Source organism: Mesorhizobium sp. DxT (assembly GCF_058448885.1).
On record NZ_JBZFLJ010000010.1, the window covers coordinates 167,159 to 211,022 of the forward strand.

Consider the following 43,864-nt stretch of genomic DNA (forward strand, 5'->3'; position numbering starts at 1 on the left):
GCCAATGTCCGCACCAATCTGGTTCTCAAGGACATCAAGCAGGAAACGGCGCTGCCGTTGTAGCCCGCCAGCGCGGGATAAGACATTTTTCACCACGCGGCGAGCTTTCGCACGACCTATACACTTCGGCAGTCACCCGCATGGTAGAAACGCGGAAATCCGCAGGGTGTGCGAAGTTGATCGATAGGGATTCGCTCTTCATTGCGGCAGGCCTGTGCGCTGCGGCGCTGGCTCTGCCGATGCTTAGTGCCTGGATTCACAATCGCTCCGACCGCTTCCTGATAGGCTGGGCGGCCGGCATGCTCCTGCTCGCGACCGGTGTGATCCTCTATTCCGTGCTGCCGCCTGACAACATGGCGATTGCTGCCACGGCGTTCACGATGGAAATCGTCGGCTTCGTGATCGTGTTCGTTGCCGCCCGGCAGTTCGCCGGCAGGGAAACCTCCCTCTTGCAGGTGATGCTGCTGTTGCTGACGGCAGTCTCTGTCGGAGTCCCGATCGCGCTCGGCTTCGACGGGTTCGGCATCATGATCTACAACTTTCTCGCAGGCGGGTTTCTCGCCGCGAGCGCAGGCCAGTATTGGACGTCCCGCTCCGAAGCGCCTTCATCGATGGCGCTCCTTTGCCTGCTCTACGTTCTGGCGGCCCTCTCTTTCTTTGCCTGTGGCGCCGTGCTTCTGCATGAGGCCGAATGGATCATGGGGCGCAGGCCGGACAACTGGGCCGAACAGCTCAACGCCATCATGTGCATAATCGGCATAACCGGGGGCGGCGCCCTTTCCCTCGGCCTCAACCATGCACGCGCGGCGCGACGGCACAGGCAGGAGGCCCGCACCGACATTCTCACCGGCCTGCTCAACCGCCGTGCCCTTTTTGACAGCATGGCGGCACGGGACCTTGAACCCGGACATGCCGTGGTGGCTTTCGATCTCGATGGCTTCAAGGCGATCAACGACCGCCACGGTCATGCGATTGGCGACGAAGTCCTGCGACGTTTCGCCGACGCCATGCGCATGAACCTGCGAGATGGCGACCTGGCCGCCCGGATCGGCGGCGAGGAGTTCGTTCTCGTCTTGAGGGATTCGTCTTTTCTGCTTGCCACCAGCACGGCGGAGCGCGTTCGCGCGATCTTCGCGCAAAGCAGGGTCGAAACAGCGAACGGATTGATCTCCGGCACCGCCAGCGCCGGTGTCGCTCTTGTCCAGATAGAAAGCGAAAGCTTCGACGACGTGCTTCAGCGCGCGGACACGTCGCTGTATAGCGCCAAGGGCAGTGGCCGCGACAAGGTGGTAGCCGAGCTTCAGGCGGTCGCCTGAGACCCGGAAGGGGTTAGCCGACGAAGGCGCGTTCCACCACGAATTCCGCAGGCTTGTTGTTGGCCCCCTCGGTGAGCCCGAACGTTTCCACGAGCGCCTTGACGTCGCGGATCATGTCCATCGAACCGCAGATCATCACGCGATCGACAGCCGGATCGAAAGGCTGCACTTCGAGATCGGTGAAGAGCTGTCCGCTTTCGATCAATGTCGTGATACGACCCATCTTGGGGTGGTTCTCACGCGTCGTCGTGGCGTAGTGCGTGAAGCGGCCGGCCGCCAGTTCCCCGATCAGCGGATCTTCGATGAGCCCGCGTGCGAGGTCGTTGCCGTAGACGAGTTCGGCCACGTCGCGGCAGGTATGGGTCAGGATGACCTGGTCGAACTTCTCGTAGGTCTCGGGATCACGCATCAGGCTGGCGAACGGCGCAATGCCGGTGCCCGTCGAGATCATCCACAGCCGCTTGGCGGGCGTCAGCGCGTCGAGCACAAGCGTGCCCGTCGACTTCTGTCGCATCAGCACCGTGTCGCCAGGCTGGATCTTCTGCAGGTGCTGGGTGAGCGGGCCGTCCGGAACCTTGATCGAGAAGAACTCGATTTCCTCGTCCCAGGCCGGGCTGGCGATGGAATAGGCCCGGAACACCGGCTTTTCGGCGTTGGGCAGGCCGATCATGACGAATTCGCCGGAGCGGAAACGGAAGGCCTGCGGCCGCGTGATGCGGAACGAGAACAGCCTGTCGGTATAATGGCGAACCGAAACCACGCGCTCGGCATAGACACCGGCGGGGATGGGAAACTCGATCGGGCGTGCTGAACCGACTTCCTGGCGCGCGGCTGTGTTCATTCCTTTGATCCTGCTGCTTGATATGGGGCCGGAGAAAAGCGATCACGGCGGTTGCAAGGTCTGTGCTTGCCAGTCAAGTTTATTAGTATACAAATGATTATTACGTCAAGGCAGCACAGTAGGGCAGCTTTCCAAATTGCGCGTCTTAAGCAGATTCTCTATCCCGGAATTGCGCCATGATTGAGAAAGATGCCGCAAAAGGTACGGTCGCCGGGATCGATGTCGGCGGAACCTTCACCGATCTTCTCCTGATCGACGGTGCCGAAGATGGCCGTGTGCGCATCGCCAAGGTGCCCACCACCGTCGACAACCAGGCGTTCGGCGTGGTCGCGGCGCTCGAGGCCACCGGCAAGGCCGTTTCCGACATCGACCTCATCGTCCATGGGACGACCACGACGACCAATGCGGTGCTGGAGCGACGCCTTGCCAGGACCGGCATGATCACCACGGCCGGCTTCCGCGACGTGATCGAGCTCGGCAGGCGTACCCGCCCGCAGCCCTACGGCATGACGGGTGTGTTCGTGCCTGTCATCCCGCGCGACTTGCGGCTGGAGGCTCCGGAGCGCATGGAGGCGTCCGGCAACGTGCTCATTCCGCTGGATGAGCAGGCCGTGCGCAAAGCAGTCCAACACCTGCTGGACGCTGGCTGCGAGTCGCTGGTGATCCATTTCCTCCACGCCTACGCCAATCCGGCGCATGAGCTGCGCGCAGCCGAGATCGCCCGCTCGGTGTGGCCCAACGAGCATGTCACGACGGGTCATTCGCTGTTGTCGGAGGCCCGCGAGTTCGAGCGCGGAGTAACCGCCGCCGTCAACGCCTCGGTCCAGCCGATCCTGAAACGCTACATCGGCAGGCTTGCCGATGAACTGAACGCGCGGGGCTACGCGCGCGACTTCCTCGTCATGAACGGCAATGGCGGCATGATCTCGGCGCGTTTCGTCACCGAAGAGGCGGCCAAGACCGTCATGTCGGGGCCGGCCTCCGGCGTCATGGCCGCCGCCTATACGGCGCGCCGCGCCGGTTTCCCGCACGTTGTCACCTACGACATGGGCGGCACCTCGACGGATGTCGCGCTGATCCGCAACGCCCGCCCGGCTGTCTCCAATGAGATCGAGATCGAATATGCGATGCCGATCCATGTCCCGATGGTTGACGTGCATACGGTCGGCGCAGGCGGCGGTTCGATCGCACGCATCGATGACGCAGGCCTGATCCGCGTCGGGCCGGAGAGCGCAGGCGCCACCCCCGGTCCGATCTGCTATGGCCGTGGCGGCACGGAACCGACCGTGTCGGACGCCAATCTGGTGCTTGGGCGGCTGAACCCGAACCGGCTGCTGGCGGTCGGCAATCCGGTTTCGGTCGAAGCGGTCACCGACATCTTCGCCGAAAGGATCGGTCGCAAGGCGGGCCTCGACGGCGTCGGCGCCGCGGGCGCGGTGCTCAAGCTCGGCAACCTCAAGATGGCAGGCGCGATCCGCATGGTCTCGGTCGCCAAGGGGCACGACCCGCGCGACTTCGCGCTCTTTGCTTTCGGTGGAGCCGGACCGCTGCACGCCGCAGCCCTCGCACGCGAACTCTCGATCCCGAAGGTGATCGTACCGGCGCGCCCGGGTATCACCAATGCGCTCGGCTGTGTGGTGGCGGACATGCGGCACGATTTCGTGCGCACGGTGAACGTTCCCGTCGCCGAGATCGACGAAGCCGAGCTCGCCGCCATTCTCGCCGCACAGGCCGACGAAGGCCGCGCACTGATCGCCAAGGAGGCGGTGAAGCCGGAGACGCTGCGCTTCGTGCACTCCGCAGACATGCAGTTCGTCGGGCAGACACATCTCATCAACGTCGCGCTCCCGGGCGCGGCAGTGTCGGCCGCCGAGTTGCAATCGCTGTTCGAGGCCGCCTATTTCGCCCGTTTCAAGGTGTCGTTGCCGGAAATCCGCGCCAACCTCGTCAACCTCAACACCTCGGTCATCGGCGAACGCCGCCAGATCGACCTGTCGCTGCTGATCGATCCGGCCGGTCGAATGGAAACGCTGGCCGAGGCACAGACGGGAACGCGCCCCGTCTGGTTTGACGGGAGCTGGATCGAAACGGCGGTCTATGCCCGAGAAAAGCTGCCGCTCGATGCCACGATCACAGGACCTGCGATCCTCGAGCAGCTCGATGCCACGACGGTCGTGGAACCCGGCGACCGTGTCACCCAGGACGCCGACGGCAACCTGATCATCGAGGTGGGGATATGACCCTCGACGCGATCACGCTTTCGGTCATCGAAGCCGCCTTGCAGCAGGCGTGCGACGAGATGGACCTCGCCTTTTCCCGCTCCGCCTTCTCGCCGATCATCGCCGAGGCGAACGACCGGTCCGACGGCATCTATGCGGCAGATGATGGATCGCTGATCGCACAAGGTGTCGGCGGCCTGCCGGTGTTCGTCGGTGTCATGCAGTATTCCACCCGGACCCTAATCGAGATGATCCGCGACGGCCGCTGCCTGCCGCCCGAGGAAGGCGACATCTACATCGTCAACGACCCATATCTCGGCGGCACCCACCTGATGGACGTGCGTTTCGCCATGCCGGTATGGCGAAACGGCGCGATCTTCTGCTGGCTGTCCAACACGGGCCACTGGCCCGACATCGGCGGTGCGGTGCCGGGCGGGTTTTCGGCTTCCGCAACGGCGGTCGAGCAGGAGGGCCTGCGCCTGCCCCCGGTCAAGCTATTCAAGAAAGGCGCGCTCGACCCCGAAATCTACGCGATCATTACGTCCAACATCCGGATTGCCGAACAGCGCATCGGCGACATCAAGGCCCAGGCCGCCGCTCTCCAGGTCGGCCAGTCGCGGCTGTTCGAAATCCTCGACCGTTACGGTGACGAAACAGTCACCCAGGCCATCGCCGAGCTGCGCCGCCGCGCTGCCGTGCAGATGCGCGCCAAGATCGCGGCCATCGAAGACGGCGTCTATCATGGTGTCGCCTTCGTCGATTCCGACGGCGTGGTGGATGAACCGCTGGAGATCAGGCTGGCGGTCGAGAAGCAGGGCGACACGCTCACCTTCGACTTCGCCGGCTCCAGCCCGCCCTGCATCGGGCCGATGAACTCGGTGCTGGCGACGACGCATTCCTCCGTCTACCTCGCCATGCGCCACATCTTTCCCGATGTTCCGATCAGCGCCGGCGCGTTCGAGCCGCTGGTGATCCGCCGGCCCGAAGGTACATTCCTCGATGCGCGGTACCCGCGCCCTGTGTCAGGCTGTGCAGCGGAAGTGTCGCAGCGCATAGCGGAAGCGGTGTTTTCCGCGATGGTGAAGGCACTACCGGAAAAGGTGACGGCAGCACCCGCAGGCTCGAGCGGCAATTTTGGACTTGGCGGGTTCGACCCAGTGCGCGGCCGCCCCTTCGTGCTCTACCAGCTCTCGGGCGGCGGTTATGGCGGCAATGCCGACCATGACGGCCTCTCCAACGGCTGCTCGACCATCGGCATCTCAAAGTCGCCGCCAGTCGAGATCATGGAGCAGTCCTATCCCATCCTCTACAACCACTATCGGCTCCGGGAAGGCTCGGGCGGCGCCGGCAGGCATCGCGGCGGCATGGGCCTCGACTACGAGATCGAGCTCTTGCGCGGCGAGGCACGGGCGTCCTTCGTCATGGATCACGGCCGCTATGGCCCTCAGGGTGCACTGGGCGGTCAGGACGGCGCGGTCAACACCGTCACCGTCTATCGCGACGGACAGGCCCACGTTCCGAAGCACCTGTCCAAGGAGCAGGACATTCCGATGAAGGCGGGCGATCGCGTCCGCGTCGGCACGCCTGGCGGCGGCGGCTACGGCCTTCCGTCGGAGCGCGATCCCGAGACGGTGCGCCGCGACGTGCGGCTGGGCTACTATACCGCCGAACAGGCCGAGCAACTCTTCGGCGTTGCGGCGGGCGACAATGAGGTCGGCAAGTAGCGGTCCTGTCGCCAGCGCGACTACTTTTCAGCGCTATCCGGCCCTGCCAGCGCCAGAATGTCACCGAACACCTCCTCCCACGCCTCTTCGTCGAGGTCGATGAGGTTGAAGGATTTCATGAAAAACACCCCTTCGCTGGCCAGAAAGGCAAGCCGCGCCCTACGGGCATGCTCGCTCGACGGGTCGAGCCCTTGCAGCCTGCTATTGTACCATTCGCGGCTCTCGGCGACCTGATCCGGCTGCTGCAGCAGCGCTGTCATCATCACCGCCGAGCGTGAAGCTTCGTCCTTGTCGGTGCGCCGCGACGCTTCGATATGCCCGAGGATCACCGTTTCCGGCGCCGGGTTCTCGCCGGCAAAGGCCATCACTTCCTCCTCAAAGGTGTCACCCCACCGCCGGATCATCGCGCGGATGAGGTTCTCCTTGGAGCCGAAGGCGTATTGCACCCCGCCCTTGGTGATGCCGGCCTCTTTGGCGACGGCATCGATGGTCAGCCCGGAAGCGCCGTCGCGCGTCACCACGGCCTCCGCCGCATCGAGCACCTTGTCGCGATCGATCGTTCTCGGTCGGCCTGCCATCCTTACCTCTTTAATTTCAATACGAGTGTATTTATATTGGCGGCTCGACATGACCAGACTGCCCCTTGTGGCAGCGAGACCGAGGCCACACCGATGACTTCCCGCAACCGCTGGTTCGTTCTGGCGATCGTTTCAAGCGCTCTTTTTCTCATCGTTATCGACATGACGGTGCTTTACACCGCGCTTCCCCGGCTGACCCACGACCTTGGCGCCACCGCGTCCGAAAAGCTCTGGATTGTCAACGCCTATCCGCTCGTCGTGGCAGGGCTGCTGCCCGGTCTCGGTGCCTTGGGCGACCGTCTCGGACACCGGCGCCTCTTCATGGCAGGTCTGGTCGTCTTCGGCGCCGCATCTCTGATGGCAGCGTTTTCGCCTACGTCCGCCTTTCTCATCGCTGCCCGTGCGCTGCTTGCGGTCGGCGCCGCCATGATGATGCCCGCCACGCTCTCCATCATCCGGTTGACCTTCACCGACGAGAAGGAACGCGCCTTCGCGATCGGCATCTGGGCGGCGGTCGCTTCGGGCGGTGCGGCGCTCGGCCCGGTGATCGGCGGCGTGCTGCTCGAATATTTCTGGTGGGGCTCAGTCTTTCTCATCAACGTGCCGATCGTCGTCGCGGCCTTCTTTTTCGCGGCCCTGCTGCTGCCCTCGCGGCCCGGCGACGCCAGCAGGCCGTGGGACCTGATCGGCTCGCTGCAGATCATGGTCGGCCTCATCGGCCTTGCCTATGCGATCAAGGAAGTGAGCAAGCGTGAAGCATCCATCGAGGCCACGCTGTTCGCCGCAGCAATCGGCATTGTCGCGACAGTTCTGTTCGTGCGACGTCAGCGCACAAGCGCCGCACCGCTCATCGATTTCTCGCTGTTCCGCAACAGGCGCTTTTCCTCGGGCGTTGCGACTGCTTTGGTCGCTTCGGCCGCGCTCATGGGTGTCGAACTGGTCTTCAGCCAGCGGCTGCAGCTCGTTTCGGGCTTCTCGCCGCTGGAAGCCGGCCTGCTCATCCTTCCGATCCCACTCGCATCGTTCGTCGCCGGCCCTCTCACCGGTCTCGCCCTGCCCCGGTTGGGCAGCGAGCGCATCCTTTCGGGCTCGCTGGCGATCTCAGGTGTCGGCTTGGCGGCATTCCTTCTTTGCTACGACGCCGATCCCGTGATCTGGCTTTCCGCAATGGGTGTCATGGGCTTCGGCATCGGCGCGGCCATGACGGCAGCGTCGAGTGCGATCATGCTGAGCGCGCCGGAAAACCGCGCCGGCATGGCGGCTTCGGTGGAGGAGGTCTCCTACGAACTCGGCGGCGCGATGGGCATTGCCGTTCTTGGCAGCGTGATGTCGGCACTCTATTCGGCCACCCTTGTGATGCCGACCGACGCCAGCGTGAGCCAGACTGCGCGTGACAGCCTCGACGAGGCGCTGCTGGCTGCCGAAAGCCTCGATCCAGCACTCGCGAAGCAGCTCGTCTTCCTGGCGCGCGCAGCCTTCGACAATGCTTTCGTCGGGGTCGTCGGACTGGCGGTGATCATGCTGCTTGCGACGGCCGGAACGGTCTGGTGGGTAACGCGCCGGCCCACTGCGACCGGTTCTGCGCGCATGCCGGTCAGGTAAGCTTCGACAGAAGCCGCATCAGCGTGGCCAGTTCGCGGTCTTTGAGCGGGGAGGCCGTCTCGTGCGTAATGTGCTTTGCCAGGGGCAACAGCCGCTCCACGGTCGCCTGCCCCTCGGAGGTCAGGCTGACCACCAGCCGCCGCCTGTCTCCGTCATGCCGGGTTAGCGCCACAAGGCCCCGCGCCTTCAGGCGGTCGATCACGCCCTTGATGGTCGCCGCATCCATCGCCACTAGCGTGCCGAGCTGGTTCTGCGACGTGTCGCCAACCTCGGCAAGCTTGGCGAGCGCTGCGAACTGCGGCGGCGTCAGCTCGCCGATATGGCGAGCAAAGATCGCGATATGCCGCTGGCTGGCCTTGCGTAGGACGAAGCCGATCTGGTCTTCCAGGTGATAGGGCGGCTGGCCGCTCACCTGAGCCCATCCTCGCCCTTGACTTGCCACGCTTCCAGCCCGCCCATGCGGGAATGGATGCGTCCGCCGCAGGCCATGGCCAGGCAGAACAGGATCTCGTTCGGACGCGGCCCGTCCGGCATGCCCACCACCATCGCGTCGAAGTGGCTGCGCACATAGGCGGCGTTGGTGTGGCCGAGTGGCACGTCGAGGCTGGAACCGAACGCCCCGACCTTCATCGCCGACGGCACGATCGCCTTGGAAGCCCCCAGCCGCTCGCGCATCGCGTAGCCGCCCGGCACGTGCCACAGCGCGCCGTGCTCGATCTCGCCATCGGTGCCGACGATCGCGCCCTTGCCGTAGCTGTCGATGACCGACACGTCGCCACCGAGCGCGGCAACCAGCCGGTCCGTCAACTCCAGCCCCAACGCCTTCAGATCGTCCATCGCGGGCTGAATGGTCTCGACGAAAGTCCCGGCGAACGGGTTCTTCACCAACGCGAGCGCCGCAGCCCTGCGTCGAGGCTCTCCCGGCACCGGCCCGCCGTCATGATGGATCTCTTCGGTCAGCACCGCGATCTTGCGGATGGTGAAATCAGCCATATGCCGGCTCCTCAATGCTGGTGTTTTGTTCTAGAGCAAGCGCGCCGACGACTCGGCTCCGGCCGTTCAGAAAAAGCGCCGCGGAAACGATCAGGCCAGCGGCAACGAACTCGTCGGCGACCCGCACGCCCCCGCGCAGTGCCTCATCCGTATCCGCCGAAGACAATCGCCCCACGGCGACGGTTACCGGTCTATCTCCGAGATCGCTGTCGGGCGCCAGTTGGGTGGCCGGTTGCCGCTCGATTGCCGGGTGGCCGGGCAGGTCGACGGCGTTGGCGATCAGGGTTGCGGCGACATCCGCCGCCGCCGCGGTCCTCGCCAGAACGGTGACGGCATCGGCGATGCCGCGCGAGTGGCTGCGGCCCCGCCAGCCACTGGTTGCGATGCCGCGCACCGGATCGGATGCAGCGATGGTCACACGGTCGACGACACCATGGCCCGTACCGGCGATGGCCGCCTTCATCGCCGTTCCGGGTGCAAGGTGCATGGCGATGTCGCCACCATCGTTGACATAGGCACGGGTAAGTCGTCGCCCTTTCACCAACGCAGCCAGCATCTCGTCGGCAACTGCCCCCGCCACAGCGGCCATGGGCGTCACAAACCTGCCTGAGAACGGTAAAGCTGCCGTCTCCATGCGCCGTGCCGTCGCGCCGCAAAACGCGCGTGGCGCGACAGTGGTCGGCTGTCGCAGTTCCGCCACTTCGGAAACCAATTCTTCCAGAACGGTATCGAAACGATCCTTCGCCTGCGCGTATGCCGCCGAGACCTCGTCAGGCTCGCCGAAGGCTTCGGCGATCAGGTCTATCGGACCATGGTTGAGGTGTAGCCGCCGCCCATCCGGCAGCATTGCCGCCTGTGCGCCGCTCATGTCGACCGCTCGCGCCGAAGCTGCTGAAGCAGGGGCCACGGATTGTCTGGCATCGCGCCATGAACGGCGCGTTCGTTGAAATACTCGCCGCCTGCACGCTGCACGTCGTCGACCGAGCGCACATGACCGGCGTAGCCGCCCAGCGCCTCATAGTGCTCGCGCCGTAATGTGAACTCGATCGGCGCGACGAGCGCCGGCGTCGGCACATAGCCGAATGCGTTTTCCGGAAGCCGCGTCACGTCGACCATGAGCGTGATGCCGCCGCCGGGCCAGACATAGGCCGGCGCGCCGCCGCATGTCACATAAGTCTGCAGGCGCTGCACCGAACGCGTCAGGTTCACCGGGTTCTCGGTCACGCCCGCGCGCAGGCTGCCGCCGGCACCGCCCATGAAAAGCACCGTGCACAGCGCCGGCTCGCAATTCTCTTCGATCAGTTCGACGGACCGCCGCAGCCTGTCCGGAAACGGCTTTTCCACCGGCGTCAGCGTCTCGTCGAGCTCGTAATAGGCAAACTGCTCGCCCGTGGTGGAGACCATCAGCAACGACAGGCCGGGGCGCGCGCCTTTCTTTTCGTTCCAGGGTCCGAGGATTTCAAGCGGATCGGAGATGGTCGTGCCACCCCATCCAAGCCCCGGCTCGGAAACCTTGAAATAGCGCCCAGGTGTCGAACGGCGGCCGAGGATCTTGATGCCGGTGTCGGGCCAGTCAATCACCTTGCCCGCCTGATGCTCGGAAACGACGCCGGTGATGTGATCGTCGACGACAACGACCTCGTCGACCAGACCCTTCCACTGCGTGGCGAACATGCCGATCGTCGCCGAGCCGCAGCCGACCCGCATCCGGTGCTCGGCTGCGCCGTCGATCACCGGCGGCTTGCCCGCCTGCACAACAATCGTCGAGCCTTCATCGATCGTCAGTTCGACCGGCTGGCGGTTGCACAGCGCCAGCAGCGTATCGCAGGTGATGCGCCCTTCCGGTTTCGAACCGCCCGTCAGGTGTCGCACGCCGCCCAGCGACAGCATCTGCGACCCGTATTCGGCGGTGGTGACATGGCCGACCGGCTCTCCTCCAGCCCGCACGGTCGCGGTCTCGGGGCCGAGATGGCGGTCGGTGTCGATCTTCACCTTGACGCCGCAATAAGAGAAGATGCCTTCCGTGACGACCGTCACCAGATCGACGCCTTCAACCTCCTGGCTGACGATGAAAGGCGCGGGCTTGTAGTCCGGATAGGTCGTGCCCGCCCCGATGCCGGTCACGAAGCGTCGGGCCCGGTGGACGGGATTACCGTCCCATTCTTCGCCGGCAAAGGAGACGACGTCGCCGCCGCTTTCGGCCCGGTGTTCGAGGATCGTCACCGGATCGCACCGCACGATCCGGCCGCCGAAATTGCCGTAGCGATCGCACGCCCCGGTGCGCCCCTCGGCGATGTAGCACATTACCGGGCAGGCATCGCAGCGCAGCTTCTCGCCAACCTTCGGCTCACCTGGATCGTGCGTGTCGAAACGTTCGGACAGCTCGCTCATGACAGATCGCCTCGGCAGCAGCCGAAGATACCCCCACCCCTTACCCCTCCCCACAAGGGGGAGGGGGTCGACAGCGCCTCAGAATTCCCCTCCCCCTTGTGGGGAGGGGTAAGGGGTGGGGGTAAGAGCCACGGCGGCCTGCCGGAAACGACCGTCACTACTTCGCCCTCGCCTCGTCAATCGCCGCCAGAACCCGATCGGGCGTAGCCGGCACTTTCGTGACCTTCGCCCCCGAAGCATCGCGGATCGCGTTGAGGATTGCCGGTGCGGTGGGTATCAGCACATGCTCGCCAAGCCCCTTCGCCCCGTAGGGACCTTGGGTATCGGGCACCTCCACCAGGATCGTCTCGATCGGCGGCACATCACCTATGGTCGGGATCAGGTAATCGTGCAGGTTCTCGGTGCGGCCCGGAACATATTCTTCCATCAAAGCGAGGCCGATGCCCTGCGCGATGCCGCCCTCAACCTGTCCTTCGGCGAGCAGCGGGTTGATCGCCCGACCGACATCGTGCGCGGCAGTAATCTTGATGAGCTTCACCGTGCCGAGGCGCATGTCGACTTCCAGTTCCGCCATCTGCGCACCCCAGCCATAGACGGCGTAAGGCTTGCCCTGACCCTTGGCGTCGAGCGGCACCGTCGGCGGGTCGTAGCTCTCGCAGGCGGCAAAGACGAAGCCGTCGGCATCCGTGGGCAGATCGCCAAGCGCGATGGTGCGGCTCGCCTCGCCTTCGCGAACCGTCAGCATGCCATCCTTCAACGACAGCTTGGCGGCATCGGACACATTGGCATAGCGCAAGACCTTCTCGCGTAGCGCCTTGCCCGAAAGTTCGGCGGCGCGGCCGGAAATATAGGTCTGCCGCGAACCCGAGGTCTTGCCCGCATCGGGCGTCAGCGCGGTGTCGCCATAGATGAAGTCGAACGCGTCGAGCGGCAGGCCAAGCGCCTCGGCCGCGATCTGCGGGATGACGGTGTTGGAGCCCTGGCCGATATCCACCGCGCCCTGATGCATGACCACGCGGCCATCGGCGGCAATCCCCATCTTGATCGTAGACGGGTTGGCGATGCCGGTATTGCCGCAGCCGTACCAGCATGACGCCACGCCAACGCCGCGCTGGCGATGTTCGTTGCCGGTGTTGAAGGCCGCGGCGTCGTCCACTGCCCGCGCCCAATGCGGTTTCAGCGCGTCCAGACAGGCGGCGATACCGATGCCGCTTTCCATCACGTGGCCGCAGACCGTCGGCTGGCCGTCGCGCAGCGCATTCCGCGACCGGAACTCGAGCCGGTCGATGCCGAGCTGCGAGGCAAGTTCGTCGTAGAGCGTTTCCTGCATCAAGGCGGCCTGCGGCACGCCGAAGCCTCGGAACGCACCGGAGATCGGACCGTTCGTGTGGATTGCGCGTCCGAGCGCGCGGTAGCTTGGCGTATAATAAGGCCCCGAGGCGTGCACCGGCACGCGGGTGGCAACGGTCGGCCCCCAGCTTGCGTAGGCGCCGGTGTTGAAGTCGCCCTCGAACACCATGCCGACCACGCGGCCGTCTGCGTCCGCACCGATGGTTGCCGACATCACGGCCGGGTGCCGCTTGGTCGTCGATGCCATCGACTCCTGCCGCGTATAGGTCAGCGCCGCCGGGCGACCGGACTTCAGCGCCACGAGGCCGATCAGTGGCTGCACCGAAAGGTCGAGCTTCGAGCCGAAGCCGCCGCCGGTCGCGGTCGGAATGATACGCACCTTTTCGGCTGACAGGCCGAGGATCGCGGCGGTGTCGTCGCGATCCATGATCGGCGACTGCGTGCATGCCTTGATGACCAGCACATCGCCATCCATGAATGCATAGCCGGCTTCCGGCTCTATATAGGCGTGTTCGACATAGGAGGTCTCGAGTGAACCGGCGGCGATGACTGCGGCGGATGCGAGCGCCGCATCCGCGTTGCCGCGTTCCACAGTGCCTTCGAGCAGCACATTGCCCTTGCGGTCCTCATGCAGCGCCCCGAACCCGTTCCGGGCCTCGGCAACCGTCAGCGCATGCGGCAGTTCCTGCCAGGCAATCGGAAACGCAGACAAGTCCAGGGACGCGATGGCGTCCCGTTCCCCGGCAATCGCGGCAACCGCCTCGCCACGGAACAGGGCGGTGCCGTCTGCGAGCGCCGGCTGGTCGGCAAAGGGCGGGATGACGCCGAAGCGGTTACGGCCGGGAATGTCGGCTGCGGTGAAGACACCAACAATGCCGGGATGCGCTTTCACGAATGCGTCGAGGTCGCCGAAGGTGAAGCGCGCATGCCAGTGAGGCGAGCGCACCACCGCGACCGAGAGAGCGCCTTCGGGCCGCTCATCGGCCCCGAAAAGATCGTCGCCGCGCACCTTGGGCTCGCCGTCGAGCCGGGGGATCGCTGCCCCAACGCCGGCGAGCGCGACCGGTGGCGGTGCCCCGGCAGTGCCCACATCCATCACCGCCTTGACGATCTTGCGATAGCCTGTGCAGCGGCACAGCACCCCGCCCAGCGCGTCCTGCACTTCAGCTTCGCTGGGCCTCGGGTTCGCTTCAAGCAGCGCCGTGGCGGTGACCAGCAGACCCGGCGTGCAGATCCCGCATTGCGCCGCACCATGGCGCAGGAACGAATCCTGCAAGGCGGAAAGCCGTCCGTTAGCGAGCCCCTCCACCGTGCGCACGCTAGCGCCTTCCATACCTGCCGCAGGCACCAGGCAGGCGCAGACCGGTGCACCATCCACCAGCACGGTGCAGGCGCCGCAATCGCCGGCGTCGCACCCCACCTTGGTGCCGGTCAGATGAAGTTCTTCGCGCAGCACCGACGACAGCCGCGCAAGCGGCGGCACCTCAACCTGCCGCGCTTCGTCATTGACCGTGAAGCTGACGGAAAGACGGTCCATGCTCATGCCGCGACATCCTCGGTCCTGCCGCTGGCGGCGAGCGCACCGCCTAGCGCGCGCAGGACGATCTCGCGCGCTGCTTGTCGGCGATATTCGGCACTGCCGCGCACATCGTCTATCGGCGTCAGCTCCGCAAAATCGTGAGCCTCGACCACGCGGGCGACATCGCCCGGAGCACCAGCTTGGCGCAGCCGTTCTTCGAGCGCCTGAAGTCGCGTTGCCACGGCGGAACAGGCGCCGACCGACAGCGCGACATCCGACAGCTTGCCCGCTTCGTCGACGACGACCCGCGCCGCCGCCATGGCGATCGAGATGACGAGATAGCGCCGCGCGCCAAGCTTGACGAAATACGAATTGCCAATGGCGGCCTCTTTGGACACCCGCACGGCCGTCAGCAATTCGCCCGGTGCACGCGCCGTCCGCCGGTTGCCGAGGATGAAGTCGGACAGCCCGACCACGCGCTCGCCACCAGCCGAGCGCAACACCACCTCGGACGATAGCGCCAGAAGCGGCGGCACACCGTCCGCGGCCGGCGAGGCATTGCAGAGATTGCCGGCAATCGTGCCACTGTTCTGGATCTGGATGGAGCCGACTTCCCGCGCCGCGAGCTTCAGCGCGTCGAAGGCGGGCGGCAGGTCGGCACGGATGATGTCCGTCCAGGTCGCGCGCGCGCCAAAGATGTAATGGCTGTCGGTCTGCGAGATATGCCGCAGTTGCTGCAGCCCGTTGAGATCGAGCACGTCGTCGCGGACGGGGCGATTGCCCTGCGCCGGATAAAAGTCCGTACCCCCGGCCAGAAGCGTCCAGCTTCCATCGGCCAGTAGCGCGAGTGCCTCGTCAATCGACTTCGGTTTCGCGTATCGCATCGTTCCTGCTCCCGGTGGTAGAATGCGCCGAAATTAGTTCGTATGCAAACGATATCGAGAGGCCACCCTTGCCATTCCGTGATTTCGCCGCCAGCTTGTGCCGGCAGGCAAACGGAGAGAGGCCATGAGTGAGAAGGCGCTAATCGTCATCGACGTCCAGAACGATTTTTGTCCCGGCGGTGCGCTGGCGGTGGCGGGCGGCGACGAGATCGTGCCGATGGTCAACCAGCTGATCGGCGAGTTCGATCACGTGGTGCTCACCCAGGACTGGCATCCCGCCGGCCACTCGAGTTTCGCATCCTTCCATCCCGGCAAAAGCCCGTTCGAAACGACAGAAATGCCTTACGGCACGCAGACATTGTGGCCGGACCACTGCGTGCAGGGCACGGATGGGGCGGCATTCCACGCGGACCTCGAGTGGACCAAGGCCGAGCTGGTCATTCGCAAGGGGTTTCGCCCTGCGATCGATTCCTATTCGGCCTTCTTCGAGAACGACCGGAGGACGCCGACGGGCCTCGCTGGTTACCTGCGCGAGCGCGGCATTTCCGACCTGACCCTCGTCGGCCTCGCCACCGATTTCTGCGTCGCCTATTCCGCCCTCGACGCCGTCCGCTCGGGTTTCAAGGCAACCGTGCTGCTCGAAGCCTGCCGGGCGATCGATCTCGGCGGTTCACTGGCGGCGATGAAGGACGAGATGGCCAAGGCCGGCGTGACGCTCGCCTGAGCGATCAACTGACGCCCACATAGCGATGCACATAGGCGGGATCGGCGCGCACTTTTTCCACGTCGACGGTCTCTCGGTTCTGACCGTTCTCGATGAAGGCCACGCGGTCGGCGAGCGACAGCACCGCGTCGACACGCTGCTCGACAAGGATGGTGGATACCCCCCGTTGGCGCAGCCCGGCCACCGTCTCACGGATGCGCGCGATCATCGACGGCATGAGTCCTTCCGTCGGCTCGTCGAGCAAAAGCACGTCGGGCTCGATGCACAGCGCCCGCGCCATCGCCAGCATCTGCTGTTCGCCACCCGAAAGCGTCCCCGAGCGCTGCGACAGGCGTTCGCGCAGAACCGGAAACAGCTCAAGCACGGCTTCGCGCGTCACGTGGCCCTTGCCCCGGGCCATCAGGCCGATCTCCAGATTTTCGGCAACCGTCAGCTCGGAGAAGAGCCGCCTGCCCTGCGGTACATAGGCGACACCTGCCTTGGGCACCTCGTGGGGGGCGAGCTTCGACAGGTCGGTCCCGTCCTTCATGATCGTCCCGCCGCGCACCGCGACCAGCCCCATGATCGCCTTGAGTGCGGTGGTCTTGCCGGCGCCGTTGCGCCCGAGCAGGCACAAAACCTCGCCCTTGGTCAGCGCCAGGTCGAAGCCGCGCAACACCTGCACCTCGCCGTAATAGGCATCGACCGCGGAAAGCGTGAGCACGTCAGCCATCGCTGCCGGTCCCCAGATAGGCGTCCTGGACGGCCTTGTTGGCGCGAATCTCGTCCGGCGATCCTTCAGCAAGCACCTGGCCGAAATTCATCACCGTTATCCTGCGCGCAAGATCCATAACCACCTGCATGTTGTGCTCGATCAGCAGCACGGTGGCGTCGCTGGCGATCTCGCGAACCAGCGCAATGAAGCCCTCGACCTCGCCGTCCGATAGTCCCTGCGTCGGCTCGTCCAGGATCAGCAGCTTCGGTTCCAGCGCCAGCCCCATCGCGATTTCGACGAGCCGCTGGTGGCCGTAGGCGAGGTTGCCGGCAAGCGTACCGGCCCGCTCGGTGAGGCCAACGCGCTCCAGCGCTTCGCCGACGCCCGCCTTCAGCTCAGATGGCTTCGGTCGCCCAGTCGAAAGCAGCCGACGCTGCACCGACAGCGCGACATTGTCGAAGACCGTCAGCCGCGGAAAGATGCTGGTGATCTGGAACGTATAGGCGATACCGGCGCGCACGCGCCTGTGCGCCGGCAGCGCGGTGATGTCGCGTCCCTCGAACACGATCGCGCCGGAGCTTGGCGCGATACGCCCGCAGATCAGGCTCACGAAGGTGGTCTTGCCGGCGCCGTTCGGCCCGATGATCGCCCGGATCTCGCCCTTGTCCAGCCTGAAGTCGACGCCCTCGACGGCCTTGAGCCCCCCGAAATGGCGCGTCAGAGCGCGTGTTTCGACAAGCGCCGTCACGGCAGCCACCTAAGCCAGCGCTCGCGGACCGAGCCGAGTAGGCCCTTGGGGAAGAACAGGATCAGCAGGATCAGCGTCACGCCGACGACGAGCAGATAGGCGGAAGTGACCCCCGAGCTGTAGTCGATGATATAGAACATGAAGAGCGTGCCGAGCAGCGGCCCCAGCGTAGTCGCCGCCCCCCCAAGCAGCACCCATAGCAACGGCAAGATCGAATACTGGATCGAGGCGAAGCCGGAACCGACATAGCCGAACAGCAGACCGTAAGCCGCGCCTGCTGCCGCGCAGAAAAGCCCGGACACAACCACCGCCGTCAGCTTGGCGCGGAACACGTCGTAACCAAGCATGCGCATGCGTTCCTCGTTCTCGCGGATCGCCACCAGCGTGCGCCCGAACGGCGAGCGCACGAGCCGCATCATGGCAAGCAGCACGACTGCGAAAAGCGCCAGCGCCAGCATGTAGCGTGTCGACGGGTCGGAGAGATTGAGGCTCCACTCGCCGAATTCCACACTGCGCATTGCCTGTGACAGCACCAGCCCCTCCTCGCCCCGTGTCCATGTGGTGAAGTAGAGCGTGCCCAGATAGAACACTTGCGCAAACATCATGGTCACGATCATGAAGGCGACGCCGGTGGTCCGCAGCGCGAGCACGCCGACGACGGCGGCGACGGCAATGCCAGCCAGCAGACCGGTGCCGAAGGAGACGGGCACGCTCCAGCCAAGATGATAAAGCGGCAGCCCCGCCCCATAGAGTCCGGCGGCGAAGAACATCGCATGGCCCAGGCTGAGAAGGCCCGTGTAGCCGAAGAGCAGATTGTAGCCCATCGCGAAAACCGCCAGCACCAGCACGCGCGAAAACACGCCGCGATGATACTCCGGCAGCAGGAAGTTGGCTGCGAGCAGCAGCGCGATCACGCCGAGGTGCAGCGCCCAGTCGCGCGTCGTGATGATCATCGTGCCGGCACTCCGAACAGGCCCTGGGGCCGGAAGACGAGCACCATGGCAACGAGGCCTGTCGCCAGCATCTTGGCGAGCGTCGGCGAGAAGAAGACGGAAATGATGCCGTCCGAAAGCCCGATCAGCAGCGCTGCGATGACGGTGCCGCGCAGCGAGCCGAGCCCGCCGATGATGACGACGATGAAGGAGAGCAATAACGGATCGCGCCCCATCAGGTAGTGCGCCTGCTGGATCGGCACGATCAGCACGGCGGCAACCGCTGCAAGCATCGCACCGAGCGCGAAGACGCCTGCATAGACACGGTCGACCGGGATGCCAAACGCCTGCGCCGTCTCCCGGTCGTATTGGGTGGCGCGCATAACCAGGCCGATCTTCGTTCGCGTCAGCACGAACCAGGCCGCGAGTATCAGCACGATCGCCGCGACGATCACGAAAAGCTTGTAACCAGAATAGCCGAACCACGGGAGCTGGATACGGACGTTGAAGGGTGCCTGCACCGGCCGCGCATCCGCGCCGTAGAAGGTCAGCGCGAGCTGCTGGATGATGTAGAGCATGCCGATCGTCGCGACGATGGTCGCCTCGGGATCGTAACCCAGCCTGCGCAGCACCAGCCGCTCGGACAGGAGCGCCGCGCCACCCACGACCAGTGGCGCCACGAACAGCGCGGCGACGAATCCCACCGAAGGATGGCCGGCAAAGGCGGTCGAAACCGCCCAGGCCAGCACCGCGCCGAGCATGAAGAACTCGCCATGCGCGACGTTGACGACGCGCATAACCCCGAACACCAGCGACAGGCCAAGTGCCGTCAGCGCCAGCACCGCCGCCGTGACGAGACCCTCAAGCGAGGCGAGCAGGAAATAGGGTCCGAAGGCCATTCAGGTCTTTTCGATAGTTCGGCTCCCCTGCCTTGACGAAGGCAGGGGTCGCGCCCGAAGGATCAGGCCGTCAGAGCGGCTGCGTGGTGTAGTCGGCTTCCGGCTCGTAGCGACCGTCCTCGATGGAGGTGCGGTGCACGACGTTCAGCCGCCCGTTCTCCACGACGGAGATGTTCTGGCTGCCGAAAACCTGATGGACCTTGCCGTCGAAGACCTTCGCGCCCTGAGGATGCTCTGCTCCTTCCGGAAACTCCGTCATCGCCTCGGTCGCCTCGACCAGCTTGGCACGGTCCTCGGGACCGCGATAGCCGGCAGCTTCCATCGCTGCCTTGATGATGTAGAGCGTCTCCCAGCAGCCGAACATGTGGGCCGCCGTGGACACGTCCTTGGCATCGTTCACCGACGCGCCGTTCTCGTCGAGGCCGACAGCTTCGCGATAGGCCTTTTCATGCTCCGATGCACCGTCCTGCAGATAGCGCGGCATGCCTTCCCAGAAATGGCTGCCCTCCAGGAATTCAAGGCCCGGGCTGTTGATGTCGACGGCCTCGAGGCTGTCGATGAAGCCGAACAGCTTCGGCCCGCTGCCGCCGTAGAACTCGCCGAGTTCCTTCACGAAGGTCAGCACGGCCGGCCCCACCATCACATGATAGATCACATCGGTGTCCGACGGGATCTGCGGCAGGTAGCGCGTGAACGAGGACTCGGTCGGCGGGATCGGGATCTGCGCGATCACCTCGCCGCCCTGCTCGGCGGCGGCCGGCCCGAAGAAGTCGCGATGGTCGTGGCCGAACGCATAGTCCGGATAGATCATGGTGATCTTCTTGCCGACATTCGACGTGATCCAGGGCGCCACGGAGCGGCATTGCGCGCGCACATCGGTGATGCCGGGCTGGAGCACGTAGCGGTTCATCTTGCCGGAAGCGACGTGGTAGCCCTCGCTGACTACGTAATACGGCATCTTGAGTTCGCCGGCCGCCGGCGCGGAACCCACCACCACATGGCTGAACAGCGTACCGTAGACGATGTCAGTCTTGTGCTGGTTGGCGAATTTCTCCACCACCTCGGCGCCGCGCGCCGCATCCGTGCCGTCATCCTCGGTGATGATCTCCACCGGGCGCCCGTTGATGCCGCCCGCATCGTTGATGCGCTTGATGGCGGCAGCGGTCGTCCGCTCGTACCAGCGCCCGTAAGCCGCGCCGATGCCGGTGCGATGCGCCTGGAAGCCGATCCTGATCGGCTCCGACGATTGCGACTGCGCATAGCGCACGAAGCCCGGCGCCGTGCCGAGCGCGGCGGCAGCACCGAGCCCTTTCAACGCGCCACGCCTGGAAATGCCGGTCGTTAGAAGGCTGGAAGGCTTGGTTCGATCGTTCATCTGGGTTCCCCTTGACGATAAGCCTGCTGGTGCAGCGTTCCGCCATTATCTGCTGCAGTTTCCGATGCTGAAAATTGCATGTGTACAAACTAAATCACCAATCCCCGGGACTGGCAACCGGACAATTCCGTTGCGGAAGGATGCGAGCCTCGAACAAGGCTCACGCCCCCGTGGGGGACGACAACAACCATAGGCCGAAAACAGTGTAGGCCACCATCAATACGGCCAGCGGCGCCTGACTGCGTGCCGCGGCCCTGGTACTTCCGTGAAGGCGAAACGCGATCGTGTGCGCGACAAGCACCGCCAGCACATGGCCGCCGATGATTGCGCCCGCCTGCAGGTTCCAGAGCATCCAGGCCCGCTCCGCCCCCATCAGCACGCCCGCCTGCACATGCAGCCCGGCCGTCCCGAACAGATCCGCGCCATTCATCAGCGGATCGGACAGTGCGGCCAGCGCATATTGCCCGTTCACCACCAGCGCGGCGAGGTAGTGGGAGAAATGGTAGGCCATGGAGATCGGAATGATCGACCAGACCAGCACGCCGGCAGCCCGTAGCAAGGTGCCTGCCGCGCCGGCGAGCCACTCGCCGAGTCCGACCGCTGAGAAGAATCCCAATGCGAGTACGGCAAAGGCCGCGACCAGCCCGAACGTACCGAGTCCTATCACCGCGCTGCGGCCGGGAAACTCGAGCGGATTGATGCCGAACAGCCCGAGCCAGAAGAAGGTGCGCATCAACCCGTCGAACGAGACCGAACCCAGCGCCAACAACAGAAAGAGCGTGCCGCTTGGTGGCAACGGTTCCGCGTTCACCAGCTTCGCTCCCGGCAGGCAAAGCGCAACGCTGCGGCGGGCGTCGGCGGTCGGGCCGGTCTCCACCACACCCAGCTGTGCGATCATGCGCATGAAAACCGACAGGCACTCGCCCCGCCGCGACCATTGCTCGTGGCCGAAAACCAACATCGCGGCGAGGTTCGTCAGAAAATAGCCTATAAGTGCCACCGCCAGCCGTTCCGGGTCGTCCGGCGCCGGATAGATGAGCTCGAACCACGCAAAGGCGAAGAACAGAACGACCGCGGGCCAGTAGCCCAGCCACGCCGGCAGCGCGACCAAACCGTGTTCTCGCCGGGTGACAGCCGCCAGAGCGCGCCAGGGCGCATACCAGGGGTCGATCCACCACCAGAAATTTCCGGTTACGCCCTGCACCAGCGTGAGCCCGACCCAGAAGACGGTCCACACTATCAGCGGCAGCGGGTTGGAAAGTGGGTCGCGGCTGCCGAGGAAGCCTGCGGCCACCAGCGCGCAGACAAGCAGCAGGCAGGCTATGCTCCCCACAAGTCTTGGCCAAGCCGGCACGCTTCCAAGCGGCAGCCTTTGCCGCGCCAGCCGGTCGAGCGCGGGCAGCGGTGCGAACGCCAGCAGGATGAAGGTCAGGATGACGGCCGCGGCCCCGCCGACAAGGTAATGCCCTGTCGGCAACAAAAGCACGTGACCGCGGTCCGCCGCATGCGCCATCGCCTCGCCGGGCGTAAGCCCGAGCACGGCGAGCGTATAACCAGCCGCGGCAGGGCAGCGCCGGGACAACCGCCCAAGCAGCTCAATCGCCATCGTCGTCGCTATCCCCTCATATATGTCCGATGCCAGCGGACACTAAGCGAGCCGGGGCTGGGCTTGCAATCGTGCACCCTGCCGAGCGTAACTCGGAGCGCTTTGGGACCGTGCGCCTGCATTCACGTGAGGCTTAGGAAAACTTCGTCCAGTTTGCTCTTGTCGCACGCCGCGACAATCGCTATGTGTGCGCCCGCGCCGGCAACGGCCCACGCGCCCCGCGGAGAGGTGGCAGAGTGGTTGAATGCACCGCACTCGAAATGCGGCATGGGTGCAAGCCCATCGGGGGTTCGAATCCCTCCCTCTCCGCCATCGATTTGCGCTATGATGTTGAAAATCATTCGTTCTTTGCGATGATCTAGCGTCGATCCCCACTATTTTCCCCATTTCACTGGTTTGATGCCGCTTGAATTTGGTCTATCGATAGCAAACCGGACTCCGGCCACCGGGACGGCTATAGGCGCTGTTGCCGCCGCAGCGCCGGCCATTCCGCATCAGGTCATACGGGCAATCACACCGACCGACATAGGCATCACGAATTGGAGCGCCGCCGCCGCTGCGGGCTGGAGCTGTACGCATAAGCGGCGCGATGGGGGCGCGAACCTGCTGCTTCGGGGGAACTGGTCGCGTCCGCCTCAGATAGTCTCCATGAACCCAGCCGCTTCGGCCAGCAGCATTGACCTTATGCCAGGGGCTTTGTGTTCCAACCGACCTGACGGGCTGCCCGGCTTCTAGAACGACAATGATGGGGGCGCTGGTGGTTGGCTCAGCCCTCAGGCGCACTCGCGTGGTCGTGTAAAGAACCTGCTCGGCTGATTGAGGCAGAGAAGGCGGTGAAGGTCGCGCAATCGCATCCGGCACTTTCTGCTGAGGCGTAACGCGGATCGATGACGGAGCTGGGTTTGGCCGTGGAAGCGAGGGCGCATGTTTCTCAGTTGCGCGCTGAGGCGTCACCGGAGCGCGTGATTCCTCGGTACCTGAGTTCCACCATCCAAAAGCAATGGCTGCCGCTACCAGCCAGCCAAGCCGCGACCCGCCCTTTGCCACTGCTCCCCCTCCCCGGACCATTAGACGGCGTTTTGCCACTGGCGTCGAGATGGTTCGGCTCACCTATCTCCTCTCAGCAGCGCAAACAGCGCCACCGCACCAAGGACGGCAATTTGAGCCAAGCGCTCAGCGACCTGCTTTCGCGATGCCTGCGCATCCGGCCCGACCGACGCAAGCCAGATAGCGGCAGCAGCGAATAGCAAGGTCAGAGCGAGCGCGGCGTAAACTGAAAAGTCGAACGGCACCATGATTCACCTCCAATAGATGTGGAGGGCATGATGCGCCGAAGCTGATGGAGGTGGATAAGCAAGCGGCTATGGGTTGCGATGCAGGACGAGCCGGCGCAGCTCGCGAGCGAGCCAATTGCCTGAGAACGCCGGCCCGCCACAGCCTTGCGGCTGCACAGCGACTGTCGACTTCCATGGCGTTGGAAGCAATCGCCGGCTGATTCTGTCCACGCCTACGCATAGGCAAGGTTAACGCCCGGCGGCTACTGCCTACGCCCGTTCATTCCCGCCTCGATAGCGCTCAACAGCGCCAGGGCCTCCCCTGTCGGGTCTTTGACATCGTGCATGTTGCCGTAGTCAGCAGGTTTAGTCTGGAGCATGCACAGGAACGTTTCGACAAGTTCCTGTGCTGAGGCCGGATCGGGTAGCCGGCTGGCGGCTGCTTCTACTAGGCGGCGCGCGTGGTCTATATCTATGGCCGCATCGGCGAGTAGCAGCGCCCGTAGTTGAATGACTGCTGCTCTCGCGTTTGCCGACAAGCTTCGTCTCCTGCGCAGGTGTCGGGGCCGAAGTGGCCAAGCAACTGCGCAGGAGGCGAAGTGTCAACATGGTTCAAGCGGCGCGCCTGATGCCCCTGCCGGACCAGCAGCGCCATTCTTCTGGCAATTCCTCGGATACAGGGAGCAGGCTTTGCAGCACGGCGTCAACTACCCAGGCCCTTCCCTCCATGACGCCCCCGTTATTCAACGGTCCGAGAAATGCTGCCTTTATCCGAGCCTCAGCCTCAGACACTGGCGCATGAGCCAGTAGAGCATAGAGCGCATCGTCTTCGGCCTCCAAGCATGCGGAGCTTTCAGCTTCAAATTGCGTTAGATCGGCTCGCAGGTTTTCCCATTCTTCAACGGCCTTCCTCCCCTCAAACAGTTTGTCAGCTTCCCATTCATCAATCGAACCGAAGTCGTTCGACATCGGCCTCATCGCATTTTTCATGCGTTGCGCTACATCCGCGATCCGCGTTCGGATTCCGTCGTAAGCTTCGTCACTGTCGCGGCCACTAACCTCGTGGTGAATGCCTCCACCAATCGGGAACAGGATCAGATTTGCCTTCAGCCGCGCCGCAAATGCAGCTTCAGCCGTCTGCTGAGCATCGAAAGCGATATTTGTGGCTTCAACTGCTCGCTCATAAGCTTCGATTAATTTGCGGATGGTGGTCGCGCTATGGGCGACCTCGGCCGACTGAATGGCGCATGGAACTGCGTGGGACATAATGCAACCTCCTAAGGGCAGTGACGATACCTGAGGTATTAAATAGGAAGGTTGCGCATTAGTCAATACCTCGGGTATTGTATGGTTCCTGAGGTCCTAAATGCCAACCGAGATATCTAGCGAACAAATACGAGCTGCCAGAGCGTTACTGCGCTGGGAGCAAAGGGATTTGGCGGCGGCGTCAAGCGTCTCTTTGCCGTCCATCAAACGGCTGGAGGGTCAGCCGGGACGGCTAGCAGCGCAACCAAGAACCATCGCCGCTCTCGTGTCTGCGCTAGAAGCTGCGGGCGTAGAGATAATTGAGGAAAATGGTGGTGGTGCCGGAGTTCGGTTGGCTAAACCAACTCGAAGCGCCTCCTACAAATCCGAGTAAGCTCGGCGCTCCCATTCCAGCTCAGTTAACAACTCGGTTTCGACCGTGGCCATGTGGCTGAATTTATCCGCATGCTCCGCTAGCAGGCGGCGGCCCGCCACAACGGCGTCATCGCGATTTGAGCAGCGTTCATAGTATCGACCAATTGCTTCGCCTGCACCGTCACGCCACATCATTATCTCTACGACTGCATACCATACGCCCTTTCCTGTGCGCCGCCGCTTCTCAACCTCCAATTGCCACTCTGCCATGTCAGCGATAGCACGATAGAGATGGTTGAAGTCTGGATCATCGTCTGCTCGCTGCCGGGCTTCAGCCAGAAAGGATTTCAGGCTTGGCTCCTTCAGCCTTTCAATCTCGAAGGGAACTTTCCAGAAGTCCTCCGAGACCGCATTGAGGGCCCGCCGCGCTTCATATGTCAGCGGCGGTTTTCGCTTTATATTGGAACTCAGTGCTTTTAGGCGGTCCGACCTCTTTTTGGGCCAGATGTCCGCGATAACCCGCTCGATGTCGGACGGGCGGGGTTCCCAACGAAACTCCTTCTCCAACCGTTGCCTTTTCACGCGCGGGCGCAGTTCAACGACCGTTCCATTTTGCTGGGGAGTGGGCATAAGGTCCATGACCAAAGCCAATGCTTCACGCAGCCCTTCGCGAATACCGCCTTCGTGGTCAAATACCCATATGGAGCCATCGGCTCTCAATAAACTCTGCGGTTTGCCATCTTGGAAGGTCAGGAATGCAATCAGTACACGCTGTCGTGTTCCTGCAAACTGCTTAAGGATGTCTCGCCCCAACACAAGGTCATCCGCTAGCCGATTGGACATTCGGACCGGGTCGCCATCATCATCGGGAAAAAGATAGAAGCGCGTCGACAATACAATCTATTCCTTCTGATATGCATGCGCCGCTGACTGGAGTAATGCAGGTCTTGCTGCTCGTTTCAAGCCGCCGCTCCCAACAATTGCCTCTAACTCGCAACCAGCTTTGAGCGCTCGACACGGCCACCCACTCGGTACATGATCTAACCGGGTTGGGAGGGCAGACATGAAGTATCCAAGCTTGGCGGCTCTTGTCGTTCTTGCCGGTTGTGCTGGCACGAATGCAATTCGAACGTCGCAGGACACGGTAATCATTCAGGCGAGCGCAGCCCCGGTGTGCGGAAGCATCGGAGCTGCCAAGGTTGCCCAACGGCAAGCGGCAATCGAAACCATCAAGGCGGGGTATGACCGCTACGTCATCGTAGACGCTGCATCGGCCAACAACGTGAGGGCAAGCCAGATGCCTGGCACCTATCATACTACCGGCCACTACGGCGGCGGATGGATGAGCGCACAGACCACGTACACACCCGGTCCGGTCATCTATTCCGGCAGCCATGACCAGTCGTTTGCGGTGAAAATGTTCCGCGAGGGTGAGCCGTACGCCGCCCAGGCTATTTCAGCTCGCGAGACCTTAGGACCGAAATGGCAGGAAGCGATAAAAGGTGGATCGCTGACCACGTGCACGTAGGTCAGGAGGGGAATATGAAGGTCACACTATCGGCGGCCCTAGCCGTCCTACTGGCGCTGACTTGCGCGGTTGCTGCCCACGGCGGGGGTTGCCGCAAGAGTTCGCCAGCAGGACAATGCTGCCATGCTGATAACAGCAACGGCGGCCGGGTACACTGTCACTGACCCATGCCCATAGCACTCGTAGCCGCAACAATATTGGCCTGCTCCAGCCTCACCGCCGTTGACGGGGATACGATCCGCTGCGGGACTGAGCGCATGCGCGATATGGGACCAGGAGCGCCCAACAAGAGCGGCTATGACGCGCCGGAAATCCGAAACGCCAACTGCACCAGCGAGAGGCTGATAGGAGAGCAGGCTCGAATGCGCCTTCAGGAGCTTCTGGACCAGCCCGGAACGCGGGTAGAGGATAGCGGGCGCAAAGACCGCTACGGCCGCGCACTCATCGTGGTGAGGCTCAAGAGCGGCGTCACTGCCGGCGAGGTGCTGATGCGCGAGGGATACGCGGTAAGATGGCAGCCGGGATATAAATCGTCGTGGTGCGAGGGGGCGAGTGCCAGTCAAGGCGGCGAGCGGGCAGGACCATCTAGCAGCGGACGCTCTGACAGAAGCAGCCGAGGTAGCGGCGGCGGTAGTAGCTATGGTCGCGAGGATTCAGCGTTTCCAAGTTTGACCGTGACCGTACTTGCCGTCGTCTGCGGCGGGTGGGGAATACGGACCCTCATCAGAAATATACCTGCGTGGCGGCGCAATAGGGAAAGCGCAGCGCAGCGGGCGGCAATTGCAGCCCAGCGAGCTGAATTGGAGGCTAGCAGCTCAGCTCGTTACGCGCGCCTGGCTCGTAAATCGGCAGAGTTGGAGGCGAAAGCATTCAAGAAATGGCGAGAAGGTTGACCGCGCTCTCAATGGCTATTGCAGCCGCCTTCCGTCACCGGCTGCCGACACACCGTCATAAATCCGCTTCACATTCGACAGCAGCGTAGCGCGCCCCTCGGGGTCGTTCGCCAGGAATGCGTTCGCTACGCCTATCAGGGCATCAACGTCCTTCTGCTTGAGCGAACCAAGAGCGTTTGCGAGGACCGCCGCTAGATAGGCCGTCTCGAAATCAACCTCAGGCTTTGGCCGGTCGGTGGTCATGGACATTCTTCCGTCTGCCATCAAACTGGATAGGTCTAGCCTACGTTAGAGCGGCTGAAGGCGCAGTCCCTGAATTCCGGTAGGGGCAATCGCTGAGCGCAAGTGCTATTCTTCTCGCCACCGCACCCGCCGAACCCACCACACGCCGTCTAACCGGCGCAGTCGCAGGTTCTGACGCTCCTCGGCGGTGGGAGTTGTCACATCGACAGTAAGCAACGCCTTGCAGCGCCCGCACCGCATCTGCCGCTCAAGATTCCGTGCAGGGATGTTCCCATATAGCGTGAGGAGGTCTTTGGGATGATACCAGCGCACCGGGGAGCATCCACCACAGCGCGCCTTTACTAGCGAGCCGTTTTCAGCGGCTTCGCTCAGCATATAAGGCTGCACTCCCCGTTTCGATCGATGCTGCTCCGGCATTGGAACGAAATAGGAACAAATGCCTTGGCGGGTCAAGACATGTGCCTCGTCTCAGCAACTTGTCACACGCGAGAATTCCCGCTTAGATCGGCTTGCTTCCAAGGGAGGGTCGAGGGATGAGCAAATGGGTCATCCTAGCGGTTGGGGTTCTGCTCACGACGAACGGCTTCTACACTCGAACCTTCAGTTTTGAGAACGAAACGCCTAACCGCCATTGTTTCTACATGGACCTTGTTGGGCTGAACGGCTGCTTCCACAATACCACAGCCCTAATGCTGATAGCGTGGGTACCGCTCCTGATCGGGCTTGCGCTCATCGCTTGGTCATTTATTCGAGGATACGGCAAGACGTCGTAAGAGGGCGAGAGGCGTAGGGCTAAGGGCTTGGAGAAGTGGCTTGAGACGGCTTTAAGCTGGATTGCATATTTTCTGTACCACGCGACCGTTTGGCTCCCGCTGGTGCTTTCCGCTATAGCTACGGGCATCTCGATCCTCGCCTTCCGACGCGGCGCGCCGCCCGTGAAGCCAAAAGCTTGGGCGACATACTCAGGTAGAGGCCCTAGAGGCTTCACGGTGGCTCTGAACGTCGACAACCACACTGATGCCACCATTCGTCTCACGTCGGTGAAGTCGCCCGGATACAAGCTCGGAATCAATGGCCGATCTATCCCAACCGACCGCAAAGAATGGGAGCCGCCCGCAGGTTATGAATACGATTGGGTAGAGGAAGTGCCTTTATCGATCGAACTAGCACCAGGCAAAGCCGTCTCAACGAATGTTGTTTTTTCCAGCTCGGGCTCCAACGAAAGGATCAGTACTTCGCTGGTCCTCTCGATATCAACGATGCGCCGCACAATTAAGACGAGGGCGATGACCATCCCGATCATCATTCCGGAAACCAATTAAATTATCGGCGAGGGTCCAAAGCGCCATTTCTTGCTAAGGGGGCAGGGGCTGACGGCTAACACCAGCTTTCCTGGAAGCCCCGCCATTCGTGCGCGTTCGATCGACCATTCGGGGCGCGTCGGAGCTCGTCCCGCGCCTGTATCGCCATCCGTCTTTCGCGGTCGCACGAGCCGTTTATCTCGGGCGCGCTGAAGCCTTCGAGACGGATTTTCTCGCCCTTCTCCCAAATCGTATCGCCATCGACCGCGCAGTTGACGCGCTTAATGCTGCCGCAGATCGGCATGGCGATGGAATTGCCGGCCGCCGCGAGCGACACAGCCTCTGTCTGGCGTTCTCCTGACGCAATCTCCCATCCGATTACACCGGAGCCAACGAGCGGCGCAGAATCCAACCACGACTACTGGCGGTTTACTTATAGGAATCTCTGACGTTTCGAATTTTTGTGCGCCCGTGCGGTATCAATCCGTTGCCGGCAATAATCAGTGCACCGAACGGTCCGATTCGGCTTTCGATGCGAACACGTCGGTACTCAGTAATGCTCAAGTTTTGGTCCGCTGCATTCTGCCAATTGAATGGTTCCACTACGGCGTTGTGAGGCGCACGAACAACGATCCGAATGCCATCCCTCGCCCAGACCGCATCCTCGAACTCTGAAACCAGCATAGTCCCCTCCCTTCTGATCCCCGATTGAAACAAACAGAGTAGAAGCAAATTGTCGAGAGGCTCAGTGCGGGCTGGCACCCCTAGCGGTGTCGGTGGACAGGCTAGAGCGCTCAGTTAAACGACCGCCAGTCAGCTCTTCCAGCATTGTAGAAGCCCCGCCGGCACGAAACCAACGGGGCTGCTGCATCTAACATGGCGTTGGCAGATCGTGACAGATCATCGCCCGTAATTTTCAACCGGTTTGAAGAACCCGCTCGGCTGTTTGCGGTGCCTCTTCAATGATCCGAAGAAGCATGCGCGCCGAACCTTCGGGCTTGCGGCGACCCTGCTCCCAGTTTTGGACCGTTGCGAGAGGGAATCCAAAGGCAGCGGCAAACTCCCTTTGGCTCATATTCAAGCTGCCACGGATAGCCCGCACATCGACATTGTCGGGAACCCTGACCACCCGTACACGTGCTCTGGAAACGTCGCCGCCTGCATACTCAATCGCCTCTCTGAGCCCATCAAGTATCTTAGCTCCGGACATAATGCATTCCTCTCAAGCGAGTAGACTGTTACGAAGAGTCTCCTCCCACTTCGCCCGATACTGGGCCTTGAGCTGGCTCACAAACATAGACATTTCGCGCTCCTCCCGTTTGCTCAATCGAAGCTGCTCGCCTTTGCCGTAGACTGCTAAGACGAACAGCGGCATGTTCAGGTCATGATAGAAATAGCAAACCCGAATACCCTTGCTCTTTCCCTTACCTTGACCCATCCACCGCAATTTCCGGATGCCGCCCGTTTCCGGAATCACGCTTCCACTTTCTGGATTGACGGCTAGAAAGTCGAAAAGCTCATCCACTTCATTCTCGCTCAAGAGCTTCTGCAGGTCCCGCTGCGCACTCTTAAGCTCTGCTATTGTAATCGGATACGCCGCATCTCCGCGCCCCAATCTAATCACGTTGAGCACCACGCCCCTTCTCCTTTTTCCGTAAGAGAATTACCCTTGGCTGCCCCCGTTTTCGATCGGGAAGTACGCCAATGGCGGACAGGTGTCAAGCGCGATATAGGCGCTCAGCGGTTAACGTCCAGTTAATTTTTGGTAACCATCTGTTTCTGAGCCCGCTTTCGGCAGCGGCGCGCCATGCGATGCGGGGGATAGCGAAACCCGCGATCTATCGAATAGCTCTCATCTGTATCCGCTCACGCTTAGAATACTTGGCTCGATCTGGCTTGACGGCCTGCTCTCTGGCGTCACGATAAGCCGGGTGATGACGATGTCGCGCCCCTCTGGCGATGCTGCATGGCCGCTCTGCCTCAGCAGTGCATTGGCATCCCCGTCCCAGCCAGCAGGAGCCACAATGCGGACCACACGCGATACTGTGCCCTGTGAGCCGCGTGTCATTTCCTCCAACTTGCGCAGTCGCGCTTCTAGAACGTTACGCATGGGCCATAGGCTCCTGTTTGATACTAGCCACGAGCGCCGCCAATGCGTCCGGCTCCAGCAGTGCGGGCTTGCAGGTGGTTTCACGCTGTAGGCGGATAAGCTGAGGCTGCGAGAGGCCGGCAGCGGCCATCAATGACCTATCCAGCTCATCAATCCGCGCAGTCAGCTCATCGTCGCTGAGATGGCCGAACGCATCGGCGTTCCGTCCACGGTTCCGCTCCAGCTTCGAAAGACGGGTTGCAAAGTTCACAGCGCGGCCCTCGCCTCAAGTGCTGCAATCCTGTTCGCGAGCTGTTCGGTCTCGATAGCCTTGCGCCGTGCGTCCAGCAGGCCAACGATGACAGCTCCCTCGTCAGGCGAGATGATGCCCTCCGCAACCTGCGCAGTAACCTCGCCAATTGCGCCGGGGATGTCTTCCGCCTTCGATACTTCGGGCAGATCGAACTCGAAGCGCGTTCCCTTCCGGGGCGGCCATACCCTATCGAGGATGATCCGCGCGGCCTGTGCGTCACCTTCCTTGGCCTTGTCCATCATGGCCTTGATGATGTCCTTGACTTCGCCCTCTCCGAGCGCGTCCAGAGCTACGAGAGCCTTGGAGCGCGAGCCGGCACGCCTGCCACGCGGGTTGCCTGACTGCCCCGGCTGAAAGCGCGTTTCCTTCGGCGGTTCGGATTGCTTGTCCGTCATGCTGAGCCCGTCTCGATAATGATGAAAGCCTGTTCCCCGCCCTGCTCTGGCAGGGGATGATGCAGAGCGCGGCCATTGACCGCGACATCATCCATGATGTGCTGCCACACGGCGCTGATGACGCTTTTGACGGTTGGGTTTTCCATGCACTCGGCAGCGAAAGACGACGCCGTTGCGCCCTCCCGGCCGATCCGCTTGGCTGCGGCGATAGCGTTCACGTCAACAAAATACTCGCTGACGAATGCAAGCTGGTCCTGGCTAAGCATCAATCCCTCCCGTTACCTCAAGAGCCTGTTGCATTCTCATGGCGGCATCGTTGATGTGCGAATGGATCTTCCGGGCTGTCGGCAAAACGGCGCGCGCAAACTCGGGATATTCCCTGGAGACGTAGCGGCCATATGCCTCCGCGTGTTCGCCGCTCCAATGCGCGGGGCATATCCAGCAATCGAGAGAGTCAGGCACTTCCGAATAGTGCGATGGCAGCTCAACGCCTTCTGCGTCGGCAAATGTAAACACTTCCTCGTCCGTCCAGTCTTCGATTGGTGAGAGCACCGTGACATGCGCCGGAGTCTGTTCACTCTTGCCGCTGAACCGCCAATCATCGGCCTTCCGTTGCCCATGCAGCAGCGTCATCGGCCCAGCATGGTTCTGACAAAACACCTTCACCGGGAATGCCTTCGATGCAGTACAGCACATCGGCCACGGCTGGAGCCGCATACCCTTCTCGCCGGAGAAGAAGTCCGGCACCGTTATGACCTCGCTGGGAAGCCCGCTCGCTTTCCACGCCAACATCAGATCCGAATTGAGTTCAACCAATCCGAACCGCTCGCCATGCTTGCGAATTAACGCCTCCACATGGGGGAAGGTGTAGCCCGTGTTCGACCACACCAGCTTGAAACGCCCTTGATATGGCTCGCAGAGCTTCAGGATGACGAGCGAATCCTTGCCCCCGCTCATGGACAGGTAGACGGGCTGCGGTCTGGCGAAGATGTCGGCGATTGCGGCCTCGGCCTTCTGCTTCTTTGCAGTGAGTTGGGGGGAGATGGCCACGGTCATCAGTTCAGCGACCCTCTATCGTTCGTCTGAGTAAGCAGCACCACGGCAGAGAGGGTGAGCCGGTCCAGTTCGGGGCCTTTGCCTTCCGGCTCCCGGCAATCAAGGACCGTATCGCCTTTCCATGCCATCGCGTGCTGAATACCCAGCACTCTCAGATGAGCATCGGGGACAGTCACCACGGCTGTTCGGGACGGCAGCAGTGTCTTGAGAACATCGGATGTAGGCAGGCGTAGCGAGGGGTTGCCGGTGGCCTCTGCGGACAGGCATAGGACGGCATTGAAGCCAAGCGACAGAAGCGGCACCGGGACCGCAAGGAGATTGACGCCGCCCACCGGAGGCAATGAGGGATACCCATCGTCATTGCAGGGCACGCCAAACGCTTCTGCGATTTCCTCATAGGTGCGATCGGTCGCGGTCGCGAAGGCTGCAATCATGCAGTCGTCGTGGGTGCGCTGGGGTACGTAGGCGCCCATCACTGACGCCCTCCGAGAATATCGAGGCTCTGAACGGTCAGGTTCTCGACCGCAAACAGAGCCTTTGTGAGCATGTCCTGCCCGATGGCGTGATAGAGGTCGGCGTTGTCGTCATTCCCCTGTGCACGGTAAACGGCTACCATCTCGTGGCACCCGCGCGCATAGATGATGAGGTTTGATAGTTCGCCTTCCGTGCTTGCGCCACCACCGTAGACCTGCGCAATCGCACCTGTGACGGCGTCCAGTTCTTCCGGGTTCGTCGGATCAAGAACGGCGCCCGTCAGACGCTCGCTGACAGCTTCCATTACGTCGAGAATGGTCGGAATAGAGCTGCCGGGGGTGTTTGCTTCCGCTTTCATCGGTTTCCGCCTATATTCTCTGTAAAGCACCTGAACGGACGGCTTCGCCCATGGACCAGAGACCGCATAAGACCGAGCAAGCCCCGAAAGAGGCGAAGCCCAAAGCCACAGCGATTTCCATCATCACGACGGCTGTCATCCTCGGCGTTGGCCTGTCGCTCGCTCGGGGCGATGCTGAGGGCATTCCTGCCTATGACGTGCCATGGCTCATTGCCCTGGCGCTGTTGGCTGGCGGTCTCTATTTCGGTGCTGTTCATTTGCTCCTGAAGGGTTGGGACAGGGTGTGGGCTTCGCTCAAGGCTCGGGTTACCGGGCGGGCGTGACAGTCAGCTCAAGCGGCTGACGGGGCGACGTTCCAACCGCAAGGCTCTGGATAATCTCGCGCGCTTTCGCAGCCGTAAGGTCTCCCCTGCGCTGCGCAGCCTGGACGGTCTTGATGACCCGCGTCATCGCCTTTGGATCGCGCGAGGTGAGCAGCTCCCCGAGTTCGCTCAGGTTCTTCTCGTTCCACGCCGTCCGGACGCCCCCAGTGAGGCGGTCACCAAGGCGAGCGAGGGAGTCACCCACATTGAGGTTGAGGGCCGATCGGAGCATGCCGCGTTCGTCACTGCCACGGATGCCCAAGTCCTTCTGCGCCATCTGGCGACCAGCCGTTACAGACTGCCCGGTGATTTCCTGATTGGTGGCCGCGAACGTCGTTTCGGCATCAAGCGAGTTGAGCAGGCGCGAGGCCTGTTCATCCCCCAGGATGATGCCGAGCTTTTCCTTGTTCCAGCCCTTATCGAACAGAGAGCGAGCCGCGAGAGCGTCGTTTCGAGCCGTGCCCATGGTCTTGGCGATTTCCGCCCGTGCGCCCTGCACGAAAGCATCCTTCTCCGCATCTCCCATCTTCATCATCTGCGTGCGAAGCTGGCTCGGGGTCAGGTTGCGGGAAAAGACCTTCTGGCCTTCCTCCAGCGAATCCAGAACCGAAGCAGGACCGGAGAACGCCGCCCGCGCCTGCTTGTATTCCGGCACAGCGTCATCAACGAAGCCGATGAGCTTCTTGCGGAGCTGGTCGAATATACGGGCCTCGTTGTTGTTCCCGGCCCGCTGCGCAGTGGAATACATGTCGTCAAGCGCACGCTTGGTCATGTCCAGTTCGTAAACGCTAGGCGTTCTGGTAATCGTTACGGCCCCGTCATCAGCGACGTTGGCAAACCAGCCGCGAGTTGCAGCGCTGAACGTCTCATCATCAGCGGCTAGACGACGTGCGGACTGCATGGCCCGACCCACCGAAGGACGCTTCAGCAGGTCTTCCAGTTCCTGCGTGAACGGCACCGGCTTGGAATAGGCCGCGTTGTAGAGCGGCTTTGCAGCGGCAGAACGCTGGGCAATGATGTCGTCGGCAAGCGCAACGGTATCCACTGGAGCGCCAAGAGCATCGTCCAGAGTGACCCCAATGCGGTTACCGGCACGAGCCTGCCGGCCTGTCACCGCAGAGCGGACCACTTCCTGCCCGCGTCCCGGAGTGGTGGCGATTGCGCCGGCCTGCCCCCTAAGGTTGGGGCCAAGGTCCATTGGCATTGCGTCAGGCCCAAGGGCAGACAGGCGCGCGCCCATGTCATCGGCCGCATCGGCACCGGCCGCGCGTGCCAGGTGGCCTTGAGCCGGCGTCACGCCCGCAGCCTTTCGATAGGCCCAACGCCCTACACCGCCAACCGCGTCGCTGAGCGCGGGCGCTAAGGCCCCAATAGCACCGCCCGTAACTGCGCCAGGGATGATTGCATCGGCACCATGGCGCACGCCGGCATCCGCGCCGCCGATAGCTGCACCGGATGCACCGCCAGCGAGCGCACGCATGGCTAGAGGGCCAGCATTGGCACCAAACAGACCCGGTGCGGCTGCTACAGCCGGTAAGGTACCTGCCACGCCGCCAAGAACGTTGCCCGTGAAATTGACATACGGATGCTGCGCAGCGGCCTCATCGACCATCTGCCCCATTTCCGCGCGAACTTCCTCTTGTGGCCTGCCCGTGAGTGCCGAGCCGGCGAAAGCCGCCGCGTTCTCAACACCGGATTGCAGGTAGGGGCCGGCAACCGGGATGCCCTCCACGAAACCCGAAAGCGCAGACTGGAGAGCCGGCGCAGAGGATCTAGCAGGCTGGCGCTCGACCAGCCCGGTTTCGGGGTCGTAGCCTTCGACGCCAGGAGGAACAAACTCCGGCACACCGGCGTGACCTTGCGATGCCCGCTCACCGACAATCGGGGCTGCGTCCCACCAGTTTTGAGGCTGGCTGACAACGGGTGCGGATTCCCACCAGTTGGCCATTAGGGCTTCCTCCGAACCGTGCCGTCAGGGGCAAGGAATTGCGTGCCGCTCGGAAGCCGCTTGTAATCCTCCACGTCCATAATCTGGCGCGGGGCGTCATTAGTCGCGGTCTCGAAAAGCGGGTTCGCGTTGGCGTAGTCGCGAAGATATGCGTTGAACCCGGCATCGAGCCGGCCATTCTGCTGCACGTACTCATCAGCGATACGGGCGATTTCAATTTTGCGCTGTTCCATCAGGCGATAGGCTTGCAGCATGCGCTTGTTGCCCTCAGGCGAGCGATCGATGCCGATCTGCGAGTCTTTCAGGAACTTGATGTCACGGTCAGACAGTGCGCCAGGCATGCCCATGCCGCCGTCAGGCGAACGCATCATCAGCGCCATGCGGTTCTGAACAGAACGGATCAACTCGCCACCGGCCAGCTTTTCCGGGTCTGTGTCGAGGCCCATAGCCGCGCCCAACTGGCGAAGGGTCAATTCGGTCTCAGCACCGAAGCCAGTGCGCACGCCGCTGTTGAAAGCCTGTTCAGCGAGGTCGTACATGCCGAGCATCTGTTGCGAGTTCATCGCGCCGGCCGTGAGGTCGTCATAGCGCTTCGCCCAAAGCTTGGCGCTTTCCGTGTCCCAAGCCTTTTCAGCCTCCATGTTGTTGTTGATGGTGGTCGCGCCGGCCTGTTTCATCTCCATCTGCCAGGAGCGAAAATCGCCCTGATAGCCTTCGCGCTTGGCCTGCTGATATTCGCGGATGTCGGTCGTCTTCTCAGCGTTGGAGCGTTCGAAATCTAGCTTTTGCTCATCGATACCAAGCCGCCCAGCTTCGTACGGTGACATGCGCGGATTACGCAGGTTTTCCACCTCAAGCTGGGTCTTCTCAAAATCCAGTTGATTGCGGGGGTCGCGCGCATCGACGTACTGCTTGAGGTAGTGCTGCAAGAGCGGCGGATTGGCAGCGAGCCCGCGCGCCGTCCCCTCGTCCAAGCCCTGCTGCTGGAGCCAGTGGACCGTTTGATTGACCTTCTGGCCATCGCCGCCGCTTAGCCAATCCGAGATGCCGGACAGGAAACCACCGCCCCGCTGCTGCCCACCATGCGGCTGACTGCCCGTGTCAAAACCGGGATGTGCTTCGTTGCTGATGGAAGTCGTGCGAGGGCGCAGGGCCGAACCCGACTGCTCGAATGCGGGCGGCATATTGTCGGACTGCTGCGGCATCTGCTGCTGATTGAATATCGCATCGGTGCCGTAGAGCCGAGCGACAAGCTCAGCCTGCGAGCCAAGGCCGGCGGCGGCCAGCCTTTCCGGGTCCATCATCGAAGGGGGGATGTAGGGAAGCATTAGCGGCCTCTCATGTTGGCGAGGATGCGCAGGAGCTGTTGCCCATCCGCAGAGCGACCGCCGGGGAACGGCGCGGGCTGAAGCGGCTGCATCTGGTTATCGCGCTCCATGCTACTGGCAGCGTTGGCGATGGCGTTGCGCTGATCGACGTTGATCTGAAACGGATTGAACCCGTCCATCGGCGGGGCTGGCGGGAAATAGTTGGTCGGGCTGGCCTGCGCCGAAATGCTGCCGCCTAGCTTGCCGGGAGAAAACATCACGCCGCCCTCTTACGGATGGCAGCGAGCGCAGCGTTGCGATCGATGACGGCAAAACCCGATCCACCGGATACGGGCTCGACACCCGGAAGGCTGCCACGACGGGCTTCGGCCAGGACACGGCGCATCGGCAGGCAATCACGGTGATGAAGCCGAACGAGCTGGCGCAGGCTGATGGGCGGGGCATAGACGGCCATGACTACACCGCCACCCGCTGCGCCGCCTCGGTCGCCGTCTGGCGAAGGAAGTCGGAAAGGGTCAGGCCACGCGTGCGGGCCACCTCGGCAAGACGGCGCTTTTCGTCTCGCGCCACTCTCACCTGAATCAGGCCGTCCATTGGTTCGGAAAATCGCATCTCTGCCTCCAAATCACTGAAGGCAACATACCACAGGTCGGCTCACTCGTAAGGACAAAAGAATAGCAATTACAATTGCTTATGTATTGTCCGTGGCTGTCCTGTTGTGTCCTGTAGCGTCTGCCTGCGTTCATGCCGCGGCCCCCGCTTTCCACAACATCACGCGTTCGTGACTGCGGGGATTGGGAGTGACCTTCGAGATTTCAGCCCCATGCGGGTGCCCGCACACTTGCTAGGTGCGGAGATTCGCGCTCCGGCTCGAGGAGCGCAAGCTGGCAGAGGATACGGAGACGGTGGGAGAGGGTTAGATCCGAGACTAGACGACCAAGACATCATCCCCCAATATGCTTTTGGGCTTGGAGGATTCGTTGTTCGTATACACCCTTGATCAAGAGCCGCCGATTACGGCGCTCCACGGCAATGGCGAATTCATCTATCGAGTAGCCATCGGCTACGACGACGAAACAGGCCATGTCTTTTCGGCCATAGTAATCTTCGCGCCACTTGCAGCCTACGGCGACGGTACAGGCTACGAGCTGGTTTTCCGCCTCGTTGAAGCCTCGATCGATGGATCCTATGTGTACGATTATCATGACGGCTTGGAAACGAAGCGTTTCATCACGGAACGAACTCACCGTGACGACATTGTCGACCTGATACTGTACTTGGTCGAAGCTCACATTGACGAGTTGCGGCCGGCTGCTGTAGAGATGGTGACACATACCGAGAATTTGCCCGACCCTGCGCTACGGAAATTTCACGATATTGCTGCAGTGTTCCGGCAAAAGGGCTACCAAGCCGGTCCGGCCGATCCATGGCACGGGCGATGGATATGGATGATGCGACTACCATAGCGGGCGGGAATGCCCGATTTGCAAGGGATTGCTCCTGAAAGGAGAAAGCCATGATGACGATTTTGAAGCGCGACGAGCAGATCGAACTGATGAAGAATGCGAAGGAGCGCCATGATGCGCTTTTCCGGCGTGTGCTCGCCGATCCGCTTGTGCGCGAGGTTGTGTCGGAGCCCGCCCCTACGCAGGTAAAGAGCGCTTATGTCCGTTCTGAAACGCGGATGGCTCGCTGCGGCTGAGCCAATGCGAGACTTAGTTTCAGGAACCCCGCTCCGGCGGGGTTTCTTTTTAGGCGGATGACCTGAAGGCGTGGCTCACCGGGGCTACGCCTTTTTTGCTCCGTCGATCGAAATCTGCGGTGACAAGCGCCCTCCTTCGAGGACAGGTGCTATCGCTCAGGCTTGACACCCTCTCATAAGCCCATTGCGACATTGCCACCGCGACCGACCCTCGCGAGTGCGCACGAGGGTCTAGGTCTCTGGTCTGTGTATGGGTCTGGGTCTCGGTATTTCGATACGGTTTCCAGAGCGAAAAACTGGGTATCGAAACGGTATGCAAACGGTTTGGATAGGGTTGTTTCCACGCCATCAGCCACCCCCTTTCATGTGACGGGTGTTCAGTAGATAGCTGCTCGCACCCACTGGCTGGAGTGTCCCGTATCCCCGGGGAGACCTGGCCGCCTCCTTCTGAGCGGCTTCGATCTGTCGCCGTGTCTCGTCCTCTTCCTTGCGCTTTTGGTATGCCTGCCAAGCCTCGGCGAGTGCTTCCTCGGCCTTCTCACGCAGGCGGTCGGATTCGACTTCAGACACCAGCTTTGACGTTCCCTTGTAGTGGTTCGGGTTCATCGGCGGGTTGTGACGAAACCAGCGCTCTATGAGGATTTCACTGGTCGCCGGGTCGTAATCGATCATCTCGCCGCTCAACAGTGCATCACGCGCGACGGTATACGCTTCGGCCTCGCAATCGAGGTCGGCACAAGCATAGAGGTCCGGGAGCGCATAGCAGCCAGCGGAGTTCACGTGCTTGTTTGTGACAAGGTAAAAATAGACCAGCTTGGGCGTTGCCGGCCCTTGCAGGCGGCGGAATCTCCCCGACCGCCATACGGCCGGGGAAACCTTGCTAAACTCGCGTGCGCTCATCAGGCAGCCCTCGCGACTTCCTCGATTATCGACACCTCAGAGTGCAGAACGTACCGCGCATGGGTGCCGGGGAACGGTCCCGTGTGCGCCTCGTGGATCGTTTCGATAACGAAACCATGCTTGCGCAGCTTGAGAACGTAGGCGCTCCAGCGTGGGCCAGGGTGAGTAATGGGAGTGCAGCCCGCCTTGCCGGCCTTAATGAGTTCCTGAAGCGCCCAAGCATCCCGCCCCTTCACGGTGACAGTAGCGCCATCCGGCTCGATCTTGGCAATGATGGTGAGAGTGGTGTTGCGCATGGTGCTATTCCTTGTGCACAGACGCGCGCAGGCGGTTCGCCTCGCGGATCGCGTCGATTGCCTGCACAGCGGTGAGACCGAACTGGCGGCGGATTGTCGGGACGATAGGGTTGGCGCGGCGGTCGCCGTGGGTGAGAAGCCAGTGCGCCGCCTGGAGCGTTTGCGGGGTCAAGCTCGCGCCTCCCCAAATGCCAATTCAGCTGTGAGACGAGCCAAGGGCCACGACAGCGGGAACCGCTCGCGAAGGCGAAGCGCTTGAAGCTGGCGGGCGTTTGGGCTAGGGTCCAGGGGTTCGAATTTGCCGGGAAGCATTTCGATCTTCTGGAGGCCGGTCGTGTGCGAGACGACCGGCTTTCGTGCTTCTAGGGGTATGCTACACCCCCTTCGGCAGCGATTTGACGTAGCTCTCCAGTTCCTCAACGAGAACAAGAGTGCGCTTGCCGGACTTGCGGGGCGTTAGCTTACCTTCGCTGAAAAGTTTGTAGAGGCTGCTGCGCCCGATACCGACCATCTGTACAGCTTCGGGAATAGTAACTGAGATTTTCATCTTCGGGTCCATCCGTGTTCAGGGTTACTCACACGGACAATGTGGACGCGTTGGCAGCAGATTTGATGTGGGCTCATTGAGGGGCGTGTCGCGAGCCCTATTCGCCCCCATCCCGTATTTTGTTTCCTGTTCGGACCACCTGCCGAATCCGCTCCGCGAGCGCATCCGGTGAACTGACGAGTTCCGTCAAATCTCTGAGTTTCTCAGCCTCACCGCGTACATGGCTCGAAAACATAGAATTGATTTCGAACAGTAGCAGCGTGAACCGCGACGGCTCCCCCGTGGCGTTGAGTGGACCTCTAGGATAGCCATGCTCGGTTGCCCAGCTTCTCATTCTTTGCAGCCATTCCTTGAACGCCCTGCCCGGTTGCCATCCCGCGCCACCTTCCCCGCGCTCCAGCGCCGCTACACTTTCATCAGTCTTTGCAACAGCGGCGGATAGGCCAATCGCAACATCGCACAAGAAGCGCAGACTCTGCTGGACCGCCATGGACCTCTCGTCGCCGCGCATCGGCTGCCAGCCGCTGTTTGACGGGTCCAAAAACAGCAAATCGCTTGCCCTAACTGTGGTCGGGAAATTGCGCAAATGGTCGCTCAACAAGCTAGTCAATGCGTGCCCAGCGTCCGTTTGCGGCACCAGCTCACCAAAAGCGAAGGCTCTAAACCCCTTTATGGCGACTTTCACCTTGTCGAGTTCCGCCCGCATATCGGCAACACGGTCACTGTTCAGCTCGGCAATTCGCCAACGGATGTAATTCTCAGCCTCTTCGATGAGATTTTCTCGCGCGGACTCGGATAGCGGAGTCCCATAGATGCGTTCCAAACGCTCGAAGTCGCTTGGGCTGACATCAAACGTAGGGTTTGGGCCCGCCCAAGTGAATACGTCAACTCTCGCGCCGAACTTCGACATCGCTGCACCTTGCGAAAGCACCTTAAGAACCGCAAGGAAGCCGGGAGGTGCACCCCGGCTTGTCGGCTGGCCGGCCTATCCCTGCGGGTTCGGTTATCTCGGGAAGGCCAAAATCTTGCCCTTTGTGGCTCGCGCCTGTTTCGTGTCCAGATAGTCCGCCCAAGCCTGCATCATCTTCCTGCGGCGCTCCAGAGCATCGGAACGGCGGTAAGCGGCCTCAACGGCGTTGCCGACGCTATGCGCCAATGCTGCCTCGGCTACCTCGCGCGGAAAACTCGTCGCATCACCAGCCCAATCGCGAAAGCTGGAACGGAAGCCATGCACCGTCACCGCCACCTTGAGGCGCTTGAGCAGCATTGCCATAGCCATATTCGACAGCGGCCTATCCTTGCGTTCGCCGGGAAACACGTATCCCTTGGCCTCTCTGGACTCTTTCAGTCGATCGAGAAGGGCGACCACCTGCTTCGACAGCGGCACGCGATGCTCTTTGCCTGCCTTCATGCGCTGTTTCGGGATGATCCACACCCCGGCGTCGAAATCTATCTCCGACCATTTCGCCCCGATGGTTTCACCGGATCGGCCAGCACAAAGAATGTTGAACTCCAGAGCGCGCGCCGCCATCGCATCAGAGCCACGCAAGCGCTCAAGGAATGCCGGCACCTCTGCATATGGCATCGCTGTGTGGTGGCCCCGCGTAAGCTTCTGGCGGGCCGGTAGCACATTCTTCAAGTGTCCGCGCCACATGGCCGGGTTTTCGCCCTGCCGCCATCCCTTGGCCTTGCAGAAGTCCAAAACACGCTCAATCCGGCCCCGCACTCGCGATGCCGTTTCCGCCTTTTCACTCCAGATCGGATTGAGAACCGTCAAAACGTCTTCCGTTGTGATGGTCGAAACCCGCTTCTCATTGATGGCCGCGCAATAGGTCGTCAGCGTCGAACGCCACTGCCCCCGATGCTTTTCGTTTCGCCAGCTCTTTTCCATTGAAGCGAGGAACTTGGTCGTTGCATCGGCAAACGTTGGCTCGTCCTCCCGGTCACGCTCGGCAATCGGATTGCCGCCCTGTGCGACTGTCTGGCGATGGTCGGCAGCGGTCTTGCGAGCGTCAGCAAGGGAAATCAGCGGGTACGAACCCAAGCCCATTTCATAGCGCTTCTGTCCTTTGGAGCCGTCTGCCTTCGTGGTCACAACCGACCACATGAACAACCAGGACTTGGCACCTGAGGGCGCGACATTGAGATAGAGCCCGCCGCCATCGCTGTGCCGGCCGGGCTTGAGCCGGTCCGACTTTGCATAGGCATCAGAGAGTTTGTGCAGCGTGCGGCTCATTCCCCACTACTTTCCCCATTTCGTAGTGGGGATAATACCAGACAGTGCCGGACAGTGCTAGACGCTCGGCGGGCTACAACGCTTGCAATCCAACAACTTTCGGGACGCTTACGAACACAGTGGGACAGAGGTTATGCGGACTCCCTCTCCGCCAGCGAATTTTCTTGATGATTTACGCTTTGTTTTCAGTCGCCTAGATAGATCACCCCGATCCCTGGCGCCCCACGAAGGTGCCCCAAATTTCTGAAAGTGCGGCCATGCAAAGGTTTCCGCCAAACGCTCATACGCTCTATTCTGCGGCTAAAGGATACTGGATCGCTGCACAGATGATTGTATCCAGTCCGCACCGGGCAGGGCGTGAGATCGCTACGCTGATGCCCCTCAACCTGCTAGTTGCCTTCGCAATTGAACTATACCTGAAGTCATGGCTAAGTGCTTGCGGCTGCGATGAGGAATGCCTCAAGAAGATCGGCCATAACCTAGAGAAGGCACTAAACTCTGCGGAGAGAAATGAATAGCCCCTAGATTTGTGGACGCCTTCTTCCCTAAATTTGAGGCAAGGAGGCCATGATGGGGACCGGCAATTTCAGTGACGAGTTCAAGCGC

52 protein-coding genes and 1 tRNA gene (1 of these 53 only partly in view) are annotated in these 43,864 nt (G+C 62.2%); 13 read left to right on the forward strand and 40 right to left on the reverse strand.

The annotated features are described in order from the left end of the window. Together ACVJNE_RS18805 and ACVJNE_RS18810 are read left to right on the forward strand one after the other, a co-directional pair. On the forward strand, positions 1–63 hold the 3' end of the coding sequence (locus ACVJNE_RS18805; RefSeq protein WP_444726040.1) for an Lrp/AsnC family transcriptional regulator. It extends 399 nt beyond the left edge of the window; only the last 63 of its 462 coding nucleotides appear in the window; the start codon falls outside the window, past its left edge; it ends in the stop codon at positions 61–63. A gap of 113 nt (positions 64–176) precedes the next feature. Further along, positions 177–1,316, forward strand: a complete 1,140-nt coding sequence (locus ACVJNE_RS18810; RefSeq protein WP_499568044.1) for a GGDEF domain-containing protein — start codon at positions 177–179, stop codon at positions 1,314–1,316. 13 nt (positions 1,317–1,329) lie between these two features. On the opposite strand, the gene ACVJNE_RS18815 is transcribed toward ACVJNE_RS18810, so the two are convergent. Beyond that, positions 1,330–2,157, reverse strand: a complete 828-nt coding sequence (locus ACVJNE_RS18815; protein WP_499568046.1) for a ferredoxin--NADP reductase — start codon at positions 2,155–2,157, stop codon at positions 1,330–1,332. Positions 2,158–2,333: 176 nt separating this feature from the next. Between ACVJNE_RS18815 and ACVJNE_RS18820 the strand changes: the two genes are divergently transcribed. Together ACVJNE_RS18820 and ACVJNE_RS18825 are read left to right on the forward strand one after the other, a co-directional pair. Then, positions 2,334–4,397, forward strand: a complete 2,064-nt coding sequence (locus ACVJNE_RS18820) for a hydantoinase/oxoprolinase family protein (protein WP_499568048.1) — start codon at positions 2,334–2,336, stop codon at positions 4,395–4,397. Further along, a complete protein-coding gene (locus tag ACVJNE_RS18825) occupies positions 4,394–6,100 on the forward strand; it encodes a hydantoinase B/oxoprolinase family protein (protein ID WP_499568050.1) in 1,707 nt (568 codons plus the stop codon). The genes ACVJNE_RS18820 and ACVJNE_RS18825 overlap by 4 nt, the downstream gene beginning before the upstream one ends. Positions 6,101–6,120: 20 nt before the next feature. Here ACVJNE_RS18825 and ACVJNE_RS18830 read toward each other — a convergent pair whose 3' ends face one another. Further along, complete coding sequence (locus ACVJNE_RS18830; RefSeq protein WP_499568052.1) at positions 6,121–6,678, reverse strand: TetR/AcrR family transcriptional regulator; 558 nt, start codon at positions 6,676–6,678, stop codon at positions 6,121–6,123. 93 nt (positions 6,679–6,771) lie between these two features. Between ACVJNE_RS18830 and ACVJNE_RS18835 the strand changes: the two genes are divergently transcribed. Continuing rightward, a complete protein-coding gene (locus ACVJNE_RS18835) occupies positions 6,772–8,280 on the forward strand; it encodes an MFS transporter (protein WP_499568054.1) in 1,509 nt (502 codons plus the stop codon). On the opposite strand, the gene ACVJNE_RS18840 is transcribed toward ACVJNE_RS18835, so the two are convergent. The 6 genes from ACVJNE_RS18840 to ACVJNE_RS18865 form a co-directional block, all read right to left on the reverse strand. Further along, positions 8,273–8,692, reverse strand: coding sequence for a MarR family winged helix-turn-helix transcriptional regulator (locus ACVJNE_RS18840; protein WP_499568056.1), 420 nt, complete (start codon positions 8,690–8,692; stop codon positions 8,273–8,275). The genes ACVJNE_RS18835 and ACVJNE_RS18840 overlap by 8 nt on opposite strands. Beyond that, the gene (locus ACVJNE_RS18845) at positions 8,689–9,273 is read right to left on the reverse strand and encodes an amino acid synthesis family protein (protein ID WP_499568058.1); all 585 of its coding nucleotides are present in this window, start codon (positions 9,271–9,273) and stop codon (positions 8,689–8,691) included. The genes ACVJNE_RS18840 and ACVJNE_RS18845 overlap by 4 nt, the downstream gene beginning before the upstream one ends. Next, positions 9,266–10,141, reverse strand: coding sequence for a UPF0280 family protein (locus ACVJNE_RS18850; protein ID WP_499568060.1), 876 nt, complete (start codon positions 10,139–10,141; stop codon positions 9,266–9,268). The genes ACVJNE_RS18845 and ACVJNE_RS18850 overlap by 8 nt, the downstream gene beginning before the upstream one ends. Further along, on the reverse strand, positions 10,138–11,664 hold the full coding sequence (locus ACVJNE_RS18855) for a 6-hydroxynicotinate reductase (protein ID WP_499568062.1): 1,527 nt from the start codon (positions 11,662–11,664) through the stop codon (positions 10,138–10,140). Before ACVJNE_RS18855 ends, ACVJNE_RS18850 begins: the two co-directional genes overlap by 4 nt. 157 nt (positions 11,665–11,821) lie before the next feature. Continuing rightward, entirely contained in the window at positions 11,822–14,557 is a 2,736-nt protein-coding gene (locus ACVJNE_RS18860; protein ID WP_499568064.1) for a molybdopterin-dependent oxidoreductase, read from the reverse strand. Then, on the reverse strand, positions 14,554–15,417 hold the full coding sequence (locus ACVJNE_RS18865) for an FAD binding domain-containing protein (protein ID WP_499568066.1): 864 nt from the start codon (positions 15,415–15,417) through the stop codon (positions 14,554–14,556). Before ACVJNE_RS18865 ends, ACVJNE_RS18860 begins: the two co-directional genes overlap by 4 nt. 124 nt (positions 15,418–15,541) lie before the next feature. On the opposite strand from ACVJNE_RS18865, the gene pncA reads away from it, so the two are divergent. After that, positions 15,542–16,141 (forward strand): bifunctional nicotinamidase/pyrazinamidase, encoded by a 600-nt coding sequence (gene pncA, locus ACVJNE_RS18870; RefSeq protein ID WP_499568068.1) that lies wholly within the window; start codon positions 15,542–15,544, stop codon positions 16,139–16,141. A 4-nt stretch (positions 16,142–16,145) separates the two neighbouring features. Here pncA and ACVJNE_RS18875 read toward each other — a convergent pair whose 3' ends face one another. The 6 genes from ACVJNE_RS18875 to ACVJNE_RS18900 all read right to left on the reverse strand — a co-directional run bounded on the left by ACVJNE_RS18875 (position 16,146) and on the right by ACVJNE_RS18900 (position 22,395). After that, positions 16,146–16,853, reverse strand: a complete 708-nt coding sequence (locus ACVJNE_RS18875; RefSeq protein WP_499568070.1) for an ABC transporter ATP-binding protein — start codon at positions 16,851–16,853, stop codon at positions 16,146–16,148. Next, positions 16,846–17,583, reverse strand: coding sequence for an ABC transporter ATP-binding protein (locus ACVJNE_RS18880; RefSeq protein WP_499568072.1), 738 nt, complete (start codon positions 17,581–17,583; stop codon positions 16,846–16,848). Before ACVJNE_RS18880 ends, ACVJNE_RS18875 begins: the two co-directional genes overlap by 8 nt. Beyond that, entirely contained in the window at positions 17,580–18,536 is a 957-nt protein-coding gene (locus tag ACVJNE_RS18885) for a branched-chain amino acid ABC transporter permease (protein WP_499568074.1), read from the reverse strand. The genes ACVJNE_RS18880 and ACVJNE_RS18885 overlap by 4 nt, the downstream gene beginning before the upstream one ends. Next, positions 18,533–19,414 (reverse strand): branched-chain amino acid ABC transporter permease, encoded by an 882-nt coding sequence (locus ACVJNE_RS18890; protein ID WP_173194723.1) that lies wholly within the window; start codon positions 19,412–19,414, stop codon positions 18,533–18,535. The genes ACVJNE_RS18885 and ACVJNE_RS18890 overlap by 4 nt, the downstream gene beginning before the upstream one ends. A 70-nt stretch (positions 19,415–19,484) precedes the next feature. Next, on the reverse strand, positions 19,485–20,789 hold the full coding sequence (locus ACVJNE_RS18895; RefSeq protein WP_499568076.1) for an ABC transporter substrate-binding protein: 1,305 nt from the start codon (positions 20,787–20,789) through the stop codon (positions 19,485–19,487). 160 nt (positions 20,790–20,949) lie between these two features. Next, complete coding sequence (locus ACVJNE_RS18900; protein ID WP_499568078.1) at positions 20,950–22,395, reverse strand: hypothetical protein; 1,446 nt, start codon at positions 22,393–22,395, stop codon at positions 20,950–20,952. A 222-nt stretch (positions 22,396–22,617) separates the two neighbouring features. On the opposite strand from ACVJNE_RS18900, the gene ACVJNE_RS18905 reads away from it, so the two are divergent. Continuing rightward, positions 22,618–22,707 (forward strand) — tRNA-Ser (locus tag ACVJNE_RS18905). 105 nt (positions 22,708–22,812) lie between these two features. Here the strand turns inward: ACVJNE_RS18905 and ACVJNE_RS18910 are convergent. The 5 genes from ACVJNE_RS18910 to ACVJNE_RS18930 form a co-directional block, all read right to left on the reverse strand. Continuing rightward, positions 22,813–23,463: an SH3 domain-containing protein gene (locus ACVJNE_RS18910; protein WP_499568143.1), complete on the reverse strand. Its 651-nt coding sequence runs from the start codon at positions 23,461–23,463 to the stop codon at positions 22,813–22,815. Between the two features lie 38 nt (positions 23,464–23,501). After that, a complete protein-coding gene (locus ACVJNE_RS18915; protein WP_499568080.1) occupies positions 23,502–23,690 on the reverse strand; it encodes a hypothetical protein in 189 nt (62 codons plus the stop codon). 242 nt (positions 23,691–23,932) lie between these two features. Next, on the reverse strand, positions 23,933–24,208 hold the full coding sequence (locus tag ACVJNE_RS18920; protein WP_499568082.1) for a hypothetical protein: 276 nt from the start codon (positions 24,206–24,208) through the stop codon (positions 23,933–23,935). A gap of 73 nt (positions 24,209–24,281) precedes the next feature. After that, the gene (locus ACVJNE_RS18925) at positions 24,282–24,935 is read right to left on the reverse strand and encodes a hypothetical protein (protein WP_499568084.1); all 654 of its coding nucleotides are present in this window, start codon (positions 24,933–24,935) and stop codon (positions 24,282–24,284) included. 357 nt (positions 24,936–25,292) lie between these two features. Then, a complete protein-coding gene (locus ACVJNE_RS18930) occupies positions 25,293–26,183 on the reverse strand; it encodes a hypothetical protein (protein WP_499568086.1) in 891 nt (296 codons plus the stop codon). Positions 26,184–26,352: 169 nt separating this feature from the next. Between ACVJNE_RS18930 and ACVJNE_RS18935 the strand changes: the two genes are divergently transcribed. Both ACVJNE_RS18935 and ACVJNE_RS18940 read left to right on the forward strand, forming a co-directional pair. Beyond that, complete coding sequence (locus tag ACVJNE_RS18935) at positions 26,353–26,817, forward strand: hypothetical protein (RefSeq protein WP_499568088.1); 465 nt, start codon at positions 26,353–26,355, stop codon at positions 26,815–26,817. A 266-nt stretch (positions 26,818–27,083) separates the two neighbouring features. Beyond that, positions 27,084–27,710 carry a thermonuclease family protein gene (locus tag ACVJNE_RS18940; RefSeq protein ID WP_499568145.1) on the forward strand — a complete coding sequence of 209 codons (627 nt, stop codon included), beginning with the start codon at positions 27,084–27,086 and terminating at the stop codon, positions 27,708–27,710. A gap of 15 nt (positions 27,711–27,725) precedes the next feature. Here ACVJNE_RS18940 and ACVJNE_RS18945 read toward each other — a convergent pair whose 3' ends face one another. Next, on the reverse strand, positions 27,726–27,959 hold the full coding sequence (locus ACVJNE_RS18945) for a hypothetical protein (protein ID WP_499568090.1): 234 nt from the start codon (positions 27,957–27,959) through the stop codon (positions 27,726–27,728). A 794-nt stretch (positions 27,960–28,753) separates the two neighbouring features. Between ACVJNE_RS18945 and ACVJNE_RS18950 the strand changes: the two genes are divergently transcribed. Continuing rightward, positions 28,754–29,275, forward strand: coding sequence for a hypothetical protein (locus ACVJNE_RS18950; protein WP_499568092.1), 522 nt, complete (start codon positions 28,754–28,756; stop codon positions 29,273–29,275). Positions 29,276–29,330: 55 nt separating this feature from the next. On the opposite strand, the gene ACVJNE_RS18955 is transcribed toward ACVJNE_RS18950, so the two are convergent. The 9 genes from ACVJNE_RS18955 to ACVJNE_RS18995 form a co-directional block, all read right to left on the reverse strand. Beyond that, positions 29,331–29,666, reverse strand: coding sequence for a thermonuclease family protein (locus tag ACVJNE_RS18955; protein ID WP_499568094.1), 336 nt, complete (start codon positions 29,664–29,666; stop codon positions 29,331–29,333). A gap of 504 nt (positions 29,667–30,170) precedes the next feature. Next, positions 30,171–30,464 (reverse strand): helix-turn-helix domain-containing protein, encoded by a 294-nt coding sequence (locus ACVJNE_RS18960; RefSeq protein ID WP_499568096.1) that lies wholly within the window; start codon positions 30,462–30,464, stop codon positions 30,171–30,173. Positions 30,465–30,476: 12 nt separating this feature from the next. Further along, the gene (locus ACVJNE_RS18965) at positions 30,477–30,890 is read right to left on the reverse strand and encodes an addiction module toxin RelE (protein WP_499568097.1); all 414 of its coding nucleotides are present in this window, start codon (positions 30,888–30,890) and stop codon (positions 30,477–30,479) included. A 466-nt stretch (positions 30,891–31,356) separates the two neighbouring features. Then, a complete protein-coding gene (locus ACVJNE_RS18970; RefSeq protein WP_499568099.1) occupies positions 31,357–31,614 on the reverse strand; it encodes a hypothetical protein in 258 nt (85 codons plus the stop codon). Next, positions 31,611–32,051 (reverse strand): DUF5681 domain-containing protein, encoded by a 441-nt coding sequence (locus tag ACVJNE_RS18975; RefSeq protein WP_499568101.1) that lies wholly within the window; start codon positions 32,049–32,051, stop codon positions 31,611–31,613. Before ACVJNE_RS18975 ends, ACVJNE_RS18970 begins: the two co-directional genes overlap by 4 nt. Beyond that, entirely contained in the window at positions 32,048–32,317 is a 270-nt protein-coding gene (locus ACVJNE_RS18980; protein WP_499568103.1) for a terminase small subunit, read from the reverse strand. The genes ACVJNE_RS18975 and ACVJNE_RS18980 overlap by 4 nt, the downstream gene beginning before the upstream one ends. Beyond that, the gene (locus tag ACVJNE_RS18985; RefSeq protein ID WP_499568104.1) at positions 32,310–33,107 is read right to left on the reverse strand and encodes a phosphoadenosine phosphosulfate reductase domain-containing protein; all 798 of its coding nucleotides are present in this window, start codon (positions 33,105–33,107) and stop codon (positions 32,310–32,312) included. Before ACVJNE_RS18985 ends, ACVJNE_RS18980 begins: the two co-directional genes overlap by 8 nt. Next, positions 33,107–33,580, reverse strand: coding sequence for a hypothetical protein (locus ACVJNE_RS18990; protein ID WP_499568106.1), 474 nt, complete (start codon positions 33,578–33,580; stop codon positions 33,107–33,109). The genes ACVJNE_RS18985 and ACVJNE_RS18990 overlap by 1 nt, the downstream gene beginning before the upstream one ends. After that, positions 33,580–33,939, reverse strand: coding sequence for a hypothetical protein (locus tag ACVJNE_RS18995; protein ID WP_499568108.1), 360 nt, complete (start codon positions 33,937–33,939; stop codon positions 33,580–33,582). Before ACVJNE_RS18995 ends, ACVJNE_RS18990 begins: the two co-directional genes overlap by 1 nt. Before the next feature lie 50 nt (positions 33,940–33,989). Here ACVJNE_RS18995 and ACVJNE_RS19000 point away from each other — a divergent pair, with 50 nt between their 5' ends. Then, positions 33,990–34,262 (forward strand): hypothetical protein, encoded by a 273-nt coding sequence (locus ACVJNE_RS19000; RefSeq protein ID WP_368803459.1) that lies wholly within the window; start codon positions 33,990–33,992, stop codon positions 34,260–34,262. On the opposite strand, the gene ACVJNE_RS19005 is transcribed toward ACVJNE_RS19000, so the two are convergent. Genes ACVJNE_RS19005 through ACVJNE_RS19025 form a run of 5 tightly spaced genes read right to left on the reverse strand, consistent with a single transcriptional unit; the run spans position 34,246 to position 38,189 of the window. After that, positions 34,246–36,249 carry a hypothetical protein gene (locus tag ACVJNE_RS19005; protein WP_499568110.1) on the reverse strand — a complete coding sequence of 668 codons (2,004 nt, stop codon included), beginning with the start codon at positions 36,247–36,249 and terminating at the stop codon, positions 34,246–34,248. The genes ACVJNE_RS19000 and ACVJNE_RS19005 overlap by 17 nt on opposite strands. After that, positions 36,249–37,577: a hypothetical protein gene (locus tag ACVJNE_RS19010; RefSeq protein ID WP_499568112.1), complete on the reverse strand. Its 1,329-nt coding sequence runs from the start codon at positions 37,575–37,577 to the stop codon at positions 36,249–36,251. Before ACVJNE_RS19010 ends, ACVJNE_RS19005 begins: the two co-directional genes overlap by 1 nt. Continuing rightward, entirely contained in the window at positions 37,577–37,837 is a 261-nt protein-coding gene (locus ACVJNE_RS19015; RefSeq protein ID WP_499568114.1) for a hypothetical protein, read from the reverse strand. Before ACVJNE_RS19015 ends, ACVJNE_RS19010 begins: the two co-directional genes overlap by 1 nt. Next, the gene (locus tag ACVJNE_RS19020) at positions 37,834–38,031 is read right to left on the reverse strand and encodes a hypothetical protein (RefSeq protein WP_499568116.1); all 198 of its coding nucleotides are present in this window, start codon (positions 38,029–38,031) and stop codon (positions 37,834–37,836) included. Before ACVJNE_RS19020 ends, ACVJNE_RS19015 begins: the two co-directional genes overlap by 4 nt. Before the next feature lie 2 nt (positions 38,032–38,033). Continuing rightward, positions 38,034–38,189, reverse strand: coding sequence for a plasmid mobilization protein (locus ACVJNE_RS19025; protein ID WP_499568118.1), 156 nt, complete (start codon positions 38,187–38,189; stop codon positions 38,034–38,036). A gap of 368 nt (positions 38,190–38,557) precedes the next feature. On the opposite strand from ACVJNE_RS19025, the gene ACVJNE_RS19030 reads away from it, so the two are divergent. Further along, on the forward strand, positions 38,558–39,043 hold the full coding sequence (locus tag ACVJNE_RS19030) for a hypothetical protein (protein ID WP_499568120.1): 486 nt from the start codon (positions 38,558–38,560) through the stop codon (positions 39,041–39,043). Between the two features lie 50 nt (positions 39,044–39,093). Next, positions 39,094–39,279 (forward strand): hypothetical protein, encoded by a 186-nt coding sequence (locus ACVJNE_RS19035; RefSeq protein ID WP_499568122.1) that lies wholly within the window; start codon positions 39,094–39,096, stop codon positions 39,277–39,279. A 348-nt stretch (positions 39,280–39,627) separates the two neighbouring features. On the opposite strand, the gene ACVJNE_RS19040 is transcribed toward ACVJNE_RS19035, so the two are convergent. The 6 genes from ACVJNE_RS19040 to ACVJNE_RS19065 form a co-directional block, all read right to left on the reverse strand. Further along, on the reverse strand, positions 39,628–40,179 hold the full coding sequence (locus ACVJNE_RS19040; protein ID WP_499568124.1) for a hypothetical protein: 552 nt from the start codon (positions 40,177–40,179) through the stop codon (positions 39,628–39,630). Next, a complete protein-coding gene (locus tag ACVJNE_RS19045) occupies positions 40,179–40,475 on the reverse strand; it encodes a winged helix domain-containing protein (protein WP_499568125.1) in 297 nt (98 codons plus the stop codon). The genes ACVJNE_RS19040 and ACVJNE_RS19045 overlap by 1 nt, the downstream gene beginning before the upstream one ends. Before the next feature lie 4 nt (positions 40,476–40,479). Beyond that, positions 40,480–40,647, reverse strand: a complete 168-nt coding sequence (locus ACVJNE_RS19050; protein ID WP_499568127.1) for a hypothetical protein — start codon at positions 40,645–40,647, stop codon at positions 40,480–40,482. A gap of 201 nt (positions 40,648–40,848) precedes the next feature. After that, complete coding sequence (locus ACVJNE_RS19055; protein ID WP_499568128.1) at positions 40,849–41,022, reverse strand: helix-turn-helix domain-containing protein; 174 nt, start codon at positions 41,020–41,022, stop codon at positions 40,849–40,851. Between the two features lie 97 nt (positions 41,023–41,119). Then, the gene (locus ACVJNE_RS19060) at positions 41,120–41,932 is read right to left on the reverse strand and encodes a hypothetical protein (RefSeq protein ID WP_499568130.1); all 813 of its coding nucleotides are present in this window, start codon (positions 41,930–41,932) and stop codon (positions 41,120–41,122) included. A gap of 93 nt (positions 41,933–42,025) precedes the next feature. Continuing rightward, positions 42,026–43,258, reverse strand: a complete 1,233-nt coding sequence (locus ACVJNE_RS19065; protein WP_499568132.1) for a tyrosine-type recombinase/integrase — start codon at positions 43,256–43,258, stop codon at positions 42,026–42,028. Between the last annotated feature and the right edge of the window lie 606 nt (positions 43,259–43,864).

Excerpts from the sequence above, each read along its gene's own strand:
- ACVJNE_RS18890 (WP_173194723.1), bottom strand. The coding sequence starts at position 19,414 with ATGGCCTTCGGACCCTATTTCCTGCTCGCCTCGCTTGAGGGTCTCGTC.
- ACVJNE_RS19035 (WP_499568122.1), top strand. The coding sequence starts at position 39,094 with ATGATGACGATTTTGAAGCGCGACGAGCAGATCGAACTGATGAAGAAT.
- ACVJNE_RS18875 (WP_499568070.1), bottom strand. The coding sequence starts at position 16,853 with ATGGCTGACGTGCTCACGCTTTCCGCGGTCGATGCCTATTACGGCGAG.
- ACVJNE_RS18995 (WP_499568108.1), bottom strand. The coding sequence starts at position 33,939 with ATGAAAGCGGAAGCAAACACCCCCGGCAGCTCTATTCCGACCATTCTC.
- ACVJNE_RS18855 (WP_499568062.1), bottom strand. The coding sequence starts at position 11,664 with ATGAGCGAGCTGTCCGAACGTTTCGACACGCACGATCCAGGTGAGCCG.
- ACVJNE_RS18935 (WP_499568088.1), top strand. The coding sequence starts at position 26,353 with ATGAAGTATCCAAGCTTGGCGGCTCTTGTCGTTCTTGCCGGTTGTGCT.
- ACVJNE_RS19060 (WP_499568130.1), bottom strand. The coding sequence starts at position 41,932 with ATGTCGAAGTTCGGCGCGAGAGTTGACGTATTCACTTGGGCGGGCCCA.
- ACVJNE_RS18845 (WP_499568058.1), bottom strand. The coding sequence starts at position 9,273 with ATGGCTGATTTCACCATCCGCAAGATCGCGGTGCTGACCGAAGAGATC.
- ACVJNE_RS18815 (WP_499568046.1), bottom strand. The coding sequence starts at position 2,157 with ATGAACACAGCCGCGCGCCAGGAAGTCGGTTCAGCACGCCCGATCGAG.
- ACVJNE_RS18895 (WP_499568076.1), bottom strand. The coding sequence starts at position 20,789 with ATGAACGATCGAACCAAGCCTTCCAGCCTTCTAACGACCGGCATTTCC.
- ACVJNE_RS19005 (WP_499568110.1), bottom strand. The coding sequence starts at position 36,249 with ATGGCCAACTGGTGGGAATCCGCACCCGTTGTCAGCCAGCCTCAAAAC.
- pncA (WP_499568068.1), top strand. The coding sequence starts at position 15,542 with ATGAGTGAGAAGGCGCTAATCGTCATCGACGTCCAGAACGATTTTTGT.
- ACVJNE_RS19020 (WP_499568116.1), bottom strand. The coding sequence starts at position 38,031 with ATGGCCGTCTATGCCCCGCCCATCAGCCTGCGCCAGCTCGTTCGGCTT.
- ACVJNE_RS19040 (WP_499568124.1), bottom strand. The coding sequence starts at position 40,179 with ATGAGCGCACGCGAGTTTAGCAAGGTTTCCCCGGCCGTATGGCGGTCG.
- ACVJNE_RS18975 (WP_499568101.1), bottom strand. The coding sequence starts at position 32,051 with ATGACGGACAAGCAATCCGAACCGCCGAAGGAAACGCGCTTTCAGCCG.
- ACVJNE_RS18900 (WP_499568078.1), bottom strand. The coding sequence starts at position 22,395 with ATGGCGATTGAGCTGCTTGGGCGGTTGTCCCGGCGCTGCCCTGCCGCG.
- ACVJNE_RS19065 (WP_499568132.1), bottom strand. The coding sequence starts at position 43,258 with ATGAGCCGCACGCTGCACAAACTCTCTGATGCCTATGCAAAGTCGGAC.
- ACVJNE_RS18945 (WP_499568090.1), bottom strand. The coding sequence starts at position 27,959 with ATGTCCATGACCACCGACCGGCCAAAGCCTGAGGTTGATTTCGAGACG.
- ACVJNE_RS18990 (WP_499568106.1), bottom strand. The coding sequence starts at position 33,580 with ATGGGCGCCTACGTACCCCAGCGCACCCACGACGACTGCATGATTGCA.
- ACVJNE_RS19055 (WP_499568128.1), bottom strand. The coding sequence starts at position 41,022 with ATGAAAATCTCAGTTACTATTCCCGAAGCTGTACAGATGGTCGGTATC.
- ACVJNE_RS18915 (WP_499568080.1), bottom strand. The coding sequence starts at position 23,690 with ATGGTGCCGTTCGACTTTTCAGTTTACGCCGCGCTCGCTCTGACCTTG.
- ACVJNE_RS18985 (WP_499568104.1), bottom strand. The coding sequence starts at position 33,107 with ATGACCGTGGCCATCTCCCCCCAACTCACTGCAAAGAAGCAGAAGGCC.
- ACVJNE_RS18835 (WP_499568054.1), top strand. The coding sequence starts at position 6,772 with ATGACTTCCCGCAACCGCTGGTTCGTTCTGGCGATCGTTTCAAGCGCT.
- ACVJNE_RS18830 (WP_499568052.1), bottom strand. The coding sequence starts at position 6,678 with ATGGCAGGCCGACCGAGAACGATCGATCGCGACAAGGTGCTCGATGCG.
- ACVJNE_RS18980 (WP_499568103.1), bottom strand. The coding sequence starts at position 32,317 with ATGCTTAGCCAGGACCAGCTTGCATTCGTCAGCGAGTATTTTGTTGAC.
- ACVJNE_RS18860 (WP_499568064.1), bottom strand. The coding sequence starts at position 14,557 with ATGAGCATGGACCGTCTTTCCGTCAGCTTCACGGTCAATGACGAAGCG.
- ACVJNE_RS18910 (WP_499568143.1), bottom strand. The coding sequence starts at position 23,463 with ATGGTCCGGGGAGGGGGAGCAGTGGCAAAGGGCGGGTCGCGGCTTGGC.
- ACVJNE_RS18960 (WP_499568096.1), bottom strand. The coding sequence starts at position 30,464 with ATGTCCGGAGCTAAGATACTTGATGGGCTCAGAGAGGCGATTGAGTAT.
- ACVJNE_RS18940 (WP_499568145.1), top strand. The coding sequence starts at position 27,084 with ATGGGACCAGGAGCGCCCAACAAGAGCGGCTATGACGCGCCGGAAATC.
- ACVJNE_RS18885 (WP_499568074.1), bottom strand. The coding sequence starts at position 18,536 with ATGATCATCACGACGCGCGACTGGGCGCTGCACCTCGGCGTGATCGCG.
- ACVJNE_RS19010 (WP_499568112.1), bottom strand. The coding sequence starts at position 37,577 with ATGCTTCCCTACATCCCCCCTTCGATGATGGACCCGGAAAGGCTGGCC.
- ACVJNE_RS18820 (WP_499568048.1), top strand. The coding sequence starts at position 2,334 with ATGATTGAGAAAGATGCCGCAAAAGGTACGGTCGCCGGGATCGATGTC.
- ACVJNE_RS18850 (WP_499568060.1), bottom strand. The coding sequence starts at position 10,141 with ATGAGCGGCGCACAGGCGGCAATGCTGCCGGATGGGCGGCGGCTACAC.
- ACVJNE_RS18825 (WP_499568050.1), top strand. The coding sequence starts at position 4,394 with ATGACCCTCGACGCGATCACGCTTTCGGTCATCGAAGCCGCCTTGCAG.
- ACVJNE_RS18925 (WP_499568084.1), bottom strand. The coding sequence starts at position 24,935 with ATGTCCCACGCAGTTCCATGCGCCATTCAGTCGGCCGAGGTCGCCCAT.
- ACVJNE_RS18865 (WP_499568066.1), bottom strand. The coding sequence starts at position 15,417 with ATGCGATACGCGAAACCGAAGTCGATTGACGAGGCACTCGCGCTACTG.
- ACVJNE_RS19045 (WP_499568125.1), bottom strand. The coding sequence starts at position 40,475 with ATGCGCAACACCACTCTCACCATCATTGCCAAGATCGAGCCGGATGGC.
- ACVJNE_RS19025 (WP_499568118.1), bottom strand. The coding sequence starts at position 38,189 with ATGCGATTTTCCGAACCAATGGACGGCCTGATTCAGGTGAGAGTGGCG.
- ACVJNE_RS19000 (WP_368803459.1), top strand. The coding sequence starts at position 33,990 with ATGGACCAGAGACCGCATAAGACCGAGCAAGCCCCGAAAGAGGCGAAG.